39 protein-coding genes and 1 pseudogene (1 of these 40 running past the window's edge) are annotated in these 57,671 nt (G+C 61.7%); 21 read left to right on the top strand and 19 right to left on the bottom strand.

Features of this window, described 5'->3' with window-relative positions:
* Positions 1–1,498, top strand: the 3' portion of a protein-coding gene (locus BEN48_RS03680; protein ID WP_083320725.1) for an Rne/Rng family ribonuclease. It extends 110 nt beyond the left edge of the window; the window shows 1,498 of its 1,608 coding nt (coding positions 111–1,608); its start codon lies beyond the left edge, outside the window; its stop codon occupies positions 1,496–1,498.
* Between the two features lie 100 nt (positions 1,499–1,598).
* On the opposite strand, the gene BEN48_RS03675 is transcribed toward BEN48_RS03680, so the two are convergent.
* Positions 1,599–2,288 carry a porin family protein gene (locus BEN48_RS03675; protein ID WP_070733041.1) on the bottom strand — a complete coding sequence of 230 codons (690 nt, stop codon included), beginning with the start codon at positions 2,286–2,288 and terminating at the stop codon, positions 1,599–1,601.
* 80 nt (positions 2,289–2,368) lie between these two features.
* Between BEN48_RS03675 and BEN48_RS03670 the strand changes: the two genes are divergently transcribed.
* The 3 genes from BEN48_RS03670 to BEN48_RS03660 all read left to right on the top strand — a co-directional run bounded on the left by BEN48_RS03670 (position 2,369) and on the right by BEN48_RS03660 (position 4,703).
* Complete coding sequence (locus BEN48_RS03670; RefSeq protein ID WP_083320723.1) at positions 2,369–3,394, top strand: gliding motility protein GldB-related protein; 1,026 nt, start codon at positions 2,369–2,371, stop codon at positions 3,392–3,394.
* 101 nt (positions 3,395–3,495) lie between these two features.
* Positions 3,496–3,792: a glycosyltransferase family protein gene (locus BEN48_RS19585; protein WP_070733040.1), complete on the top strand. Its 297-nt coding sequence runs from the start codon at positions 3,496–3,498 to the stop codon at positions 3,790–3,792.
* A complete protein-coding gene (locus BEN48_RS03660; protein WP_070733038.1) occupies positions 3,750–4,703 on the top strand; it encodes a glycosyltransferase family 4 protein in 954 nt (317 codons plus the stop codon). Before BEN48_RS19585 ends, BEN48_RS03660 begins: the two co-directional genes overlap by 43 nt.
* A gap of 106 nt (positions 4,704–4,809) precedes the next feature.
* Here the strand turns inward: BEN48_RS03660 and nth are convergent, their stop codons facing one another.
* From nth to BEN48_RS03640, 3 genes are all read right to left on the bottom strand, one after another.
* Complete coding sequence (gene nth, locus BEN48_RS03655) at positions 4,810–5,496, bottom strand: endonuclease III (RefSeq protein ID WP_070733036.1); 687 nt, start codon at positions 5,494–5,496, stop codon at positions 4,810–4,812.
* A gap of 387 nt (positions 5,497–5,883) precedes the next feature.
* Positions 5,884–6,519, bottom strand: coding sequence for an RNA polymerase sigma factor (locus BEN48_RS03645; protein WP_070733032.1), 636 nt, complete (start codon positions 6,517–6,519; stop codon positions 5,884–5,886).
* Positions 6,520–6,808: 289 nt separating this feature from the next.
* Positions 6,809–7,213 (bottom strand): hypothetical protein, encoded by a 405-nt coding sequence (locus tag BEN48_RS03640; RefSeq protein WP_070733030.1) that lies wholly within the window; start codon positions 7,211–7,213, stop codon positions 6,809–6,811.
* 135 nt (positions 7,214–7,348) lie between these two features.
* Here BEN48_RS03640 and BEN48_RS03635 point away from each other — a divergent pair, with 135 nt between their 5' ends.
* On the top strand, positions 7,349–8,626 hold the full coding sequence (locus tag BEN48_RS03635) for an MFS transporter (protein ID WP_070733028.1): 1,278 nt from the start codon (positions 7,349–7,351) through the stop codon (positions 8,624–8,626).
* A 146-nt stretch (positions 8,627–8,772) separates the two neighbouring features.
* Here the strand turns inward: BEN48_RS03635 and BEN48_RS03630 are convergent, their stop codons facing one another.
* The 7 genes from BEN48_RS03630 to BEN48_RS03600 all read right to left on the bottom strand — a co-directional run bounded on the left by BEN48_RS03630 (position 8,773) and on the right by BEN48_RS03600 (position 17,454).
* Positions 8,773–9,432 carry a nucleotidyltransferase family protein gene (locus BEN48_RS03630; protein WP_070733027.1) on the bottom strand — a complete coding sequence of 220 codons (660 nt, stop codon included), beginning with the start codon at positions 9,430–9,432 and terminating at the stop codon, positions 8,773–8,775.
* The gene (locus tag BEN48_RS03625; protein ID WP_070733025.1) at positions 9,432–11,765 is read right to left on the bottom strand and encodes a xanthine dehydrogenase family protein molybdopterin-binding subunit; all 2,334 of its coding nucleotides are present in this window, start codon (positions 11,763–11,765) and stop codon (positions 9,432–9,434) included. The genes BEN48_RS03630 and BEN48_RS03625 overlap by 1 nt, the downstream gene beginning before the upstream one ends.
* 199 nt (positions 11,766–11,964) lie before the next feature.
* Positions 11,965–12,897: an FAD binding domain-containing protein gene (locus BEN48_RS03620; RefSeq protein ID WP_241502160.1), complete on the bottom strand. Its 933-nt coding sequence runs from the start codon at positions 12,895–12,897 to the stop codon at positions 11,965–11,967.
* A gap of 9 nt (positions 12,898–12,906) precedes the next feature.
* A complete protein-coding gene (locus BEN48_RS03615) occupies positions 12,907–13,545 on the bottom strand; it encodes a (2Fe-2S)-binding protein (RefSeq protein WP_070733022.1) in 639 nt (212 codons plus the stop codon).
* A gap of 168 nt (positions 13,546–13,713) precedes the next feature.
* Positions 13,714–14,790: a ComEA family DNA-binding protein gene (locus tag BEN48_RS03610; protein ID WP_070733020.1), complete on the bottom strand. Its 1,077-nt coding sequence runs from the start codon at positions 14,788–14,790 to the stop codon at positions 13,714–13,716.
* 312 nt (positions 14,791–15,102) lie between these two features.
* Positions 15,103–16,590, bottom strand: coding sequence for an alpha/beta hydrolase family protein (locus BEN48_RS03605; RefSeq protein ID WP_070733019.1), 1,488 nt, complete (start codon positions 16,588–16,590; stop codon positions 15,103–15,105).
* Between the two features lie 225 nt (positions 16,591–16,815).
* A complete protein-coding gene (locus BEN48_RS03600; protein WP_070733017.1) occupies positions 16,816–17,454 on the bottom strand; it encodes a hypothetical protein in 639 nt (212 codons plus the stop codon).
* Positions 17,455–17,603: 149 nt separating this feature from the next.
* Here BEN48_RS03600 and uvrA point away from each other — a divergent pair, with 149 nt between their 5' ends.
* From uvrA to BEN48_RS03525, 15 genes and pseudogenes are all read left to right on the top strand, one after another.
* Positions 17,604–20,444, top strand: a complete 2,841-nt coding sequence (gene uvrA / locus BEN48_RS03595) for an excinuclease ABC subunit UvrA (RefSeq protein ID WP_070733016.1) — start codon at positions 17,604–17,606, stop codon at positions 20,442–20,444.
* Between the two features lie 157 nt (positions 20,445–20,601).
* Positions 20,602–21,483 (top strand): hypothetical protein, encoded by an 882-nt coding sequence (locus BEN48_RS03590; protein WP_070733014.1) that lies wholly within the window; start codon positions 20,602–20,604, stop codon positions 21,481–21,483.
* A 97-nt stretch (positions 21,484–21,580) separates the two neighbouring features.
* Entirely contained in the window at positions 21,581–22,348 is a 768-nt protein-coding gene (tpiA, locus tag BEN48_RS03585; RefSeq protein WP_070733011.1) for a triose-phosphate isomerase, read from the top strand.
* A gap of 81 nt (positions 22,349–22,429) precedes the next feature.
* Positions 22,430–22,816 (top strand): hypothetical protein, encoded by a 387-nt coding sequence (locus BEN48_RS03580; protein ID WP_241502159.1) that lies wholly within the window; start codon positions 22,430–22,432, stop codon positions 22,814–22,816.
* A 133-nt stretch (positions 22,817–22,949) separates the two neighbouring features.
* A complete protein-coding gene (locus tag BEN48_RS03575) occupies positions 22,950–23,711 on the top strand; it encodes an ABC transporter ATP-binding protein (RefSeq protein WP_158010094.1) in 762 nt (253 codons plus the stop codon).
* Positions 23,690–25,057, top strand: coding sequence for a hypothetical protein (locus BEN48_RS03570; protein WP_070733008.1), 1,368 nt, complete (start codon positions 23,690–23,692; stop codon positions 25,055–25,057). Before BEN48_RS03575 ends, BEN48_RS03570 begins: the two co-directional genes overlap by 22 nt.
* Before the next feature lie 170 nt (positions 25,058–25,227).
* Positions 25,228–26,058: a 50S ribosomal protein L11 methyltransferase gene (gene prmA / locus BEN48_RS03565; protein ID WP_070733006.1), complete on the top strand. Its 831-nt coding sequence runs from the start codon at positions 25,228–25,230 to the stop codon at positions 26,056–26,058.
* A 354-nt stretch (positions 26,059–26,412) separates the two neighbouring features.
* On the top strand, positions 26,413–27,399 hold the full coding sequence (locus tag BEN48_RS19345; protein WP_241502163.1) for an NAD(P)-binding protein: 987 nt from the start codon (positions 26,413–26,415) through the stop codon (positions 27,397–27,399).
* Positions 27,300–28,175, top strand: a complete 876-nt coding sequence (locus tag BEN48_RS19340; RefSeq protein WP_070733002.1) for a hypothetical protein — start codon at positions 27,300–27,302, stop codon at positions 28,173–28,175. Before BEN48_RS19345 ends, BEN48_RS19340 begins: the two co-directional genes overlap by 100 nt.
* A 74-nt stretch (positions 28,176–28,249) precedes the next feature.
* The gene (locus tag BEN48_RS19580) at positions 28,250–30,370 is read left to right on the top strand and encodes an ATP-binding protein (protein WP_241502158.1); all 2,121 of its coding nucleotides are present in this window, start codon (positions 28,250–28,252) and stop codon (positions 30,368–30,370) included.
* Between the two features lie 216 nt (positions 30,371–30,586).
* Positions 30,587–33,079, top strand: coding sequence for a TonB-dependent receptor plug domain-containing protein (locus tag BEN48_RS03545; RefSeq protein WP_070732996.1), 2,493 nt, complete (start codon positions 30,587–30,589; stop codon positions 33,077–33,079).
* Between the two features lie 174 nt (positions 33,080–33,253).
* Entirely contained in the window at positions 33,254–34,939 is a 1,686-nt protein-coding gene (locus tag BEN48_RS03540) for a sodium/sugar symporter (RefSeq protein WP_070732994.1), read from the top strand.
* A 157-nt stretch (positions 34,940–35,096) separates the two neighbouring features.
* Positions 35,097–35,950, top strand: a pseudogene (locus tag BEN48_RS03535) (fumarylacetoacetate hydrolase family protein).
* Positions 35,951–36,160: 210 nt separating this feature from the next.
* Entirely contained in the window at positions 36,161–37,168 is a 1,008-nt protein-coding gene (fbp, locus tag BEN48_RS03530) for a class 1 fructose-bisphosphatase (RefSeq protein WP_070732992.1), read from the top strand.
* Positions 37,169–37,521: 353 nt separating this feature from the next.
* Positions 37,522–38,730 (top strand): porin, encoded by a 1,209-nt coding sequence (locus BEN48_RS03525; RefSeq protein WP_070732990.1) that lies wholly within the window; start codon positions 37,522–37,524, stop codon positions 38,728–38,730.
* A 191-nt stretch (positions 38,731–38,921) separates the two neighbouring features.
* Here the strand turns inward: BEN48_RS03525 and bglX are convergent, their stop codons facing one another.
* From bglX to BEN48_RS03490, 7 genes are all read right to left on the bottom strand, one after another.
* Positions 38,922–41,234: a beta-glucosidase BglX gene (bglX, locus tag BEN48_RS03520; RefSeq protein ID WP_070732988.1), complete on the bottom strand. Its 2,313-nt coding sequence runs from the start codon at positions 41,232–41,234 to the stop codon at positions 38,922–38,924.
* Between the two features lie 66 nt (positions 41,235–41,300).
* The gene (locus BEN48_RS03515) at positions 41,301–42,671 is read right to left on the bottom strand and encodes a glucoamylase family protein (RefSeq protein WP_083320721.1); all 1,371 of its coding nucleotides are present in this window, start codon (positions 42,669–42,671) and stop codon (positions 41,301–41,303) included.
* A 113-nt stretch (positions 42,672–42,784) separates the two neighbouring features.
* Positions 42,785–44,338 carry a RagB/SusD family nutrient uptake outer membrane protein gene (locus BEN48_RS03510; protein ID WP_083320720.1) on the bottom strand — a complete coding sequence of 518 codons (1,554 nt, stop codon included), beginning with the start codon at positions 44,336–44,338 and terminating at the stop codon, positions 42,785–42,787.
* Between the two features lie 9 nt (positions 44,339–44,347).
* On the bottom strand, positions 44,348–47,653 hold the full coding sequence (locus tag BEN48_RS03505) for a SusC/RagA family TonB-linked outer membrane protein (protein ID WP_083320719.1): 3,306 nt from the start codon (positions 47,651–47,653) through the stop codon (positions 44,348–44,350).
* A 146-nt stretch (positions 47,654–47,799) separates the two neighbouring features.
* Positions 47,800–48,846: a FecR family protein gene (locus BEN48_RS03500; protein ID WP_206599813.1), complete on the bottom strand. Its 1,047-nt coding sequence runs from the start codon at positions 48,844–48,846 to the stop codon at positions 47,800–47,802.
* 117 nt (positions 48,847–48,963) lie between these two features.
* Complete coding sequence (locus tag BEN48_RS03495; protein WP_070732984.1) at positions 48,964–49,596, bottom strand: sigma-70 family RNA polymerase sigma factor; 633 nt, start codon at positions 49,594–49,596, stop codon at positions 48,964–48,966.
* 39 nt (positions 49,597–49,635) lie between these two features.
* A complete protein-coding gene (locus BEN48_RS03490; protein WP_070732982.1) occupies positions 49,636–50,679 on the bottom strand; it encodes a Gfo/Idh/MocA family oxidoreductase in 1,044 nt (347 codons plus the stop codon).
* Positions 50,680–51,093: 414 nt separating this feature from the next.
* On the opposite strand from BEN48_RS03490, the gene BEN48_RS03485 reads away from it, so the two are divergent.
* A complete protein-coding gene (locus tag BEN48_RS03485; protein ID WP_125932457.1) occupies positions 51,094–54,321 on the top strand; it encodes a hypothetical protein in 3,228 nt (1,075 codons plus the stop codon).
* 2,294 nt (positions 54,322–56,615) lie between these two features.
* Here the strand turns inward: BEN48_RS03485 and BEN48_RS03480 are convergent.
* Positions 56,616–57,671, bottom strand: a 1,056-nt coding sequence (locus BEN48_RS03480; protein WP_125932456.1) for an IS4 family transposase, incomplete at its 5' end; no start/stop codon positions are given.

Raw genomic sequence — 57,671 nt, 5'->3', positions numbered from 1 at the left:
AGTAGGCGACATCTTCCTGGGCACCGTGAAAAAGGTGATGCCTGGCCTTAATGCGGCTTTCGTAGACATTGGCTACGAAAAAGACGCGTTTCTGCACTACGGCGACCTCGGCGAACAATACAACTCCTTTACCAAGTGGGTGCGGACGGTTCAAAGTGGCCGGGCGGCAACGGCCGGGCTGGAAAAATTTACGTTTGAGCCCCCGCTTGAAAAAGTGGGCAAGGCGGAGAGCGTGTTCAAAAAAGGCCAGCAGCTCGTCGTTCAAATAATAAAGGAGCCTATTTCGACCAAAGGCCCCCGGGTGAGCACCGACATTTCGATGGCCGGCCGCTACCTCGTGCTGATGCCGTTTTCGAACACCATCAGCGTCAGCAAGAAAATTGTGAGCAAGGCGGAGCGTGACCGCCTCAAGCGGCTCATTGCCAGCATCAAGCCGCTCAACTTTGGCGTCATCATCCGCACCGTGGCGGAAGGGCGGGAAGTGGCCGAGCTGGACAAGGACATGCAGGACATGGTGGCCAAGTGGGAGCAACTCTACAGCACGCTTCGCACGGCCAAGCCCAACGACAAGGTGCTGGGCGAACTCGGCCGCACGTCGTCAATGGTCCGCGATATGCTGAACGAGTCGTTCGACAGCATCATGGTGGACGCCCCGACGATGTACGACGAGATGCGCGACTACCTGCAGAAAATCGCGCCCGATAAGCTGGGCCTGTTGAAGCTGCACAACTCGAAAATCAAGATTTTCGAGCAGACGGGCATTGAAAAACAGCTCAAAACGCTGTTTGGCAAGACCGTGACCGTGCCCGGCGGCGGCTACCTCGTCATCGAGCACACCGAAGCCCTGCACGTGATTGACGTGAACTCGGGCAGCAAGAGCAACCAGGAGAACGACCAGGAGGCTACGGCCCTCATGATTAACCTGCTGGCTGCGAAAGAAGTGGCCCGGCAGCTCCGGCTGCGCGACATGGGCGGCATCATCGTTATCGACTTCATTGACATGCGCTCGGCTGAGAGCCGCAAAAAGGTGGAGGACACGGTGCGCGACGTGATGAAGGTCGACAAAGCCAAGTACACGGTGCTGCCCATCACCAAGTTCGGGCTGATGCAAATAACCCGTCAGCGGGTGCGGCCCGCTGAGAATATCGTGACCGGTGAGGTGTGCCCTACCTGCGGTGGTACCGGCAAGATTTCGGCGTCTATTCAGGTGACGGACGATATCGACAACAGCATTGACGACCTGCTGGTGAACCAGAACCAGTCGGGCATTACGCTGTCAATACATCCGTTCCTTTACGCCTACTACACCAAAGGACTGATTTCGCGCCAGATGAAGTGGTACCTCAAGTACTACAAGTGGGTGAAAGTGGTGAACGACAGCAGCCTCGGCCTGACCGATTACCGTATCGAAGACGAGCGGGGCGAAGAAATTCAGTTGCGCTCTTCGGCAGCGGCCATGAGCCGCCTGCAGGACCGCGAAGTCGAAATCGTCGACTAATCGGGTTGCGATAAATCAATAAAAGCCCCGCCGCTTGCACGAATGCAGGCGGCGGGGCTTTTGCTTGTGGTAGCCGAAGGGAAACTACCGAGTCAGCGGATTAAAACTTGATGCCAAGGTCAAGGTTGACGGAGCTATTTTTAATGGTGACGTCCTTGAAGCTACGGGTATCGCCGAAGTAGTCATCGATGTTGGCGAGGCCGCGGTGGTAGCTGACGCCGCCAAATACTTTGGTGCTCTGGCCCAGCTGGTATTCGGCCCCGAAGCCCAGGAGAGCATCGGCATCGTAAAACGTGGTGTGGTCGCCGGCTTTAGTTTCTTTGCCTGTAATCTGGTCGGTGTAAAACTTGCTGCCGTCGATGCGCGTGCCAATGGGCACGTTGAGCGAGCCGCCTACCTGGAAGTACAGGCGTGTATCGGCCGCTACTTCGTTGGTGAATAGCTTTGCCGTGAGCGGCACTTCGAGGTACTGCATGCTTATCTTCTGCTTTACTGGAAACGGCGTGTTTCCGGCTACGCCACCCCGGGCGTCGGTGTAGGAAATGGAGCCGCCTTTGCCGGTGAGCAACAGGCCGGTGCTGAAGGCGTAGTTTTCGCCAAAGAAGTAGTCAACAACCAGCCCACCGCCGAAGCTCAGCTTGCTGCCGTCGCCCGAAAAGGCTTGCTCGGAGCTGGATTCGGCCCGCAGGCTGGTGATGGACGGCGAGACTTTGAGGCCGATTTCCACTTGGGCCGAGGCGACGTTGGCGGTGGCTACGAAGAGCAGCAGGGCAAAAAAGACTTTTTTCATAAGGGTGGACATGATGATTGCGGCAAGCGTAGGATAACTACCAACTGGCTTTTGGCTAATTTTACCCCAAAGTAACGCGTGTGAATAAGAATAATTTTGCCTGGCGGCGCTGGCTGCCCCTTTTCTTTGGCCTCAGCTTCGGTTTGGGGGCCTGTAAGAGCGGCCCCGCCGAGGGCTGCCGCACCGATGCCGCGGCCGATGCCCCGGCCGTGCCCGTACAGCTGCAGCGGTTGGAGCGTGCCTTTTTTGGCATCAAAACCCCCGCCGATGCGCAGCGGTTTATGGATGCGCACCCGGCCTTTGCCCGGTACTACCTGCAGCGCCAGCCGGCCAATGAAAAGGAGCTGGCGGCGGGCCTGCCCCAACTTGCCACCAACGCGGCGCTCCAGCAGCTGGGCCGCGAAACGGCAGCGGCTTTCCCCGATAGTGCGGCTCTGCGGCAGGACCTGGGCGAGATGTTCCGGCGGGTACACCACTACTTCCCAGATTTCCATGCGCCGCCTGCCGTTACCTACGTGAGTGGGTTCCTGAGCAAGGACATTTATGTGAACGACAGCCTGCTGGTACTGAGCCTGGATTGGTTTGCGGGCCCCAAGGCCAGCAAGCGCCCCGACCTACCGCAGTATATGCTGCGCCGGTACACCCCGGCTGGTCTTATGCCCATGCTGGCCCAAAATGTATCGAGCAAGTACAACCGCCACGAGCTTACGGCCAACACCATGCTCGACGCCATGGTGCACGCAGGCAAGTCCTTGTATTTCGCCAGTCTGATGCTGCCCTGCACCCCCGATTCGCTGCTACTGGGCTACACCAGCCGCGAAATGGTGGGGCTGGAAGCCAACGAACCGCGGGTTTGGGGCCACTTTTTAGAAAATAACCTGTTGTATTCCACCACCCCTTTTCTGGTGCAGAAGTACGTAGGCGAGCGGCCCAACGTGCCCGAAATCGACAAGACGTGCCCCGGCCGGGTGGGCCGGTGGGTGGGCCTGCAGATTGTGCGCAAGTACGTGGCCTCACATCCCGAAGTGAGCCTGGGCCGCCTAATGGCCGAAAAAAATGCGCAGCGCTTGCTGAACGACTCGCACTACCGGCCCATGAAGAATTAAAAATTGAGAATTAAAAATTAAATGACCCTTTGGTGCTTCTAGAAATTCGAAGAATGGGGAGTTGTGTTTAATTTTTAATTCATCATTTTTAATTCAATAAGGTGCATATCGCCGTCTTCAGCCAGTACCACACCAACCCCGACTGCCCGGCCACCAGCCGGCATTACACGCTGCTGGCCCACATTGCCAAAACGCACCGGGTGACGCTGCTGACCACACCTGCCTGGAAAGGGCAGCGGCTAACTACTGAGTTTCCGTGGATGCCGGCTGGGGTAGAAATTCGCGAAGCCGACATTGCTTACAGCAACAAGATGGGCCCCGCGCGGCGGGCGTTGGCTTTCGCTCAATACGCGGCGTGGCCGTGCGGGAGGGCCTGCGGATGGACCGGCCGGACGTAATCTGGGGCATCAGCACGCCGCTCACTGCCGCTTGGGCAGCAGCCCAGGTGGCACACTGGCGCAAGGTGCCGTGGGTGTTTGAAGTGCAGGATTTGTGGCCGTCGTTTCCCATTGCCATGGGTGCCGTGCCCACGAGACTGGCACGGCAGCAATTATATCGGCTCGAAAAGCGGCTTTACCGAAGCGCGCAACACGTGCTGCCGCTTTCACCGGATATGTCACGCTACGTGACAGACTTAGGAATTTCGCCCGCAAAAGTGACGACGGTGCTCAACGGCACCGACCTCGAGCTGGCCGCACGGGCCACTTCGGCAGCGGTGGAAGCGCTGCGGCAGGCGCAGGGCCTGGCGGGCAAGCGGGTGATACTCTACGCTGGCACTTTTGGCCGGGCCAATGACATACCCACGCTGGTAGCCGCTGCCGAAGCCATGGCTGCTACCGACTCGGATGCGGTGTGGCTGTTTCTGGGCCACGGCTTTTTCGAGCCCCTGATAGCGGCGGCGGCGGCCCGCTGGCCAGAGCGTATCCGGCTGGTGGGGGGGCAGGCCCGGCACGAGGTATTCAGTTGGTTTGCGCTGGCCGATGTCTCCGTGGTGTCGTTCCTGAGTTTGCCCGTACTCGATTCCAACTCACCGGCCAAGCTGTACGATTCGCTGGCAGTGGGCACGCCGGTGGTGGTGACCAACCACGGCTGGACCAAGGCCCTGGTGGAGCAGCACGGCTGTGGCTGGTACGTGCCCGCGGGCGAACCCGGAGCGCTGGCCGCAAAACTGCAGGAACTATTGGCCCAGCCGGCGCTACTTGCTACCGCCGGCGCCAACGGTCGGCACTTAGCCGAGGCAGAATTTGACCGGCAGCGGCTGGCCCAACAGGTTCAGCTGCTGCTGGAGGCGGCGGCTCGGAAAGCATAAAGAAGTTTTGGCTCGTTACAGTGTAATATGCAACGTTTTGTACCCATAATTGCCGGGCTTATGCTGTGTTGTGCCGCATGCTGCGCGAACAAAAATGTAACGGCTTTCAGAGTGCTTGGTCGGACGTGATGGTTTCGGATGCTAGGTCTTTGCCGAAGTGCTTGGCAAAGTAGGCGCAGCTGGGCGCCAGCGGGCAGATGCCGCACTTGGGGGAGCGGGCCACGCAGATGTAGCGGCCGTGTAAAATGAGCCAATGGTGCGCTTTGTTTACCAGCTCCTGCGGAATGTACCGCACCAGGGCTTTCTCCACGGCCAGGGGTGTGGTGGCGGTTTTGGGCACGAGGCCGATGCGGTGCGATACCCGGAACACGTGCGTATCCACGGCCATGGCGGGCTGGTTGTAGATGACGGACGCCACCACATTGGCCGTTTTGCGGCCCACGCCGGGCAGGCGCTGCAGCTCCTCAATCTGGCTGGGTACCTCGCCGCCGAAGTCTTCGGTGAGCATGCGGCCCAGGCCGGCGAGGTGCTTGGCTTTGTTGTTGGGGTAGGAGACGCTGCTGATGAAGGGGAAAATGTCTTCGGCGGCGGCGGCGCCCAGGTGCGCGGCCGTGGGAAACTCCTCCAGCAGGCCGGGCATCACCAGATTCACGCGCTTGTCGGTGCACTGCGCACTGAGCACCACGGCCACAATCAGCTCATAGGGGCTGCCATAGTCCAGCTCGGTTTTGGGCTCCGGAAAGTGGGTGGTGAAGTAGTCGAGGAAGTGCTGGAATCGGTCGGCGCGGCGCATGACGGGGGAGGCTATTGAAAACAACAGTCCAAAGAACGTGATGCTCAACCAGACCGTGAGTGAAAGCAGAACGTCATGCTGCGCTTGCCGAAGCATCTCTACCGCGAGAGTAATTGATTTACTGCTGCGGTAGAGATGCTTCGGCAAGCGCAGCATGACGTTCTGTTGTCAAGCCCTGCGGCGCACGCGGAACGCGAACGGCAGAAAAATGCGAAAAGCTAGCAGCTGGCTAAAAAGGTGCGCGAATAGCGCAAAATGGCCTCGGAGGTTTGGGGCCGGGGCTCGCGGCGTACGCCGTCGAGAGCCCGCTGGGCCAAAAGAAGGTCGGCGCACGTGGAAGCCAGTTCCGGGTCGTGCTGCAAGACCTCCTCTACCTCGCGCTGCCTTTCAAGAGGCAATTCGTTGTACACGTACTGGAGCAGTGTCGAATAGGGTAAGGTTTGAATCATAATAAACGGGGTTGGCGGTCATTTTCTTCCGCAGATTAATCAGCGCGTAGCGCATCCGGCCCAGGGCCGTGTTGATGCTCACGCCGGTTGCATCGGCAATTTCCTGGAAGCTCATGTCGCCGTAATGGCGCATAAGCAGCACTTCTTTTTGGGCAGCAGGCAGTTCCTGGATTAACGCCCGAAGGCGCGTGTGGGTTTCCTCCCGGGCCAGGATATCGTCCGGGCCGTCGTCGGCAATAGTGAGCGTGTTGGCCAGCCGGTCGTTGTCGGTGAGGCTTACGTGGGGTACACGCTTGCCCCGGCGAAACGAATCGATGGCGAGGTTGTGGGCAATGCGGCAAATCCACGGCGCAAACTTGCCTTCTTCGTTGTAGCGGCCACTTTTGAGGGTGTGAATGGCCTTGATGAACGTGTCCTGCAGCAGGTCTTCGGCCACGTCCTCGTCGCGCACGATGAGAAGGATGGTGGTGTAGGCACGGCTCCGGTGCCGCTCCAAAAGGATGGCAAAGGCGGATTCCTGGCCGGCCAGGTAAAACGAGATGAGCGCGGAGTCGCTAGGTTGCAAATGGTCCATAAAGGGCTACGGATGAAGAGAACGTAGAGCTTTAGGCCAATAGTATGCAGTTACCTGAAAAATATGAGAAGCGACGAACAGTCGGGATTATTTACCCGCTAGAATCGGACCAAATGTAGAGCGGCGCAATGCAAATTCGCAATAGCAAGGGAATAAAAAAAGCCCAAATCTTTTCTTTTTATTCAAGCAGTCTTCTTCTGAAGTGGGTGTAGGACGTTTTTATATCAAAATTCGTATCCACCGTTTAAAAAAAAAAGATGCATCCGACGCATTTTTTTCTTGCGTTTATTTAACGGGCCAGCCAATCGTAAGCTGCGGCTTCGTCGGTGAAAAGGGCGGTGCTGTAGCCGTGGCGGGTTTGGCTGGCGGTGGCAATGGTGGCCACAGAGCTATCTGACTGCTCCTGAAGGGCCCGCATGGGTGAAACCAGGAACGCAATGCGAACAGGCTGGGCATAGCGCTGGGGGAGCTTGGGGAAGAAATCAGCGTTTATCCAGGCGGCAAGTTCGGTGCTGGTGAGCTCATCGCGGCGGCGCAGGTCCAGGAGCCAGCGGGAGCACTGCTGGGCATCGGCGGCGTCGAGAATGGCGAAGTAGCCCGCCCGTAATTCAGAATCGGTGATTTCGCGCTGCCACCTAGCGACAATGGCGGGCAGGTCGGGGCGAGGCGTTATTTCTAGGCCAAAAACTACCATAAGCCGAACGCTGAAAAAAAACGTGGGAAGCGGGCTGCAATGTAGGTTAAAGTAGTGGTCTGTCGCAACTGGCACCGTAAGCGCGCCTACCTTTGGAGCAAGCTGCTGCACAGGCGGTTTTTGTGCGTTTGCCCTATGCTACTTCCCGTTGCCCACGACCCTTACGCGGCCCTGCGGCTGCCTGATTTTCGCCGCCTGCTCTCGGCCCGGGTTCTCTACATAGTAGCCAGCCAGATTCAGGGCGTGGTGGTGGGCTGGCAGATTTACGAACTCACCAACAACCCGCTGGCGCTGGGCCTCATCGGGTTGGCCGAAGCCATTCCGAGCATCACCGTGTCGCTGTATGCCGGACACGTGGCGGATTCGGTGCCACGCAAGAAAATCATTGTGCCGGCCATGGTGGTGCTGTTCCTGTGCTCGCTCAGCCTGTACCTGCTCACCAAGCCGGCGGGCATAGCTTTTTTTGCCAATAAGCAGGTGCTAACGTATCCATTGTACGTGGCCATGCTGTACGTAGTGCTGTTTGTGAGCGGCATTGCGCGCGGGTTTATGGGGCCGGCGCTGTTCTCGTTTATGCCCCAGCTGCTGCCCAACCGCAGCTTTCTCTCCAATGCCGTGACGTGGAATTCCACCAGTTGGCAGGCATCGGCGGTGCTGGGGCCGGCTATTGGCGGGCTGCTATTTGCGCAGCTGGGCAAAGGCTTTGCCTACGGCGTTGATACGGTGCTCATGTTTACTTCGCTGCTGCTGTTTGCCAGCATTGCCGGGCGGGCCCTGCCGGAGCAGGAGGGCATGCGCCTCAATCTGAAGGAGAGCGTGTTGAGCGGCGTCAGATTTATTTTCAACAACCAGATAGTGCTGGCAGCGCTGTCGCTCGATTTGTTTGCGGTGCTCTTTGGCGGGGCAGTGGCGCTGCTGCCCATCTTCGCCAAAGACATTCTGCAAACCGGCCCCGATGGGCTGGGCTACCTGCGGGCCGCGCCGGCTGTGGGCTCGGTGCTGATGGCCGTGTGGCTCACGTACTCGCCACTGCGGCGCCGTGCGGGCCGCAAGCTGCTGTGGGCAGTGGCGGGTTTTGGGCTGGCCACCATCGGGTTTGCCTTGTCAAAAAGCTTTGCGCTGTCGCTATTTCTGCTGTTTCTGACGGGGGTATTCGACTCGGTTTCGGTTATTGTGCGCTCCACGCTCATTCACACCTACACGCCGGAGTACATGAAGGGCCGGGTGTCGGCGGTGAACAACATTTTTATTGGTTCCAGCAATGAGATTGGAGCCTTCGAGAGCGGTGCTGCGGCCAAGCTGATGGGCACAGTGACGTCGGTGGTTTTCGGTGGACTAATGACGCTGGTGGTGGTGGCGGTCACGGCCTGGCGGGCCGATAAGCTGCGGGAACTGGAAACGGGCACAAAGTAGGAGCGGAACACGCCGGTTGTAATTACGTCCTGTTCGTTAGCGCCTTTTATCGGTTAGTGAGGACGGCGCGCACGGCAAAACCTCACCCCCGGCCCCTCTCCAAAAGAGAGGGGAGCCGAGAAGCGGTGACATCAGTCTGGAATTCGCTACTTGTAATCGTTCAGGGGTTTTTGCTGCGCTAACAGGGCGGCGTATTGTTCCGGGGTGTCCACGTCAAGCAGGCCTTCGGGGAATGAGATGCGGCCTACGGCTGCGCCCAGCTCTGCAATGAGGCGGTTGGCGCCCTGTGCGCCCCGCAAACGGTGCAGCGCGGGGAGGAGCGACTGGTCGAAAACGGCGGGTACACCCAGCGTATCGCCGTAGGCAGCGGCCACGATGGGGGCCTGGCTCTGCCGCTGCAGCGCCAGCAGTTGCAGCAGCAACTCGGACGTAACGAGCGGCTGGTCGCTGAGCATGATGAGGTAGGCCGCGGGCCGGGTTGGTGCCGCTGCTGCCAGCCCCGCCTGAATGGACGAAGCCATGCCGCTTTGCCACTCGGGGTTGTACACAGTCTTGAAGGGCAGGTCTGCTACTTCAGCAGCTAGGGCTTCATGGAGCGCCCCCGTTACCAGCACCAGCGGGCTGCAGCCGGTGGCCACGGCCGTTTCGGCAGCGTGGCGGAGCAGGGTGCGGCCGTGGTAGGGTAGCAGCTGCTTGGCCCGGCCCATGCGGGTAGAAGCGCCGGCCGCCAGTAACAGCAGCGCCACCGCCCCCGGCGAAGTGTCGGGAACGGTGGCGCTGGCATTTTGAGATGGGAATGTGGGCATTACACCGCCTTGGTGCCCAGAATCTTGTCCGGCGTGATGGGCAGCTCGCGCACGCGCTTGCCAGTGGCGTGGAATACGGCGTTGGCCACGGCGGCCGTTACGCCCACCATCGAGATTTCGCCAATGCCCTTCACGCCCATGGCGTTGATGTAAGGGTCGTGCTCCTCCACAAATTCCACGGTCATGTCCGGAATGTCGGCGTTCACGGGAATGTGGTAGTCGGCCAGGGAAGCGTTGGTGTAGCGGGCCAGTTTCTGGTCGCGCACGGTGGCTTCCATCAAAGCCGCGCCGATGCCGAAAATGCTACCACCAATAATCTGGCTGCGGGCCGTTTTGGCGTTCAGAATACGGCCGGCGCCGTGCACGCTCACCCAGCGCGTCACGCGCACGGTACCCAGGTCGGGGTCTACCTGCACTTCGCAGAAGTGCGCCCCGAAGGCGTGCATGGAGTGGTGCGGGGCCTCGTCTTTTTTGGCGGGGTTGGCGTTGGCGGCGGTTTGGGCATCTTCGTAGCCGCTACCGTAGCGGCCCTGGCCGTTGCCTTCCACATCGGCCATGTCGGCGCGCTTCATGAGGGTGGCAAAGTCCTCGCCCTTCTTGGGGTTGTCTTTCAGCTGCAGGCGGCCGTCCTTCACTTCCACATCGGCAGTCTTGGCGCGGTGCAGGGGTGATTTTTTGTCGAGAACTGCTACTTTAATGAGCTTCTGCCACAAGTCCTGCACGGCCATGTACACCGACGACGACACTGTGCCCGCCGCCACCGAGCCACCCGAGTTGGGGGCCGTGGGCAGCTTGGTGTCGCCCAACTCGAAGCGCACTTTTTCCACGGGCAGGCCCAGGGCTTCGGCGGCCACCTGGGTCATCACGGTGTAAGTGCCGGTGCCCAGGTCGGTGGCGCCGGACTGTACCACGGCGTGGCCGTCGGCGTAGAGACGGGCGCGGGCCATGCCCTGCGAGTTGTGCACCGGGTAGCTGGCCGTGGCCATGCCCCAGCCCACCAGCAGGCGGCCGTTGCGGGTGACGCCGGCCTTGGGGTTGCGCTTGCTCCAGCCAAAGAGTTCGGCCCCACGGGCGTAGCACTGCTTCAGGCTTTTGCTGCTCCACGGCTGGCCGGAGCTGGGGTCTTTCTCGGCGTAGTTGCGCAGGCGAATTTCAATGGGGTCGATGCCCAGCTGGTAGGCCAGGTCGTCCATTGAACTCTCCAGCGCAAACGAGCCCGGTGCCTCGCCGGGAGCCCGGGTGTAGGTGGAAGTCATCACATTGGCCCGGGCCAACTGGTAGGAGGCCTCAAAGTTGGGGCACTCGTATAGCATGTTCACGATTTTGCTATTCGACTCGGCGTAGTTGTCCCAGGGCGACGTGGTGGAGGTTTTCTCGTGAATGAGGGCCGTGAGCTTGCCGTCGTTGGTAGCGCCCAGGCGCAGGGTCTGGGTCTGGTCTTCGCGGTGGCCCATGCTCGTAAACATCTGCGGCCGGGTGAGGGCCAGCTTCACCGGCCGGCCCACAAATTTGGCGGCCTGCACCGTGAGCACGGTGTGGGGCCAGCACGAGCCTTTGCAGCCAAAGCCGCCGCCAAGGAACTTCGTTACCACCCGCACCTGCTCGGCCGAGAGGCCCAGCATGGTACTTAGTGCCTTCTGCGTGCGCGTCACGCCCTGCGTCGACTCGTACACCGTGAGTCGGTCGGGCGCTTCCCAGTGGGCAGTTGTCGCGCCGGGCTCCATCGGATTATGGTGGTTGATGGCGTGGGTGTACTTGTGCGTGAGCTGAATGGGCGCTGCTGCGAAGGCCGCCTGGGCGCTGCCGCGCACCACGTGGGGGGCGGTTTTGCCTTCCTGCAGCTTGGTGGGGTCGAATAGCCGCGCCTTGGGGTCTTCGTAAGAAGCCAGGGGCTTTTCTACCGCTACCTGCACTTTGAGCAGCGCAGCGGCGTACTGAGCGCGCTCCAGCGTATCGGCCACTACCACGGCCACTGGCTGGCCGGCGTAATAAATTTGGTCGTCGGTGAGCGGCAAATAGCCCATGTGCACACCAATGGCCCTTTTGTCCTCCGCATCGTTAGGCGTTTTGGCTAGCTTGGGGATGTTCTGGTGCGTGATAATGGCCAGTACACCCGGTTGCTTCAGGGCGGCTGTGGTGTCGAACCCCGTGATGCGGCCCTTGGCCACGTCGCTGGTTTTGAGCACGGCATGCACCAGGCCCGGCAGGTTGTTGAACTCGGCCGAATATTTGGCCCGGCCCATCACTTTGTCCCGGCCATCCACGCGGTTCAGCGGCTTTCCTACCACGCCGGCAGTAGGGTTGGTTTCGAAGAATTTTGGTTCGGTATCCATAGGTGAAGGCTTTAAACAGAACGTCATGCTGAGCGCAGCCGAAGCATCTCGCATGCAGTAGTAAACTATTCGTTGAAAAGAATTAGTGGCGGTACGCGAGATGCTTCGGCTGCGCTCAGCATGACGTTCTCGCGGAATTGCTTTGCCGACTACCCGACTACTTTCATCAAAGCCTGCACCAGCGTATTCTGGGCCAGCTCTACTTTGAAGCGGTTGTCGTCGCGTGGCTGGGCCCCACGCAAGGCCGCGGCCGCGGCGCCCGGAACGTGGCTTCCGTGGCGGGCGCGCCGGTCAGTACTTTTTCGGCTTCGGGGCTGCGCCAAGGCTTGGTGCCCACGCCGCCCAGCGCCACCCGGGCCGAGCGAATGGTGCCGTTCTGCACATCGAGGCCCACCGCGGCCGAGGCCAGCGCGTAGGCGTAGCTGGAACGTTCGCGCACCTTGAGGTAGGTAGAGCGCCGGGCGTGCGCGGCGGCCGGAATAGTTACGGCCACAATCAGCTCGCCAGGTTCCAGCACGGTTTCTCGCTGGGGCGTTTTGCCGGGGAGTACGTAGAATTCCGTCACGGGCACGCGGCGTTGCTTGCCTTTGGCGTTTTCCAGGGTCATCACCGCGTCCAGCGCAGCCAGCGCCACCGCCAGGTCGCCGGGGTAGGAGGTGGCGATGCAGGCCTCGCTGGTGCCCAGAATGGCGAGGTTGTGATTGTTGCCTTCCTGCGCGGGGCAGCCCGAGCCGGGCACCCGCTTGTTGCACGGAAAAGCCGCGTCGCGGAAGTACCCGCAACGGGTACGCTGCATCATATTGCCCCCAATGCTGGCCATGTTGCGCAGCTGGGGCGAGGCCGCCAGCAGCAGCGACTCCGACACGGCCGGGTACTGCTGCAGCACCAGCGGGTGCTCGCCTACGTCGCTCATGCGCTCCATGGCCCCAATGCGCAGCCCGTCGCTGGTTTGCTCGATGCCTTTGAAGGGCAGCAGGTTGATGTCGACCAGCTGGGGGTGCTCCTCCAGGTTGCCCTTCATGAGGTCGAGCAGCGTGGTGCCGCCGGCGATGTACGCGGCCTGGGGAGTGGCCTGCCGGTAGCCGGTGGCTTCTTTGGCCGAATTGACCTGGATGTAGCTGAAGTTGTTCATGGCAGGGAGCTAGGACTTGAAACCGCTTTTTTCGACCTGCCGAATGGCCGCCACTATGTTAGGATAAGCGCCGCAGCGGCAGAGATTGCCGCTCATCCACTCGCGGATGTCGCCGTCGGTTTTGGCGTGGCCTTCTTTCAGGCAGGCCACGCCCGACATGATTTGGCCCGGGGTGCAGTAGCCGCACTGGAAGCCGTCGTGGTCGATAAATGCCTGCTGCAGCGGGTGCAGCTCTTCGCCGTTGGCCAGGCCTTCCACGGTAGTTATTTCCTTGCCCTGGGCCATTACGGCCAGCGTGAGGCAGCTATTCACACGGCGGCCGTCTACCAGCACGGTGCAGGCGCCGCACTGGCCGTGGTCGCAGCCCTTTTTAGAGCCCGTAAGGTCCAGTCGTTCGCGCAACGCGTCGAGCAAGGTCACCCGGGGCTCGGCCTGAATGGTACGCACGGCACCGTTTACTTTGAGCCGCATTTCCGTCACGCCCTCTACCTTTTTCGAGATGGCCGTCAGGCGTTCGGCCTGGCTGATGAGCGGCGGCGCCAGGGCCAACCCCAGAAAGCCGGTGGCTTGCTTGATGAAGGAACGGCGGCCGTCGTGGTTGGGGCCGTTCGGCAGCGCGGCCGGGTCGGGCGTGGAGTGGTCGGTCATGGCGAGGATAAATCAGGACGGAAGGTAGGTCGTCAACCGCTGGCACGGGCAGTTGGTTAAAGGCAGCCCGCGCGGTGCGCTTGCTTATCCTAAAGTTAACCCCATAATACGGTTCGACCAGCCCCAAAAGTTGCCTTTGTGCCGAATCTTGTACCCCGAAGCAGTGCCTTACTCGCAGCGTATGTAGGGCCGCATTTTCTCCCAATCCTCTGCCTTCAGAATCGGTATCTGCTTCAGGTCTTCTACTTGCTTGAATGGCCCGTGCTGCTGCCGGTAGGCCACTATGAGGCGCGCCCGCGGCTTGCCGATATACGGGTGCAGGTACAGCTCATCGAACGAAGCCGTGTTCACGTTTACCAGCCGGGGCGCAAAGCCGGCGGCCACAAAGGTGTATTTTTTGAGGCTGTCGCGCAGGTCTGGGGCATCGCGCAGCACAAATACCTCGTTCAGCTGGTCTTCGCGGAGGTAGCCGCCCAGCTGGTTGCGGTAGCGCACCACCCATTTGGCGCGGCCCGCCCCAATGCCGCGAATCTGCATTAGTTGCGTGGTATCGGCAGTGTTCAGGTCGAAGGGTTTGAGGTTGCGCGGCTTGCTCGGAAACTTGCCCGGCGTGGCAGACGAGGCCGAAAAAGGCGGGAACTTGCCATCGGGCCCCGGCTGGTTGGCGGCGTAGGCCGGGCGCTCGCCGCGCGCGGGGGCTTCGTCGGGCAGCTGCATATAGGGCGCCAGCCGCTGGTACACGGCCGCGTCCAGGCCATACATTTTCTTCACCTGCGCCTTGGCTTTGAAGCCTCCGGCGGCCTCCCGGTATTTTACAATGCGGCCGGCTACGAAGTGCGGCACGCCGCGCGCTTCCCAATCCTCGGCGCTTAACGCATTGGGGTTGAAAGGAACGAGGCGCACCTGGGCCACGGCGGGGTAGCGCGACGTGCCGCCGTCGCGCTTGGCGTACGGTTTGTAGTTCCGCTTGGGGTTGCGCGAGGCGTAGGTGTTGTCGGTGGTGCGATGCTCTTTCAGGGAGGCCACCAGGGTGTTGAGGCCCTGTTGGTCGGCCTGGGGCAGGTACTGGAGCCGTTCGGGGCGGAGCAGCATGGGGGCCACTATGGCTACCAGCATGAGGAGCAGCAGGCCCGCCATGCCTTTGGCTTCGCTTCTGGAGTAGCCCATGTACCGGCGCACCCAGCGCATGGGAGCCGAATTCTCCCAATTCCAGCGGGCCTGCGGCGGAGGTGGCGAAGCAGCCATGGACAGAAATACTCCAACAAGCGTTGGAAAATGATAGAAGGGAAGGAAAGTAGCGGCTACCAATCAGCCCAGATATAGCGGCTTGGCAACGAGCAAGTATAAGCATAAACCTGCCCACGTGCCCGGCTTGGGTAGAATGGTAAAGTCCTCAAGACGGTATTGAAGGACTTACCCGATAAGGCCCGTCATGCTGAGGGCAGCAAAGCATCCTATCAGGATAGAACCAGACGTTCTGCGGCGATAGGATGCTTCGCTGCGCTCAGCATGAGAGGGTTTATTTGACAATCGGCTGCCTGCTCCCAGGCCGTGGCGCTAGCCTCGCAGCCTGGCCAGGCTGGCAAGCCTGTTCTGCTTGGCCGGTGTGGCGGGCCGAAGTGTCCCGGCAGGCGATGCCGCGCCGGAAACCTTGGTTTTTGCCGCCACCCAGGTATATATTTTGTTGAGAGCGATGGGCGAGAACGTGGGTTGCTGCACTCCGTTTACCATTGGCCAGTCGGCCGGGCCCGGCTGAAAAAGATGGTTGACGCCCTTGAGCTGGTAAGACGAAACCGAGCTTTGGGCGCCGTGCAACGCGCGCCGCAACAGGGGGAGGTTGCGCCGGGCCGATACCTGCATGTCGGCAGTGCCATTGAGCAGCAGCACCGGGCACTGCACCTTGCCCAGTTGGGTCTGGGGGTTAAAATCGAAAAAGTAGCGCGACCAAGGGGTGGTGAGCTGGGCGGCGCGGGCGCGGGCCATGGAGGCGTCGATGCCGGTGTTGGCGCTGGTAAGCAGGGAAACGACCTTGGCGCGGGCGGCAGTATTGTCCGGCGTCTGCCGAATGGCCTTGACGGTGCGGTGGTACACGTCCTGGGCCGCTTTCACTTCCAGGGCATCGGCTCCGGTCAGGCGCATTATTTCGAGTTGCTGGCGCAGCATCATATCGTAGCCCGGCACGCCGTAGCCCGCCAATGATACCACAAAAGCAGGTGCTCTACCCGGCCCGGCAGCGGCCAGCAAGGCCACGTTGGCGCCTTCGCCGTGCCCAAGCAAGCCCACGTGCTGCGCGGCTACCAGGGGCCGCGTGCGCAGATAGGCCAGGGCGGCCTGGGCATCGGTCACAAAGTCGGCGGTGGTAGCGGTAGCAAAGGTGCCACCCGACTTGCCCACGCCGCGGTCGTCGAAGCGCAGCACGGCCACGCCGTGGCGGGTGAGGTAGTCGGCCAGCTGGGCAAACATGCGGTAGCCCGTCACGTCCACGTCTCTATTTTGCGGGCCAAGGTCGGAGAGGAGCACCACGGCCGGAAAAGGGCCTTCACCGGCCGGTACCGTGAGCGTGCCACCCAGGCGCTGCTTGGTGGCTGGGTTCGGGAACACCACCTCGCTTTCGCGGTAGGGCGGGGCCGGGCGGAAGGGCGCGGCGGCCACGGCTTTGGCCACCGCGCCCCGCTGCAGGACCATGGGCGTTTTCACGCCCGCCTGCGTCCAGACGCCGCTGAATTTGGCCCCATTGTCCAGCACCTTGCCCACAAAGCTGCTGCCAGCTTGGTCCATGTGCAGCTTGATGTCGGTGCCCTTCAGCTCCACGGTCACGGGCATGCGGCTGATGCGCTGCTGCGGCGCATCGAGGGCGCCGTAGTAGGTGCCGTTGGTGAGCGGCACAATGGTGACGATGATGTCTATCTGACCGCCCAGCAGCTTCAGGGGGCCTTTCCATTGGCCGCTGAGGGGAGCAGAGGCCTCATAGGCCCCAGCAATGGCCGGCGAAAAATTCGCTGTGGTTAGAATAAGGAAAAGGGCAGAAAGTAAAAATTTAATCATCGAATAAGATAATTTAAACTAGTATTTGATTGTTTAGAGCCGTAATTAAAGATGAAAAGTACAACAAATGATGTGGCCAGCAAACAGGTATGTGAATATGTTGCGTGCTTCTTATGGAATTAATTTTAATGGACAGTAGGGGCCGAAGTGGCACAGCTGTTTTTTTAGGATTTCATCGTCTACACCGCAACTCTGCGAGTTACATGGTGTCGAGAGGGCGTGCACCTACTTCTTTGTGTGCTGCGTCAGCCAGTCGCCAATTACCGTGAGCGCGGCCGGGCCCATATCGGCGGGCACGCTGTAGGTGCCGGCCAGCTTCACATTGTCTTTTTTGTTTTTTAACGTCACATTAGCCGACTGGTACGGAAAGGGCGGTTGCGGCGTCTGGCGGCGCGGCGCGGGCTGGCCCGTGGCGCCGGTGCGGCCGAGCGTGAGCGGAAAAACTCGCAGGCCCTGCTGCCACTCGCCAGCCAACTGCCGGCCGTCGGCTGAGCGGCGGCCGGCAAACCGAGCGGCTGGCTGGGCAATGCTCAAGCACACGCTGTCGGCCGGGGCGGTGAAGCGCATGGCCATGCCCTGCACCTGTTGCGCCGGAATGTCGAGCGTGGCCGTGCGCGGCCCGGCGGCCGGGTCCGCGAGGTGCATGGTGAACTCAATGGGGCCGAGCGAGCCGCTCCAGTTACCGCTGAGGCTGGGTAGCGGCGCCGTTTGGGCACCGGCGGTGCTGACGCCGGCCAGCAGGGCGGCCATGAGAAGTGGGGTAGCGACTTCGTTTTTCTGCAGGATGCTGGCCTCGGCCTCGGCACTCGCGGCCACGTTTTTTAACACCTGGTAGAGGGTGGCAAGCGGACTGGAAATGGACATGGGGTAGTGTAAGGCGAAGTATAGCGCAATGTTAGCTATTGATGAGACACCGGGCAGTACTCTTCGCCCTACCCACGGCATTACCTTCGCAGCCGCAGCACCTGCCCACGGCCGAAACCTTCCGGCCCGGTTTCGCTGTTAGTTCGTTTATGCCCAAAAAAGACGCTTTGCAAGTTTCGGCCCCCGTCGACAACGCCATTGACCACCTCGACCCGCGCGAATTCATCCTTATCAAAAACGCTAGGGTTCACAACCTCAAAAACCTCAGTGTGGCCCTGCCGCGCAACCAGTTTATCGTTGTTACGGGCCTTTCGGGTTCGGGCAAATCCAGTCTTGCCTTCGATACCTTGTATGCTGAAGGCCAGCGCATGTACGTGGAAAGCCTGAGCAGCTACGCCCGTCAGTTTCTGGGCCGCATGGACAAGCCCGACGTGGACTACATCCGGGGCATCTCGCCGGCCATTGCCATCGAGCAGAAGGTGAGCATCAAGAACAACCGCTCGACGGTGGGCACCAGCACCGAGATTTACGACTACCTCAAACTGCTGTTTGCACGGGTGGGCCGCACGTTTTCGCCCGTGAGCGGCGAGCAGGTGCGCAAAGACAATGTGGCCGACGTGGTGGATTTTCTGGCCGCGCAGCCCGAAGGCACCAAGGCCATGATTTTGGCCCCGCTGCACCGCACCGACCCCACCCGGGCCATGAGCAAGGAGCTGGATTTGCTGCTGCAGAAAGGCTACAGCCGCGTGGTGGTGGGCGGCGTCACGTCGCAGATTGAGGACCTGATAGGTGAAGGACAGCCCGAGGTGAAGGGCGAAGTATACATCATGGTGGACCGCGCCGTGCTGCGCCCCGACGACGAAGACCTCCTGTTCCGCCTCTCGGATTCGGTGCAAACCGCGTTTTTCGAGGGTCACGGCAGCTGCGTACTGCGCTTGAACGAAGACGAGTCGCGGACTTTTTCCGACAAGTTTGAGTTGGACGACATGGTTTTCGAGGAACCCAGCGTCAACTTTTTTTCCTTTAATAACCCCTACGGCGCCTGCCAGACCTGCGAGGGCTTCGGCTCAGTGCTGGGTATTGACGAGGATTTGGTGATTCCTGATAAGAGCATGACCGTGTATGAGGGCGCCATTGCCCCGTGGCGCACCGAAAAGCAGGGCGAGTGGCTGAAGCCGCTGCTGAAAAACGGCATCCGCTTCGACTTTCCCATTCACCGGCCTTACAACGAGCTGAGCCAGGCCGAGCAGCGCCTGCTCTGGACCGGCAACAAGCACTTCGACGGGCTGGACAAGTATTTTAAGTGGGTGAGCGAGCAGACCCACAAAATCCAATACCGCGTGCTGCAAAGCCGCTACCGGGGCCGCACCACCTGCCCCGACTGCCGCGGCACCCGCCTGCGCAAAGACGCCCAGTATGTGCGCATCGCCGACAAGAATATTGCCGACATTGTGCTGCTGCCTATCTCCGACGCCCTCACGTTTTTCCAGAACATGAGCCTGAGCGAGCACGACGCCAAAGTGGCCGAGCGCCTCGTGACCGAAATCACCAACCGCCTCGGTTACCTTAACCGCGTGGGCCTGGGCTATCTCACCCTCAACCGCTTAAGCAACACGCTGAGCGGCGGCGAAAGCCAGCGCATTTCGCTGGCCACGTCGCTGGGTTCGGCGCTGGTGGGCTCCATGTACGTGCTCGATGAGCCCAGCATTGGCCTGCACCCCAAGGACGCCGAGCAGCTCATTGGCGTGCTGCGCTCCCTGCAGCAGCTCGGCAACACCGTGGTGGTAGTGGAGCACGAGGAGAAGATGATGGAAGCCGCCGACCAGATTATCGACATCGGCCCCGAAGCCGGCAGCGGCGGCGGCAACCTCATGTTTCAGGGCACCATGGCGGAGCTGCTGCAGGACACTATCACCTACACCGGGCAGTACCTGAGCGGCAAAATGGAGGTGGCCGTGCCCAAAGTGCGCCGCCCTTGGCGCAACGCCCTGGAGCTGACCGGCGCCCGCGAAAACAACCTCAAAAACGTGAGCGTGAAGCTGCCGCTGGGCGTGATGACCGTGGTAACGGGCGTATCCGGCTCGGGCAAGTCCACGCTCATCAAGCGCATTCTGGCCCCGGCCCTGATGAAGATGCTGGGCGGCGGTGCGGGCGAAAGCACTGGCAAGTTCGACCGCCTCACGGGCGTGAACGGGCAGGTGTCGCACGTCGAATTCGTGGACCAAAACCCCATTGGCAAGTCGTCGCGCTCCAACCCGGTGACGTACGTGAAGGCCTACGACACCATCCGGACGCTGTTTTCGGAGCAGCCGCTGGCCAAGGCGCGCGGCCTCAAGCCCTCGCACTTCAGCTTCAACGTGGAAGGTGGGCGCTGCGAAGTCTGCACGGGCGAAGGCCAGGTGAAAATCGAAATGCAGTTCATGGCCGACATTTACCTGACCTGCGAGGGCTGCAACGGTCGAAAATTCAAGCAGGACATTCTGGAGATAAAATTCCAGGACAAAGGCATCGACGAAGTGCTGGAACTGACCGTGTCCGACGCCGTACAGTTCTTCAAAGGCCAGCCTAAAGTAGCCGAGCGCTTAAAGCCGCTGGAGGACGTGGGCCTGGGTTACATCCGCCTCGGGCAGTCGGCCAATACGCTGAGCGGCGGCGAGGCCCAGCGCGTGAAGCTGGCCTCGTTCCTCACCAAAGGCGCCACGCTGCAGCAGGATAAAATCCTGTTCATCTTCGACGAGCCCAGCACCGGCCTGCACTTCCACGACATCGCCAAGCTGCTGGGGGCCCTCAATGCGCTGGTGGAACAGGGCAATTCCGTGCTCATCATCGAGCACAACGTCGACATCATCAAGTGCGCCGACTGGCTCATCGACCTCGGCCCCGAGGGCGGCCTCAACGGCGGCCACTTGCTCTTTGAAGGCACCCCGGAAGACTTGGTGAAACTAAAAGATACCAACCACACCGCCCGGTTTTTGGCTGAGAAAGTGTAATGTTGCAGCCCCAACTGCCCGGCTCAAGGCCACAAGTGGATGGGGGTAGTCTGAATAATGCTTTATTGCCATGCTGATTAGGTGGGCAAAGCAGCGCCAAGACGCCCTAATCCAAGCCTTGTACTGACGCGTAGGTAAAACATCTGCCTCTTAAAATATGCCGACTGCTACCCACTTCCCCGATAACTACGCTGCCCCCGATACCTCAGCAGTAGGGTGGCTGTGGCGCTGGTTGACAGCGGCATCCATCTTTGGCAATATTTTTCTCAACTATTATTCGAATACGCAGCCATTCAATGGGCAGACCATGGGGGAGGTTTCGGCCCGCTACCCCACGCTGCTCACGCCGGCAGGCTACGCGTTTAGCATTTGGGGGCTGATTTTTCTGGGCCTGGCGGTATACGCGGTGTGGCAGCTGCTGCCGGCGCAGAGCAGGCTGTCGCTGCCCACTGCCCTGGCCAAACCACTGACCTTGGCCAACATCGCTACGGCGGGCTGGGTGGTGCTGTTTGCCTACGAGGAAATTTTGCCCAGCGTGGGCCTCATGGTGCTGATTCTGGCTTTGCTGATGGTGGTGTACGGGCGGGCCCGGCGGCGCATTTTTGTGAATGCGGCCCCGACCTGGGTCGGCGTGCCGTTTTCCCTGTTCCTAGGCTGGATTTCGGTGGCTTCGGTCATTAACATCACCATTGGGCTGCGCGAGTTGGGCTGGCAAACCGCCGATGGCATGTCTATAATCCTCACGCTGGGCTTGCTGGTGGTGGTGGTGGCGCTGGGCCTGCTCATTAGCCGCGTCTTTCGCGACATGATATACCCCCTGGTGCTGGCGTGGGCGCTGGTGGCCGTTTGGGTGATGCGCCTGCGCGAAGTGCCCGAGCTGGGCTGGGCCGCGCTGGCCGGCGCCGTCATTGTGGCGGTGCTGGGCATCGTATTCTCGCGGCAGGGCGGCCGCAAAACCCCATGGCAGATACGCGACGAAGCCGCTGCCGCCCGCGAGGCGGACATAGCCGCTTCCAGCACCATGAGCGCGGGCGAGTAGTCCCCATCCGGTGGCCCCGTGGCGGCTGGGTGCGCCGGTGTGCCCGGCCCTGCTAGCTTTGTGCCTTCAACCTTCACGTGCACCGCACCCTCAGCTTATGCGCCAAAACCTCGTTGCCGGCAACTGGAAAATGAACCTGACTTACCCCGAAGCCCTGGCTTTGGTGGGAGAAATAGCCACTTTGACCAGCGCCAATCCGGCCGGAACTGATTTCCCCGAAGTTGTTATCTGCCCGCCCTTTCCGGTGCTGCACGGCGTAGGCCAGGCATTGCCGCAGGGCGGTAAGTTCCACCTCGGTGCCCAGAACTGCCACCAGAAAGAAAGCGGAGCCTTCACCGGCGAAGTCTCGGCCAAGCTCCTGGCTTCAGTGGGCTGCGAGTACGTGATTCTGGGCCACTCGGAGCGCCGCCAGTACTTCCGCGAGGACGATGAGCTGCTGAGCCAGAAGCTGAAAGCCGCGCTGGCTGCCGGCTTGAAGCCGATTTTTTGCGTGGGCGAGTCGCTGGATACCCGCGAATCCGACGAGACTTTTGACTACATCGGCAAGCAACTCACCGACGGCTTGTTCCATCTCAGCAACGAAGAATTCGACCAAGTAACCGTGGCTTATGAGCCCATCTGGGCCATTGGCACGGGGCGCACGGCCACCAGCGCCCAGGCCCAGGAAGTGCATGCTTTCATTCGTGAGCGAATTGCCCGCGCCTATGACGCCAAAACTGCCCTCGACACCACCATTCTGTACGGCGGCTCGGCCAACGCGCAGAACGCGCGGGAGCTTTTTTCGCAGCCCGACGTTGACGGCGGACTGATTGGCGGTGCCTCGCTGAAAGCGGCCGACTTTATGGCCATCATTCAGTCGTTCTAATTCGGGCTTGGCACCGTTGTTGGAGGCCAGTCCCGGCCGGCGGCCTTGTGCTGCCTCATTCAGAAACCTGTTGCTTTAGCTATGTTTTTCTCCTTGTTGCTCACGGCCTGGCTGGCCACGGCACCGGGCGGCCCCACGGCCTCCCAGCCACCCGCCGTGCCCGGCCACGCCCTCCGGACGGGGCCGCTGGAACCGTGCAGAATCTACGGTTCGGTGTACCTCGAAACCGACCCTGGCCGCCGCCGCTATTGCTACGGCACGGTGTACGTGGAGCCGGAAGAGGCATTTGCCGACGTCGTGATATTCAAAGAAGACAACAAGCTCTTTGCTGATAAAGCCGGCCTGTGGGCCGATGCTCCCGCCCGCGACTTTGCCGACTACGTGCTGCTGGTGACCACCGACCGCAGCCGGGCCGATTTTGCTATTCACTACACCAAGGTGCGCTCCTTTGCCGGCTGCAAGAAGTAAGCCTCTGAAGTAAAGAACGTCATGCTGAGCTTGTCGAAGCATCTCTACCGCAGTAGTAATAATTTACTCTCGCGGTAGAGATGCTTCGACTTCGCTCAGCATGACGTTCTTTGGCATCTACCGCTGCCAATCAATGGAACTTGAACTTCGGAACCTGACCAAGGCCTTTGGTCCCAAACGCGTGCTGCGCGACGTGTCCCTGACCGCGCATACCGGCTACTGCGTGGGCGTGCTGGGCCGCAACGGCGCCGGCAAAAGCACCCTGTTCAACCTGCTCACCAACGTGCTGCTGCCCACCAGCGGCGCCATGCTGCTCGACGGCCAGCCCCTGGGCGAAACCTTTCCCGTGAGCGTGAAACGGCGCATGGGCGCCCTCGTCAATCAGGCGTACCTGGTGGAGCAGCTCACGCCCGAAGAGTACCTGCAGTTTGTGGCCCGCATCTACGACCTACCCGATGCCCAGCCGCGTATTGAGAGCTTGTTGGCGCACTTGCTGGAGGACTACGATGCCGTGCGTCGCAAGCGCCTCAGCTCCTTTTCCACCGGCATGAAGCAGAAAGTGGCCATTGCCTCCTGCCTGCTGCACCGCCCCGAGCTGCTGGTGCTGGACGAGCCGTTCAACGGCCTCGACGTGTTTTCGGCCGATAGCGTGCTGGCGCTGCTCAATAGCTACCGGCCGCAGGCCCTCACGTTTGTGTCGTCGCACAACTTAGCCCATATCGAAAAAGTAGCCACCCACCTGCTGGTTATCGACGACAGCGAGGTGAAGTACTGGGGCACCATGGCCGACTTTCTGCAGGGCCAGGGCGCCTTGCTGGGCGATGCCCTGCTCCGCCTCCTTCACCCGGCTACCACCACCGCGCAGGACCTGACATGGCTGACTACGCAACGCTAGGCCACTTTCTGCCTTACCTGCTGGGTAAGCGGCTGCGCGCCGTGGTGTGGCCCGATGCTACCGGCGAGCGGGTGGGCGTGGTGGCGCTGCTTGTGTTCATGATGGGCTATGGCGCAGGGTTTGGCGTGCTGCTCAATCACCGCGAATCAGACGGTATCAGCGAGGTATTGCCCGAGCTGCTGCTGGTGCTCAACGCCGCCTGGCTGGTCTCGGCGCTGGTCGTGGACTTTGTGCCCACGCTGCGCCCCGTGACGCGGCCGCTGCCCGAGCATTTCCCGGTGTCGGCGCGCCAGAACGTGGTCACGGCGTTTCTGCTGGACTTAATCTCGCTGCGGCGTCTGCTCAGCGCGGTTTTCTTGCTGGCTGCGCTGGTGGTGGCGCCCCGGCACGGGCTGGTGCCGGGCTTTGGCCTGCTGCTGGTGCTAGGCGGGGCGGTGCTCAGCTTCAACGTGCGCCTGCTGGGAGCCCTGCGGCGCTGGCGGCACCCGCTGCTGCTGGTCCACGCCGCCACCCTGGCCCTGATGGTGTGGTGGATACTTCACCCCACGCAGCCTTACTACACCGCGCTGGGCGTGGCCATGGTGCTGCTGCCCTGTGCCTTGTGGGCCGCGCAGCTCTATTGGGTGGCGCCGTCCTTCGGTGCCCGCTATCTGCCGGCCGACCCGGCCCACGCCGCCGGCCGGGCGCTGGACCGCCTGCCCCTAGAATGGAAAGTGTACACCCGCAAAGCCTGGCTGTCGCTGCTAATGGGGCTGGTCATAAAGGTGCTGCTGGTGGGTGCGTCCGGGCTGTTTTTTGTTAAAAATGGCAAGCTGACTACTCAGGGCTTCTTCTACATAGCCTTTCTACCCATGGTAGGCTTCACCTACGCCAACAACAACCTGTTTGGCTTCCTGGGGGCCATGGCGGCCAATGAGCTGCAGCGCCTGGGGCTCACCTCGCGCCTGCTGGTGCTGTATGCCCGGGTGGTGGGCCCGGTGGTGCTCGTCGACTGCCTGCTGTCGGCTGTGCTGTTGCTGGCCCTGTTTCCCTCCTCGTTGTGGCACCTGCTGGGGCTGCTGCCATTGAGCGCCGCCGGGCTGGCCGCCATCGGGCTGTGGGGTAGTCTGTATAAGGCGAAGCAAGTGGTTAAAACCGTGGATTTTGCCAACATGCGCAACAATGTTTCCAGCCTGATGAGCATGTTTTCCGTTGGCTTTGCGGCGGTGCTCTACTTCGTGCCGTGGTGGTGGCTGCGCGTGCTGCTGGCCGGGCTGGTCACCTTATCAGCAGTGTGGCCGCTGCGGGAAGTGCTGGCCAACGACGGTGAGCTGCGCCGCCGCCTCTGGCGCGGTATCAGCACCTGAGTTGTGGAGTATGGTTATGATTTCTCAATGTGGAAAACCTACTTGTTTTAAATGATAGGCAAAAGCGTCGGTTACCCTTCGTCTTTCAGAAATCTCGGGGACGGCAGCGTAGCAAACCGACTCTTTAGGGCGACTTTTGTGGACTTTTTAACCATTGACCCCTGCGCCGCATGGATTTTATTGAACTGACCGTTGAAGCCCCACGCGAGTTGTCCGACATTCTGGTGGCCGAGCTGGCCGAAGTAGGCTTCGACACGTTTGAAGACAAGGACGCGGGCTTCTGCGCCTACACCACCGAAGACGTGTTCAACCCCGACGCGGTGGCCGAAATCATGAGCCGCTACGCGGGCATTGGCGAGCTGAACTACTCGCACCGCACCATCACCCGTCAGAACTGGAATGCCGAGTGGGAGAAGAACTTCCAGCCGCTCATCATTGCCGAACGGGTGTCGGTGCGGGCGCCGTTTCACCCAGAGCCGGCCGGTGTGGACTACGACATCGTCATCATGCCGCGCATGTCCTTCGGCACGGGCCACCACGAAACCACGGCCCTGATGATAGAAAACCAGCTCGACGTGGACCACAAAGGCCTGCGCGTGCTGGACATGGGCACCGGCACCGGCATCCTGGCCATCATGGCAGAAATGCTGGGCGCCCGCCAAATCCTGGCCGTGGACACCGAGCCCTGGACCGTGGAAAATGCCCGCGATAACGCCGCCGAAAACCAGTGCTGCACCATTGAGTGCCGCCTGGGCGGGGTGGAAACCCTGGCCGATGAAGCCCCCTTCGACCTCATCCTCGCCAACATCAACCGCAACGTGCTGCTCGAAGACATGCACGAGTACGCCCGCCTGCTGCCCAGCGGCCGCCCCATTCTGTTCAGCGGTTTCTACGAAGAAGACCTGGCCAAAATACAAGCCGAAGCCGCCAAGCACGGCCTGCGCTACCAGCGCCACCGCACGCTGCGGAGCTGGGTATCGGCCCTTTTCGAGAAGGAATAGTGCCCCTGCCGCCCAATTCCCGGTGCTGAGAGCTGTGCCGGGAGTTGGGCGGCGAGCTGGTGCTTTGTGAGAGGGCAGGGCGATGCAAGCCTGGAGCAGCCGGGCCTGGGGGTAATGCTTTTGCTGGTGGGCTGCTGTTTCTGGCTATTTATCAGCCATTCGCCTCGGTATTTCGTCGCATTTTCTGGGGTTATCGGCGGCTTGGCAATTGTATTCAAAAGCGCATACCTTCGCGGTCTGTGCAATATATTGACAGACAGATAGGTATTTTCCTATCATTGGTAAGCACTGATAATGATGGCGAGTCCTGCTTCAGGTATCCGGGTTGCTATATTGGGGGGAGGAGTGGCCGGCATGAGCGCCGCGCACGAACTGGCCGAGCGCGGCTTTTCGGTGGATGTGTACGAGCGGCAGCCGCACTACGTGGGCGGCAAGGCCCGCTCGGTATCGGTGCCGCACACCGGCACCGACGGCCGCCCCGACCTGCCGGGCGAGCACGGCTTTCGGTTCTTTCCCGGGTTCTACCGGCACGTGACCGATACCATGAAGCGCATTCCCTACGGCACCAACAAGCAGGGCGTGTTCGACAACCTGGTGGCGTCGGAGCGGGTGCTGCTGGCCCGGTTTGGCAAGCCGCCGCTGCCGGCCTTGGTGAACTTTCCCAAATCGCGGGCCGACCTCGAAACCATTCTGCAGGTCCTGGTTCATGCCGACACGGGCCTCAACGCCAGCGACATCAAGCTGTTTGCCCACAGCCTGTGGCGCATCCTCACGTCCAGCTACGAGCGGCGGCAGCAGGTGTACGAGCGCCAAAGCTGGTGGCAGTTCATGCAAACCGACGAGCAGCGCCACCGCGACGGGTACGCGCCGGGCGTGCCGTTTCCCTACGAAATTTACTGCGTGGGCGGCCTCACGCATTCGCTGGTAGCGGCCCAACCCAAGCTGATGAGCATCAAAACCGGGGGCGACATCCTGCTTCAGTTGCTGCTGCTCACGGCCAACCCCGCCGCCCACACCGACCGCATCCTCAACGGCCCCACCAACGAGGTGTGGCTCAACCCCTGGCTGGCCCACCTCACCGGAACGCTGGGCGTGCGCTACCACCGCCACCGCTACGTCACCCGCTTCGACTGCGACCCGTTCAGCCGCCGCATCACGGCTGCCTACGTGCGCCCCGACGTGGGCGCGCCGAGGAGCGCATTGAGGCCGACTACTACATTTCGGCGGTGCCCGTGGAGCGCATGGCCCAGCTCATCAGCCCCGATATGCTGGCCGTGGACGAGACACTGGGCTTCATCCAAACCTTGGCCGCCCCCGCCACCCAGGCCCTCAACTGGATGAACGGCATTCAGTTTTACCTCAACGTGGACGTGCCGCTGGCGCCGGGCCACATCATCTGCCTCGATTCGCCTTGGGCGCTCACGGGTATTTCGCAGGCGCAGTTCTGGCCCCAGCACCCGCTGTCGGGCTACGGCGACGGCCAGGTGAAGGGCCTGGTATCGGTGGACGTGAGCAACTGGTTTGAGCCGGGCCTGAACAACAAAAAGGCCTCGGAATGCACCCTAACCGAAGTGGTGGAGGAAGTGTGGACCCAGCTGAAAAAGAGCCTGGTGCAAGCCAGCGGCGAATGCTTGCTGACTGATGAGATGCGCGTGGGCTATTTTGTGGATTCCGACATTCAGCCCGATACGCACCGGCCCACGCCCCCGCCGGTGAAAAGCCCCTTTGCCACCCTGCACAACACCGAGCCGCTGCTCGTGAACACGGCCAACTCCTGGAGCCTGCGCCCGGAGAGCTTTTGCGGCATCGAAAACCTGTTTCTGGCCTCCGACTACGTGCGCACCAACACCGACCTGGCCACCATGGAAGGTGCCAACGAGGCCGCTCGCCGCGCCGTCAACGGCATTATTGCGGCCAGTGGCAGCAACGCTCCTTTTTGTAAGATTTGGGACCTGCACGAGCCCGATGTGCTGGCCGTGCTGCGCTGGCGCGACCGCCGCCGCTTTGCTAAGGGCCTGCCCTGGACCGATGTGCTGGACTCGCTGCCCGTTAAATTGCTGCACCAGGCCAACTACTGGTGGCAGCACCTGCGCCGCTCCAAGGCTCCCCGCGCCTAGGAGTTCCTTCCGATTTGCCGATTTATTCGTTGCTCATGCCCGTCCGCTGTTGGTTGTTTTATTTGATTTTTGGCTTGACCTCCGCTCTGGCCCAGGTGCGGGCACAGGATGCGCCGCGCCTGCCGGCAGCTGGCGTGCTGCTGGACCCGGCGGGCTGGACCTTCCGGCCCGGCCCCGACTCAGCGACCGGACCCGGCTGGCAGCCGCTCGACCCCACCGCCAACCTGCATAGCCTGCCCGCTGCCAAAAGTGCCGGCCAGGGCTGGTGGCGCTACCGCCTGCCGGTGCCCGCCGCCTGGGTAGGCCGCCCGCTGGCCCTCGCCCTCTCGCAAACCGGGGCCACCGAAATTTACCTCGATGGCCAGCTGCTCAGCCGCCGCGGCCGCCTGCTCGGCTCGCCCGGCGGCGAGGAAACGCTTTACCTTAACCACGAGCCGGTGCCCGTGCAGTTTGCCCGCGCCGGCACCGTTACCGTACTGGTGCACTGGTCGTTCGGGCCCGATAACCTGTACTATACCTATTCATCAGGACTATTGCTGCAGGGCACGCCGGCCGTGCGCCTGGAGGTGCACGAGGCCGCCGCCGCCGCCGCCCGCTACCTCTCCGACCGGCGCACCGATAGTTTCCAGTTTGCGGGACGAGCGGGCATGCTGTTTTTTGCCGGGTTTGTGCACCTGATGCTGTTTCTGTGGTTCCGAAAGGAGCGCGGCAACCTGTATTATTCCGGCTACGCGCTGCCGGCGGCGCTGGGGGCCGCAGTGGCTGGCATCGCCTGGATAAGCTCCGACCATACGGCGGTGATATTTGGGGCCGGCGTGGCCGATGTAACCCTGACTACCATAGCAGCCATAGCGGGGCTCACCACCATCTACAGCATGGCCAACCAGCCGCGGGGGTGGTCGTATCGGTTGCTGCTGGTGTTATTTGTCACGGCGCTGGTGCTGAATTTCGTGGCGTGGTGGGGGCCCATCTTTACTATTTACGTGTTTGCCTTTGGCATTTACATTGATGCCGTGCGGGCCAGTTTGCGGGGGCGGCGCCAGCACGAAATGGGCGCAGGAGCGGTCATGGCAGCCATGTTTGTCGGGGCCACGCTGTTCATGTCGGGTACGTTGGTCACGGCCCTCACGCCACACTACGTGCTGGGCAATGCGCTGCTCAATGGTTCCTACATCACCAATCCGCTCATTCTGTCGCTGCTGCTGGGGCAGCGCTACGCCCGCACCGGCAAGGAGCTGGCCCACAAGCTCCAGGAAGTAGAGGAGCTATCGGCCCGCACGCGGACCCAGGAACAGGAAAAGCAGCACCTGCTGGCCTCCCAAAACGACGTGTTGGAGCACCAGGTAGCCGAGCGAACCGCCGAGGTAGTGGGCCAGCGAAACCGCGCCGAAACGGCCCTGGCCGAGCTGCGCGTGACCCAGACGCAGCTCATTCAAAAGGAAAAAATGGCCAGCCTGGGAGAGCTCACCGCCGGCATTGCCCACGAAATTCAGAACCCGTTGAACTTCGTCAACAACTTTGCCGAAGTGAGCACCGAGCTGATGGAGGAGCTGAACGAAGAGCAGCAGAAGCCCGCTCGTGACGCCGCCCTGGAAGCCGAGCTGCTGGTAGACGTGCAGCAGAACCTGATGAAAATATCGCAGCACGGCCAGCGCGCGGCCAGCATTGTGCGTGGCATGCTGGAGCACAGCCGCACCAGCACCGGCGAGCGCCAGCCCACCAACCTCAACGACCTCTGCGACGAATACCTGCGGCTGGCTTTTCACGGCCTGCGGGCCAAAGACAAGTCCTTCAATTCTACGCTAACCACGGCGTTTGACGCGCCGCCAACCCCCGTGGCCGTGGTGCCGCAGGACCTGGGCCGGGTGCTGCTCAACTTGTTTTCCAATGCCTTTTATGCTGTGCACGAGCGCCAGAAACAGGAAGGTGCCAGCTACCGCCCCCAGCTGTGGGTGAGTACCCAGCGCACGGCTGACGCCTATATTATTCGGGTGCGCGACAATGGCACCGGCATTAGCCCCGATGTGCTGGTAAAGGTGTTTCAGCCGTTTTTCACTACCAAGCCCACGGGGCAAGGCACAGGCCTGGGGCTCTCGCTCAGCTACGACATCATTACGCAGGGGCACGGCGGCACGCTAAGCGTGACGAGTGAGAAGGGGCAAGGCGCCGAATTTGTGGTGCGCCTGCCGGTGTAGGCGGCCCCTGCCCTAATCAGCCAGGCCCGGTTGGGTACGGCGGTTTGCAGGACAGCGACAGGGAAACTGCGCCACTGGGATGCGCGCCCGGCCTCCTTTCAGCTATGGCTTCGCCGGGAGCCGGAAAGAAGTGTCCTGCGTGCCGTCGCCATCTTTGTGCGGTAATCTTGCAGCGGGCTTCAACCTCAAGCCCGCTGTTATCGACAGAAAGCGACCATGAATGTAATGCGCGTGCGAAAAGGAGTGCTGGCGGTATTGCTGGCCAGTGGAATGGGGCTGATGGCTTTCGGGCCCGCCGAAGACGGCTTGATGCAGCGCATAGCCCGCCAGCTGGGCGAGTACTACGCCGCTGCCAAGGGCGAAAAAGTGTACCTGCACCTCGACCGTCCGGTGTACGCCACCGGCGAAACCATCTGGTTCAGCGCCTACGTGGTCGATGCCTCGCTGCACCGCCTCGACTCCCTCAGCCAGGTGCTGCACGTAGACCTGGTGTCGGCGGAGCGGCGCGTGGTGGCCCGCCGCACCCTGCGCCTGCAGGGCGGCCGGGCCAGCGGCGACCTCAGCATTGCCGACTCGCTGGCCGCCGGCGTCTACGAGCTGCGTGCCTACACCAACTGGATGCGCAACGCCGGCGAAAGCTTCGTGTACAGCCGCCGCCTCAACATCTGGCTGGCCTCGCCGCTGGGCCCCCAGGAAGCCACCACCGCCACTGCGGCCGGTAGCAAAGCCAAGGCACCCGGCGGCGCCTCGGCCAAGCCCGATGTGCAGTTTTTCCCTGAAGGAGGCTACCTGGTAGAAGGGTTGCCCGCCATGGTAGCCTGCAAAGCCACCGATGCCAGCGGCCGCGGCATCGCCGTGCGCGGCCAGATTGTGAATGCCCAGAACGCCGTAGTTGCTGCCTACACCACCCGCCACGCGGGCATGGGCCGCTTCAATTTTGTGCCTGGCGCGGGCCAGAAGTACCGCGCCCGCTTCACGCTGCCCGACGGCGGCACCGCCGAGTACCCGCTGCCGGCCGTGCAGGCCAGCGGCTACACCCTGCACGTGGTAGAAAGCGACGAGAGCTTCCTGGTAGAAGCCCGCTACCGGGGCACGGCTGCCTCCGGCCCGGTGCAGCTGCTCACGCAGGTGCGCGGCGTGGTGGCCTACCCCGGCCCGCGCACTCCCACCGCCGAAGCGCCGGCCGTGTGGCGCATGCCGAAGAAAAACTACCCAACAGGCATTGTGCACTTCACTTTGTTTGATGCGCAGGGCGCGCCGCGCTGCGAGCGGCTGGCCTTTGCCCAGAACGCCTCGGCCGACCTGCGCGTGACCGTGACGCCCGACAAAGCCAGCTACGGGCCCCACGCGCCCGTGCAGCTTAAGGTGCGTGTGGCCGATGCGGCTGGCCAGCCGGTAGCCGCCAACCTGTCGGTGGCGGTGAGCGACGCCACCCTCAGTGCCCTGGCCCCCAACGCCGAGACCGTGGTCTCCAACCTGCTGCTCACTTCCGACCTGGTGGGGCACGTGGAAAACCCCGGCTACTACTTCCGCGAGCCCTCGGCGGCCACCAGCCAGGCCCTCGACGACCTGCTCCTGACCCAGGGCTGGCGCCGGTTTGTGTGGAAAGAAGTGCTGGCGGGGCAAGCGCCCGCCGTGCGGTTTTTGCCGGAGCAGGACATTTCCCTCACCGGCCAGATAGTGAGCCAGAACGGCAACCAACCCATTGCCAACAGCCAGCTCACTTTCCTGCAGGTGAGGCCAGCAAAAACCGTGGCCACGGCCACCACCGACGCGCAGGGCCGCTTCACCTTCACCGGCTTTGCGGTGCGGGACACGGCTGTGATTACCCTGCAGGCGCGGCGGGCGCAGGGCGGTTCCAACGTCATCATTCGTCCCGATGAGGGCCCCGCACCCGGCACCCAGCCGCTGCCGCCCCTGCCGGCCCTGAGCGCGGCCCCGGCCGGCGTGGCGGCCTTTGTACGCCGCAGCCGCCAGGCCCAGGCCACCGACCTGGAGCTGCACCCCGAAAAAGCCCTGCGCAATATCCAGCTGAGCAACGTGTCGGTGACGGCCAAGCGCGTGGCCGTGCCGCGCGACGACCCCCGCCGCCTCTACGGTGCTACCGCCGGCACCGTCGTCGACGTTGCCAGCATGCCGCAGGCGCAGTCGGGCCTGTCGGTGCTGCAACTGCTGCAGGGCCGGGTGGCGGGCTTGTCTGTCACGGGCAACCCGCCCAACATGTCGGTGTCAATTCGCGGCCAGGGCACGCCGCTGTTCATCCTGGATGGCAACCGGGTTGATGTGGAGTTTATTACCAGCCTGCAAGCATCGGATATTGAATTGGTGGAGGTCTTTAAGGGACCCGAAGCCGCCATTTTTGGTGGCACGGGCGGGGCCATTGCCATTTATACCAAGCGAGCCGACCCGAACTACAAAGGCTCGGCCGCGCCGGCGCCCGGCATTGCCACCGTGAGAGTGCCCGGCTTTTACGCGGCGCGGGAGTTCTACCAGCCGCGCTACAACGCCCTGCTCACCAACCCACCCGCCGACCCGCGCACCAGCACCATCTACTGGAATCCCACCGTGCGCACCAACGCCCGCGGCGAGGCTGAGCTCTACTTCTTCACCGCCGATGACGGCGGCACTTTCCAGGCCGTGGCCGAGGGCGTGAGCGCAGACGGCCGGCCTGCCCAGGGCACCGGCACCCTGGTCATGCGAGGCAAGTAGCCCGCCCGCGCCGCTGGCTTGGGGGAGTAGTTGGAGCGACAATTCTAGGAAGAAACCAAAGATTTTCTTTCAGAAGCGGTTTTTTTACCGGAACATTACTTATTAATAGCTTCGCCATCATTGCGCTATTTCGCGCGTTGATGAGGTGCAGCAACCCAATTCCTCTTCTGCTCAATGAATAAGCTCGACACGATTGATTACATCGTATTCTTCGTCTACTTCATCATCGTATCCGGCTACGGCATCTGGATTTACCGGCGCAAAACCGGCCACGACGGCACCCTTGAGGGCGATTCCAAGGACTATTTTCTCGCCGAAGGTTCCCTGACGTGGTGGGCCATTGGCTCCTCGCTCATTGCCTCCAACATCTCGGCCGAGCAGTTTGTGGGCATGTCCGGCTCAGGGTTCAAGATGGGTCTGGCCATAGCCACCTACGAATGGATGGCCGCCATCACGCTCATTGTGGTGGCCGTGTTTTTCATTCCGGTGTACCTGAAGAACCGCATTTTCACGATGCCGCAGTTCCTCAGCCAGCGCTATAATGGCACGGTGGCCATGATTATGGCCATTTTCTGGCTGGCCCTCTACATCGTGGTCAACCTGACCTCGATTCTGTACCTGGGCGCTATTGCCATCAGCAGCATTGCCGGCCTCAACCTGGAGTTCTGCCTCTACGCGCTGGCTGCGTTTGCGGTGCTCATTACGCTGGGCGGCATGAAGGTCATTGGCTTCACCGACGTTATCCAGGTGTTCTTCCTGATTCTGGGCGGCCTGGCCACTACTTACCTGGCCCTGAACCTGGTGGCCGAGCACTACGGCCAAAGCGGCGTGATAAGCGGCTTCAACCTGATGACGGCCCAGGCCGGCGACCATTTCCAGATGATTTTCAAAAAGGAAAATCCTAACTACATCGACCTGCCGGGCCTCACCGTGCTGCTGGGCGGCATGTGGATTGTGAACCTGAACTACTGGGGCTGCAACCAGTACATTACGCAGCGCGCCCTGGGAGCCGACCTGCCCACGGCCCGCGCCGGCATCCTTTTCGCCGCGTTCCTCAAGCTGCTGATGCCCGTGATTGTGGTGCTGCCCGGCATTGCGGCCTACGTGCTCTACAACGCCGACGTATTCGGGGCCACTGAATTTGGTGAGGGCACCAACCTGAACCCCGACCGCGCTTATCCGGTGCTGCTCAATATTCTGCCCGTGGGCCTCAAGGGCCTGTCCTTCGCGGCGCTCACGGCCGCGGTAGTGGCCTCGCTGGCCGGCAAAGCCAACAGCATTGCCACCATTTTCACGCTTGATGTCTACAAAAAGGTCATCAACCCCAACGCCTCGGAAAAAAACCTGGTTGCTACGGGCAAAATTGCCGTGATAGTGGCCATGATGATGGGCGTACTCATCGCCCCGCACTTGGGTATCGACAAAAAAGGTGGTTTCCAATACATTCAGGAGTACACGGGCTTCGTGTCGCCGGGCATTTTTGCTATGTTTATTCTGGGCTTCTTCTGGAAAAAGACAACTTCTACGGCCGCGCTATTTGCCACCATCGGCGGCTTCCTGCTGTCGGTGCTGTTCAAGTTCCTGCCCCTCTACGCCGACCTGTCGTTTCTCTCGCCGCTGGGCTTTGCGGTGAAAAATGCAGAGGGCGTGTACGAAATTCCGTTCCTCGACCGGATGGGGTTTGTCTTCCTTATCAGCGTGGCCGCCATGGTCGTTATCAGCTTGTATGAAACCAGCCGCGGCGTGAAAACCAACGGCCTGGAGGTGGACCGCAGCATGTTCAAAACCACGCGCAGCTTCGCTATTGGCTCCATGGTCATCATGGTCATCCTCACCACGCTCTACACGGTGTATTGGTAGGCGGCTGCTTGCCCGCTGAGACCCACTGGAACGTCATGCTGAGCGCAGCCGAAGCATCTCTACCGCAGTGCTAAAATTGATTAGTAGCGCAGTAGAGATGCTCGGCTGCGCTCAGCATGACGTTCTTTTTTTGTTCTTTCTTTCTCCATTTTTCGTTATGAAATTACTCCGTTACGGCCCGGCCGGCCACGAAAAACCCGGTATCCTACAGGGCGACCAGCGCTACGACGTGGCCGCATTCGGCGAAGACTACACCGAGGTGTTTTTCGGGAGTAATGGCCTGCAGCGGCTGGCGGAATTCGTGGCGGCCAACGCGGGCAGCTTGCCCGTAGTGGACGCGCCGAGCGCCTCGGCCCCCCGGTGGCCCGGCCCTCCAAAATCATCTGCATTGGCCTGAACTATTCCGACCACGCCCGCGAAATGGGCCTGACGCCGCCCACGGAACCGGTGATTTTTCTGAAGTCCACCACGGCCATGGTGGGGCCTTTTGATGACATCATTATCCCCAAGAACGCGGTGAAAACCGATTGGGAAGTGGAGCTGGCCGTGGTTATCGGCAGGCGCGCCTCCTATGTGTCCGAGGCTGATGCCGCCAGCTACATTGCCGGCTACATGCTGCACAACGACGTATCGGAACGCGAGTTTCAGCTGGAGCGTGGCGGTACCTGGACCAAGGGCAAGGGCTGCGACACCTTCGCGCCGATGGGCCCTTTTCTGGCGACGCCCGACGAAATGAGCGACGTGAATAACCTGCGCCTCTGGCTCACGGTGAACGGCGAAAAAATGCAGGACGGCAACACGGCCAATCTGATTTTCAACGTGCCCTTCATCATTTCATATGTCAGCCAATTCATGACCCTGCTGCCCGGCGACGTTATCTCGACCGGCACGCCGGCCGGCGTGGGCTCCGGCTTTAAGCCCCCGATTTACCTCCGGCCCGGCGACGTGGTGGAACTGGGCATTGACCACCTAGGTAGCGCGCGCCAGGTGCTGAAGGCGTACTCCAACTAGCCACGCAAAGCGCCCCGCAGCCGTTTTGCCCGCACCACCCACCAGCAGCAAAAAAGCCCGGCCTGCCGGGCTGCTGGCAAGCGGTACCGTTGAACTCTCAGTGGCGAGGCTCGTAAGTTCGTGGTGCAGGTGCTGCAAGTCCGCGTAAAAGGCGGCCAGAGCTGGCACCGCACCGAATAGTCGCAGCATTCAAGCTACCCAATCCCACCCATGTCCCAGACCACCGAAAACACCCTGGCCACGCCCGTTGGCATCACGTTGGAGCGCTACATCATGCGCAAGCAGTCCGAATTCGCCTTCGCCACCGGCGAGCTGTCGCAGCTGCTGCGGGACATTGCCCTGGCTGGTAAAATTGTAAACCGTGATGTGAACCGGGCGGGCCTCTCGCGCATTACGGGGGCCATGGGCGAGAAAAACGTGCAGGGCGAACACCAGCAGAAGCTCGACGTGGAGGCCAATATTCGGTTCGTTCGGGCCCTCACCAACGGGGGCGAGGCCTGCGCCGTGCTCTCAGAAGAAGACGAGGAAATCATTCAGACGGGCAACGTCAACGGCAAGTACGTGGTGGCCATCGACCCGCTCGACGGCTCCTCGAACATTGACGTGAACGTGAGCATCGGCACCATTTTCAGCATCTACCGCCGCGTGTCGCGCATTGGCGGGCCGGCCCGCAAGGAAGACTTTCTGCAGGGCGGCCGTGCCCAAATTGCGGCGGGCTACGTGTTATACGGCTCCAGCACCATGCTGGTGTACACCACGGGCCACGGCGTGGCGGGATTCACCTACGAAAACTCGCTGGGCGAATTCTTCCTCTCGCACCCCGACATCAGGATTCCGCGCCAGGGGCCGGTGTTCAGCTGCAACGAAGGCAACTGGTTTGACTACCCGGAGTTCGTGCGCGCCTTTCTCACCACCTGCAAGGAGCGCCGCCTCACGGCCCGCTACGTGGGCTCGCTGGTAGCCGACTACCACCGCAACCTGTTCACGGGCGGCATTTACCTCTACCCGCCCACCGCGGCCCAGCCCGGCGGCAAGCTGCGCCTGCTCTACGAATGCTACCCCCTGGCGTATCTCATTGAGCAGGCTGGCGGTGTGGCCGTGACCGGGGCCGACCTGGTGCTGGACGTGCCCCCCACGGCCGACCTGCACCAGCGCGCGCCACTCTTCGTGGGCTCCGCCGATTTGGTAGAGGAGCTGCGCTGCAAAGCCACCAACTAGCGCCCCGGCCGTGCGCGTAATGGCCCATCTGCCTGCGATGCAGGCCCCAACGCTCAGCCGTGTAGCTGCGGCCTAACCGCTGCCCGGCCCCAATGTGCTGGATTACACAGCGCTGACCACAGTCACTGCCAGCAGTAGCGAGCACAGCATGCCCCACGGGCTGCGGAGCTGGGCCGTGCCGCGCAGTCAGTAGCCGGAGCAGCAACTGTAGCTGACTGACGCCAGCGCCCACCGGCATCTGCTGGCGGCTTTGTGCTGCAACCTGTTAAATCTCGTTTGGTAACATTCCCTTCACATGCGGGTCATGCACGGATAACAAAAAAAGCGTCCCTTTGTGGTAACATTACCATTTGATGAAGAAACTGTTAATTGCCCTTTTGTTTTTAGTAGCCGGGCCTGCTTATAGTCAGACCGTTGACTCGGCAAAACAAGCGCCGCCTGCCGCCAAGAAGTGGTTCGAAACTTTTGCCATTCGGGGCTATGTGCAGGCACGTTACAACCGGTTGCTCGAAACCAATTCCAAGTTGAAGTGTGAGCAGTGCGACCGGTCCTGGGGAGAGAATGGCGGTATTTTCTTGCGGCGGGCGCGCATAGTTTTTTATGGACAACTGCACGAGCGGGTCTATTTCTATATTCAGCCCGACTTTGCGAGCAGCGCCAGCGGCAGCACTTCGCTGAACTTTGGCCAACTGCGCGATGCCTATTTCGATGTGAGCCTCGACAAAGCCGGCCAGTACCGCGTACGTCTGGGGCAGAGCAAAATACCCTACGGCTTCGAAAACATGCAGTCGAGCCAGAACCGCCTGCCCCTGGACCGCAACGATGGCCTGAACAGCGCCCTGGCCAACGAGCGGGATTTGGGCGCGTTTTTCTACTGGGCCCCTACCGCCGTGCGTCAGCGCTTCTCGCGGTTGGTGAAAGACGGCCTGAAAGGCTCGGGCGATTATGGAATGGTAGGCCTGGGCGTGTTCAACGGCCAGACTGCCAACCGGCCCGAGCTCAACAACCAGCGGCACGTAGTGGGCCGCTTTACCTACCCACTGGTGGTGGGCCGGCAAATCATCGAGCCCGGCCTGCAAGCCTACACTGGCGACTATGTGATAGCCAAAGAACAGCTCTCAACAGGAGTGAAAGCGCGCAAAGACCTGAGCTATATCGACCAACGCATGGCGGCCACCTTCGTCTTATATCCGCAGCCGTTTGGAGTGCAGGCCGAATACAACGTGGGCCGCGGCCCGGAGTTCAACCCACGAACCGACAGCATTGAAACCCAGGGCCTGCACGGCGGCTACGTGCTGCTCAACTACCGCCTGCGGTACAAGGAGCACCAGTTTTACCCGTTTGTGCGGGCCCAGTACTACGACGGCGGCAAAAAGCACGAGCGGGACGCCCGCAGCTACACCGTGCGCGAAGCCGAGGTGGGGGTGGAGTGGCAGCCCTTCAGCAGCTTCGAGCTGGTGGCCATGTACACCATGTCGTCGCGTCGCTTCGAAGATTTTCAGTTGTCGGACAACAAGCAGAGCGGCAACCTGCTGCGCCTGCAGGCACAGATTAACTTTTAGGCAGCTGCGCAATAGCAACTGCACTTACAAGCACGTCATGCTGAGCGCAGCCGAAGCATCTCTGCCGCGCCAGTTGTCATCCTGAGTGTAGCGAAGGACATTGTCACCGAGGAGCGTTTTGTGCGCCAGTGACAGGATGCTTCCTTCGTCAGCATGACAGCGCAATAACCAGTTCACCAGCTGCGGGAAACCTACTGCGCGGCCAGCTTGAAGCCGGCCTCCTGCACGTCGCGGGAGTTGCCGCCCACAAATACCTTGAAGTCGCCGGGCTCGGCGGCCCATTTCAGGTCGTTGTTGTAGAACTTCAGGTCGTTGGGTGCGAGGCGGAAGGTGAGGGTTTTGCTTTCTCCCTTCTTCAGCATCACCTTCTGAAAACCCTTTAGCTCCTTCACGGGGCGGCTGCTGGAGCCCACCATGTCGCGGATGTAGAGCTGGGCCACTTCCTCGCCGTCGTACTGGCCGGTGTTCTGCACGGTCACCTTCACTTCCAGTGTTTCGGTGGGCGAGATGGAGGGTTTGCTGAGCGTGGGTTTGCCGTAAGTGAAAGTGGTGTAGCTCAAACCGTAGCCGAAGGGGTATAGCGGCTCGTTGCTCACGTCGAGGTAGCGCGACTTGTACTTATCGAGCTTGTCGGTGCCGGCGTAGGGGCGGCCGGTGTTTTTGTGGTTGTAGTAGAGCGGCACCTGGCCCACCACCTGCGGGAAGGTGGCCGTGATTTTGCCGGAGGGGTTGTAGGCACCAAACAGCACGTCGGCAATGGCGTGACCGGCCTGCGTGCCCGCAAACCAGGTTTCGAGGATGGCGTCGGCGTTCTGGTTTTCCCAAGTTAGGGTGAGGGGGCGGCCGTTCATGAGCACGAGCACCAGCGGCTTGCCAGTTTTCTTCAGGGCCTTGAGCAGCTCCAGCTGCTGGCCGGGCAGGCCGATGTCGGCGCGGCTGGCGGCTTCGCCGGTCATGCCCTGGCTTTCGCCCACCACGGCCACTATCACGTCGGCGCCCTGGGCTACCTGCACGGCTTCTTTAATCATGTCTTCGGAGCTGCGCTTGTCCAGCTCCAGCTCGCCGCCGTGGGCGTTGAGGCGCTCCAGCATCTGGGCGTCGTCGGCAATGTTGGCGCCTTTGGCGTAGGTGATTTTCAGGCCGGGGGCGGCGGCGCGCAGGCCCTGCTCCACCGACACGGCCTGCTTCCAGTCGCCGGCGCCGCTCCAGCTGCCAATGACGTCCTTCTGGCGGTTGGCCAGCGGGCCGATGAGGGCAATGCTGCCGGTTTTTTTCAGGGGCAGGGCGCTGCGCTCATTTTTCAGCAGCACCAGGCTTTTGCGGGCAATGTCGCGGGCGGCGGCCAGGAACTCGGGCTTCATGAGCGTGGCGGTGGCGCGCTCCTGGCTCACGTTGCGGTAGGGGTCCTGGAACAGTCCCAGCCGGTACTTGGCTTCCAGAATGCGGCGGCAGGCAGCATCGAGCTGGGCCTTGGACACTGCCCCGGACTTGACATTCTGGGCCACGTTTTTCAGGAAAATCTCACCCACCATGTCCTGGTCCACGCCCGCGTTCAGCGCCAGCGCCGACACCTGGGCTGCGTTGCCCATGCCGTGCTCCATCATCTCGTTGATGGCCGTGTAGTCCGTCACCACAAAGCCATTGAAACCCCATTGCTTGCGCAGCAGGTCGGTCATCAGCCACTTGTTGCCGGTGGCGGGCACGCCGTTGATGTCGTTGAAGGACGTCATCACCGAGCCCACGCCGGCGTCGATGGCGGCCTTGTAGGGCGGCATGTACTCGTTGTACATGCGCTGGCGGCTCATGTCGGTGGTGTTGTAGTCGCGGCCGGCTTCGGCGGCGCCATACAGGGCAAAGTGCTTGAGGCAGGCCATCACCGAGGTTTCTTTGGTGAGGTCATTGCCCGGGCCCTGGTAGCCGCGCACCATGGCCTGGGCTATGCTGGAGCCCAGGTAGGGGTCTTCGCCGGCGCCTTCGGAAATGCGGCCCCAGCGGGCATCGCGGGCAATGTCGACCATGGGCGAAAATACCCAGTTGAGCCCGTCCGCCGTCGATTCTTCGGCCGCGATGCGGGCGCTTTGCTCCACGGCTGCCATGTCCCAGCTGGCCGAAAGACCCAGCGGAATGGGGAATATGGTGCGGTGTCCGTGGATGACATCGTACCCAAACATGAGCGGAATGTGCAGCCGCGACTCTTTTATGGCCATTTCCTGCAGCTTGCGCACGGCAATGGGCGTGAAGGTGTTGAACACGCCGCCCACCAGGCCCTTGCGGATGTTGGCGTCCACGTCCTTGCTTACCACCGGCCCGGTCACGTCAAACCCCACCGACACAAGGTTGAGCTGCCCTATTTTTTCGTCCTGCGTCATTTTACCCATCAGGTCGTCGATGAAAGCCTTCATCTTCTGGTCAGACGTGGAAGCCGGAGCTGTTTTTTTCTGAGCCTGAGCGGCAGGGGCGCAGGCCAGCGAGAGGGCCAGCGTGGCGAGAGGAATGAATTTCATAGGAAGAAACAAGGGTAAGCGAATGGGGCGAAAAGGAGCAAGCAGACGCCAGATGAGCATGTCGTTTTATCTAGCAACCGGTTTAATCATCGGGCTTTCAAACCCCAGCTTGGTCAGGCCGCGTTGTACGTCGGGTGAGCTCATGAACAGCTTCCAGAGCAGGCCCGTCCGGTGGTTTTCTATCATGCCCACTATGGGGCCCTGGTCGATGGCAAGGTAGGATTTGGCGTACCAGTTGTGCTGCTCGCTGAAGCCGTCTACGAAGCCGTATTCGCCCCAGATTTTGTCGCCCAGGTCGTAGTAAAAGTGCTTGAGGGCGCGCATGGAATGCTCCGGCGTGTAGGGCATGGCCGAAAGCGCGGCAGTGGGCGAAATCACGCCCAAGTCTTCGGTGGGGTTGTGAGCAGCGTAGCCCCGGTGGCTGTCGGAGGCGGTGAGGCCCCAGGTGTTGGGGCCGTAGCCCTTGTATTTTTTGGGGTTGTCCACGCAATATGCGTAGTTGATAAGCGTGTGGTTTTGGTTTTGCTGCCAGTAGTCGGCGTACTGGTCTTTGAGGCCACGGGGGTTGAGGCCTAGGAAGGAATAGTGCGAGAAAAACAGCGGCCCGCCCAGCTCCGGCCCCAGCGGCAGCTTGAGGCCGTAGTATTCCTTGCCGTTTTTGAAGGCCGGCCCCACGGCCCAGCCCTGGTCATACACCGGCTTCTCGATGCCGTATTTGGGCGAGGACGCGGCCAGCACGTAGGTTATCAGGCTCTCGTTCCAGCCGTGAATCTGGTGGTTCATGCTCCAGCCGTTGTTGGGGCTCCAGTGCCAGTACAGCACGTTCTGGCCGCCCTGGGTTTGCCAGTTCCACTCCACGTTCTCCCACATCCAGCCAATGTGGTTGCGCACGTCGCGCTCCAGGGGCGTGTCGGCGGTGAAGTACTGGCGGGCACAAATCAGGCCCTCCATCAGGAAAGAGGTTTCCACCACGTCGCCGCCATCGTCTTTCGCCCCAAACTTAATAGTCTTGCCCGTGGCCCCGTTCAACCAATGTGGAAACACGCCGTGGTACGAGTCGGCCTTCTCCAGAAAACGCACCATTTTGTAGATGCGCGCCGCCGCCTGCTCCCGGGTTATCCACTCGCGCTCGGCGGCCACGATGATGGCCATGATGCCGAAGCCGGTGCCGCCGGTGGTCACCACCTCGTTGCCGTAGTCGTAAGCCACGTTGCTGCGCTCGCGCGCCATGCCCGACACCGGGTGCCCAAAGTCCCAGAAGTACCGGAACGTCTGGCGTTGCACCAGGTCCAGCAGCTGGTTGTCGGTGAGGTTACGCGGGCGCTTGGTGGGGTCGAAACCCACGGTTTTGGCCGGGGCTTTTTTCGGCGCAGGCTTCTGCTGGGCCAGGAGCAGGCCGGGGAACAGGAGAAAAAGGAGAAGGAGTCTGGCGGTCATAATTTAAAGTCAGTTTTCACCGCAGAAGACGCGGAGGGTTTTGCAGAAGGACCGCAGAAGAACGTCCTCTGCGGTCCTTCTGCGAAACCCTCCGCGTCTTCTGCGGTGAAAAATTAATACCCCGGGTTCTGCGCCAAACGGCCGCCGCTCAAGTCAATTTGGGGTTGCGGAATGGGAAATACCTCGTTTTTGCCCTTAACAAAGGTTTTGCCCTGCGCTGCGAAAATGGGCACGATGCGGCCCGGCGTCACGCTTTCCTGACGCACCAAGTCGAAGAACCGGTCGTGCTCCAGGGCCAGCTCCACCCGGCGCTCGGCCCAGATGTTTTCCAGCGTGGCGGCTTTGGCGCCCAGGCCGGCGCGGGTGCGCACGGCCAGCAGGTCGGCAGCCGCGGTGGCGGCGTTGCCGGTTTGCAGGGCGGCTTCGGCCCGGATGAGCAGGATTTCGGCGTAACGCAGGATACGGATGTTCTTGGGCAGGTAGTCGTTGTTGCCGCAGTTGGCTTCCCGGGTGCGGCTGTGGTAGGCCTTGTAGCTGTAGCGCGAGTTCTCCACTGAGTCCTGGCTCGGAATGCGGAAGCCGTCCCAAAGCACGGTGCCAGTGGAGCGCTGTCCGGCGGGTGCCGTGGGCTGAATGAAGATGATGGTACCGGCCCGGCGCACGTCGCCGGCCTCGTAGGCGTTGGCCAGCTGCACGGTGGGGGTATTGAAACCGAAGCCCAGGTCGGACCAGCCGCGCTTGCCGCCGGCACGGGGGCCCTGGCTCACAACATAGAGGTTCACCGCCGAGTTGTTGCAGGCCGCGTTCACGCCGGTCTGTATCTCAAAAATGGACTCCGAGCTATTGGCACCCGGCGTGCGCCAGATGTCGGCGTAGGTGGGATACAGGGCGTAGGCGCCCGACTTGCCGGTCACAATCTCGTTGCTGAGCGCAAAGGCCTGCTGGTAGTTTTTCTGGTAGAGGTACACCTTGGCCAGCATGCCCTGGGCAGCCGCCTTGTTGGCGCGGCCGGTCTGGGTTTGGGGGTCACCCTTCTGCGGCAGGTTGTCCACGGCAAACCGCAGGTCTTCGATGATGAAGGCGTAGATGTCGGCCGCGGAGGCCCGGGTCTGGAACTCGGCGCTGTTTATTTCCGACGCCTGCGGCACCCGGTCGAGCTTGGGCACGCCGCCAAACAGGCGCACTAGGTTGAAGTAGAAGTAGCCGCGCAGAAAGCGTACTTCGCCCAGCAGGCGGTTCTTTTCCGCATCAGACGAAGCGCTGAGCGCGATTTTGTCGAGGGCCTGGTTGGCGCGGGAGATGCCCTGGTAATAGCCGTTCCACACGTTGTTCACGTTGCTGTTCGACGAGTTCAACGTGAAGTTGTCTACCCGCAGGGCATCGCCGTAGTCGTTCGGCGAGCTGCCCTTGTCCGAGTCGTCGGAGGCAATGTCGGTGAGGATGACAAACTGCAGGCCGTGGGTGTCGGGGCCGAAACCGCCCAGGTACAGGCTATTGTATACGCCGTCGACCAGCTTTTGAGCGGTAGCGGGGTCAATGGTTTCGCTGCTGAGCTGGCCCTGCGGGGCCACGTCCAGAAAGTCTTTGCAGCCACTGACCATGGCCAGCGACAAAGCCAGCGCGGCCGTGCCGGCGCGGCGGGAAATGGCGGAGATATGAGGGTTCATCGGCGTAGGTTATTTGAAGGTGATGTTCAGCCCCATGGTCACGGTGCGGCTGGTGGGGTAGGTGTTGAGTTCAATGCCCGAATCGAGCGGGCCACCGGCCAGCTCCGGCGTGAAGCCCGTGTAGTTGGTAACCGTAAACACGTTCTGGGCGGCCGCAAACACGCGCACCGAGGTGAGGCGGGCCCGCTCCAGGATGGTGGCTGGCAGCGTGTAGCCCAGCACCACGTTGGTGAGGCGCAGGTACGAGCCCGACTCCAGGAAGTAGGTCGAGTTCGGCATGCCTTCCTTCAGGCTGCTGGGGGTGGTGTTGGACGGATTGCCGGCCCGGAACCGGTCGTTGGCGAAGCTGGCTTCCACGTTGTTGAGCACGTTGGTGCGGGCCTGCTTTTTGGCGTTATACACGTCGTTATTCAGGTTGCCCGAGAACACGAACGAGAAGTCCACGTTGCGGAAATTCAGCCCGCCGTTGATGCCGTAGTACACTGGCGGCTGGTACGAACCATAGAAGCGGCGGTCGAGCAGCGTGATGCGGCCGTCGCCGTCGGTATCCTCGTACTTCAGGTCGCCCACCTGGGGGTTGAAGTCGGACTTGGGCGACGCCGCAATCTCGTCGGCGCTCTGGTACACGCCAATGCTCTTGAGCAGGAAGAAGCTGCCAGCGGCCACGCCATTGTCGGACTTGGTCACGCCGTTGTAGCCCCCAAACAGGGCCTGGCCGCCGTTGAGGTTGGCAATGCGGTTTTTGTTGAAGGTCACGTTGGCACCGAGGTTGTAGCTCCAGTCGCCGCCGCCAATGTTCTGGCGCCAGTTCAGGGCCGCTTCCACGCCGCGGTTGGTGATGTCGGCGGCGTTGGTGATGTACTGGTTTTCGGGGTCGCCAAAAATGGCCGGGATGTTCACCGGAATCAGGGCGTCGGTGGTCGTCTTATCGTAGTACGTTACCTCACCGGTTAGGCGGTTGTCCAGGAAGCCGAATTCAATGGCGGCGTCGTACTCCGTGGTGGTTTCCCAGCGCACGTTGCGGTCCTTAATCTGCGTGATGGCGCTGCCCTGCGTGGGCAAGGGGGGCGGGCCACCGGGCTGGCCACCAAAGACGTAGGGAATGTTGGCGTCGGTCGTCAGGATGTAGGAGTCGGGCGGAATCTGGTCGTTGCCGAGCTGGCCGTAGCTGGCGCGCAGCTTCAGGAAGCTAAGCTTGGAGTTGTCTTTCAGGAAGTTTTCTTCCGATACCACCCAGCCCACGCCCAGCGAGGGGAAAAAGCCGAACCGCTCGTCCCGGTTGAACTTCGACGTGCCATCGTAGCGCAGGTTGGTGGTGAGCAGGTAGCGGTTGTTGTAGGCGTAGTTCACGCGGCCCAGCAGCGACAAGCGGCGGTCTTTGGCCGCGCCGGCGTCGTTCACGGCCGTGGTGGGGTCGCCGGTGTTCAGGTACCACAGGTCGGGGTTGGCGGGTACATTGTTGCGCGAGCCCGAAAACTGGTTGCGCAGGCCTTCTTCCACCACGGTGCCGGCCAGCAGCGTCAGGTTGTGCTTCTCGTTGTAGGTGCGCTGGTAGGTGGCGGTGTTCTCCCACAGGTAGCGGTTGCCGTTTACCTGGGTTACGCCCAGAGTACTGAAAAGCCTGCGCTGGCTACCCCCCACGGTAAGAAACGTGTTGGCGTCGTCGAAGTACTGGTAGTCGTAGACGCGGCGGTTGTCGGAGTTGAGGTCCACGTTGATGGCCGAGCGCAGGGTCAGGCCGTCCACGGGGCGAATATCGATTCCTATGTTGCCCTGCAGACGGTTTTCCAGCGACTTATTGTCGTTTTTCTCAATGTCGAGTACCGGGTTGCCCACGTTGCCCAGGGCCGAAGTGTTGCCGTACAGCCCGTTTTGCTTGGCCGGAACGATGGGAGCCGCGCGGTAGGCGTTGTTGTAGGCCGTGCCAATGTTCACGTCGCGGGTTTCGGCATGGCTGAACGAGGCCTGCGAGCTAATCGTCACCTTGTCCGAGAGGCTAAACGAGGTGTTGGAACGCACGGTCAGGCGCTGAAACTTGTTTTCGATAACCGTGCCGTCGTCCTGTAGCAGGTTGCCCGAGAAGTAGTAGCGCACGTTGTCCGTAGCGCCCGACACGGCCAGGTTGTGGTTCTGGAAAGTACCGCGCTTCAGAATGGCATCGTAGAAGTCCGTCGAGGTCGTAGACGCCGGCAGCACCGAGTTCGGGGAAATGTCTTTGATGTAGCTCGTGTACTGCCCGGCGTCGGCCATCTCCACCAGGTTGGCGGCCTGCTTAAAGCCTACCGTGCCGCTGTAGTTCAGAACCGGCTTGCCCAGCGCGCCCTTTTTGGTGGTCACAATGATGACGCCGTTGGCGCCGCGCACGCCGTAAATGGCGGCGGCTGAGGCGTCTTTCAGTACGTCAATGCTGGCAATGTCAGCGTTGCTCAGGTTGCGGATGTCGGTGGTTTGCACGCCGTCCACTACGTAGAGCGGTTCGGCGCCGCCCAGCAGCGTGCCCGTGCCGCGGATGCGCACCTTGGGCTGCGAGTTGGGGGTGCCGTCGCTGATAATCTGCACGCCGGCCACCTTGCCCTGCAGGGCCTGGGTGGGGGTTTGCACGGGCTGGTTCACAATCTCGGCACCGTCTACGCGGGCCACGGCGCCGGTCAGGTCCTGCCGGCGCTGGGTGCCGTAGCCCACCACCACCACTTCGCTCAGGGCTTTGGCATCGGGTGCCAGCGCCACGTTAAGAGTGGTTTGGGTGCCCACTACCACTTCCTGCGACGAGTAGCCCACAAACGAGAAGACTAAAGTAGAATTCTCAGGCACCGACAGCGTGAACTTGCCTTCCATGTCCGTCTGCGTGCCCGCCGAGCCGCCTTTGATAACGACGTTGACGCCGGGCAGGCCCTCGCCTTTCTCGTCTACCACGCGGCCCGTCACGGTGGCGTCGGCCGGGGCAGCCACCGCTGTGGCCGGACGCAGAATAATGCCTTCGTTCACCAGCTTGTAGCTGATTTGCAACGGCTCAAGCAGCTGGTTCAGCAGCGCGGCCAGCGGCTGGCCCACGGCGTTCACCGACACCCGGCGGCCGGCCCCGATGAGCTGGCGGCTGTATTGAAACCGCACGTTGGTCTGCGCCTCAATCTTGCTCAGGACCGATGCCATCCGCTCCTCACGCACTTGCAGCGTAACCGGCTGGTCCAGCACAGGCTGGGCGGCCGAGGCCTGGGCGGTGCCGATGCTGCACAAGAAGCACAGCAGCAGCCCGGGTAATAATGCCAGACCCCGAAGGCGCAGCAGAATTGGTGAAAAGTGTAGTCGAGTGTTCATAAAAGAAAAGGGAGTTTGGTGGGAATTACTGACAGCCCCGAGGGGCCAAAAAGCCGAAGTGTCCGTTGCCGAAAGCGAAGACGTCTCTGGAATTGATTGCGGTTAGGGGAGTATGGGTAGTGCGGAATTAGCGGAAGAATTACCGCCTATTCGGGCAGGCAGGGGCGGCTATGAAAAAGAATGCGGCCATCGGCCTTTCCGTAAGTGGCGCCCAGCGCTTCGCAGATGATGTCAAGCTTCTTAAATAGCGGCTCGCTGCCCAGGCTCAGGTTGAGCGTGCAGTTGCGCACGGCGGCGGCATCGTAGGCAATGCTTACCCCGTACGCTTTTTCCAGCGCCGCCAGCACCTCCGCCACTGGGCGGTTGTCGAACACAAACGGCTGGGGAGCCAGCAGCACGGGCGCTGCCACCAGTTCGCGCCGCAACTGCTGGCGCGCTGCCGAATACACGGCTTGCTGGTTGGGCACCACCACCACGCTGGCTGGCGCATTGGCCGGCGTTCCGGCCGCGCGGCTGCGCGGGGCCACGCGCACGCGCCCCGTATTCACGCGCACCACCACGCTGGGCTGCCCGGCGTGGGCCCGCACCGTGAAGCTGGTGCCCAGCACCGTGGTTACCACCTGGTCGGTATACACCAGGAAAGGGTGGGCCGCATCGTGAAAAACATCAAAAAATCCCTCACCGGTCAAATAAACCGTGCGTTGCGGCCCCTGAAACCGGCGTGGGTATTTCAGGCTGCTGGCCGGAGCCAGGGTCACCAGGGTGCCATCTAGCAGAGCCACTGCCACGGGCCGGGCTGTGGGGTTGGTGTGCACCACCCACGCGGCGGCGGTGCTTCTCGCAGGCTCCCCCTCAGGGGTGCTCACTGCGTTGCGGCTCAGGTACACCCCCGTCAGGCCGGTGCCAAGTACCAGCACCGCGGCGGCTGCCCAAGCTAGGCTGCTGGGCCACGTCCGGTTGGTGCGGGAAGCTGCTGGCACCGCGCTGGCTACCGTAGGAAGGCGGCCCGTGGTTTGGGTGGCAATGCGCTGCCATACGGTGGCTAGCAGCGCCGCTCGTTCCTCAGCGTCGAGGTCGAGCTGCTGTTCGGCCCCGAGTCCGTCGTACCACGCTCTGATGCGCCGTTGTTCCTCGGCGGTGCATTCGCCCCGCTGGTAGCGGCCCAACAATGCCCGAAAGTCCGAGTGCTCCATAGCCATACCTGCATTAGGGTTCTGGCCTTAATAGTCAAGCAGCTCTTATCAACCCCTAATACCCTGTAGGAAAAAAAACGAAATAGTCACAACACTAAACCAATAAATAATCACGCATTAACTTGAAATACAGCTTGTTGAGCCCAGTGATAGTAATAATATCGGCACCAGAAAATCTTTCAGTGAAACGCGAAGCATTTTCAGTGCCCTGGTCAGGTGGTACTCCACGGCTTTGGGCGAGAGCTGCAGGCGGCCCGCAATCTGCGGCACCGTTTGGTGCTCCATCCGGCTCAACTGGAAAATCTGCCGGGTGTGGCCGGGCAGGCGGGCCAAGCCGCGGGTCAGCGCCCCCGATAAGTCGGCCGCGGCCAGATCCTGCTCGGTTTTGTGGTCGGCATCCCGCAGCACCACCCGGCTGTAGGCCAGGTACTGCTGGTGGGTCAACTTATGCTTAATTTGATTGATAACCCGGTACTTAATGGCTGTGCTCAGGTATTCCTTCAGCTTGAGGATGGCCGCCGTCTCGCGCTTGTGCCAAAGCGTGGCGAACAGGTCCTGCACCATTTCCTCGGCCGCCTCGCGCGAATTCACTTTGCGGTAAGCCTGCTCCAGCAAGTGTAAGCCGTAACGATTATAGATTTCCTCAAACGCGTGCTCATCGCCGCGCTGCAGGGCCTGCACCAGGGCAGCATCTTCCCAGGTGGCGTAGCGCCTTACATGCCTGAAGATGGGGGTGCCGGAGCGGTGCATTAGCGAGCGATAAGGGTCTTGCTACGGCGCTGCAGCCGTTCAGGTTTTTGCCCAGGCAGCGGCCGGCGTGGCGGCTAGTAATTCGTTCTGCCACAGCAGCTGCTCCTCGCCAATGGGGTAGGGGCTTCGGTTGCGCAGGGTTTGGTACACGGCTTCGAAGAGGCCCAGGTAGTTGCCGGGCGCGGCCAGGTCGGGCGTGATGGCCAGGGTGCCGTCGGGGTCGGCCACGGTCAGGCGGCCTTCCTGGCCCGGTTGCTCCACGCCGTATTCCGGGGCCAGGGGCGACATACCCTGCAGCAATTGGGCCTCCTGCGGGTCGGTGCGGCCTTTTTGGTAGCTGCCCAGCGTGCCGTGCAGCACGTAGGCCGGGCCGGCATTGGCCACCAGCAGGCTCGACGTCAGCCACACATTCAGGCCCTGGGGATAGCCCAGGTGCAGCGAGAAAAAATCATCAACCCGGCTGTCGGGCCGGTACTGTCCCATGGTTTTGTGGCAGCTTAGGGGCTGCCCAAACAGGCTGATGGCCTGGTCGAGGAGGTGCGGCCCGAGGTCGTAGAGCAAGCCGCTGCCAGGCAGAGACTCTTCCTTAAATTTCTTGGTATTAAGGGCCGGCTTGTACCGGTCGAAGCGCATGTGTACCTCCAGAAGCTGCCCCAGCTGCCCGCCCTGCACCACGCGGCGCACGGCCCCGAAGTCGCTGTCCCAGCGGCGGTTCTGGTAGGCCAGGAGGTGGCAACCCATCTGGCCAGCCAGCGCCCACAGTTCTTTCACTTCGGCCACGGAAGTAGCTACGGGCTTTTCCAATAGCACGTGCTTGCCCGCACGCAAGGCCTGCTGCGCAAGGGCAAAGTGCGTGCTGGGGGGCGTGTTCACCACCACCAGTTCAATAGCCGGGTCGGCCAGGACCTCGGCCACACTCCCGTAGCTGCGAATGTCGGGGTAGTCCCGGTGCATGCGCCGCTCGGTGCGCTCCACCACCGCCTGCAGGTCGAACCCGTGGTGCGCGCTCAGAAAGGGGGCGTGAAAAAGCTTGCCCGACATGCCGTAGGCCAGCAAAGCGGTGCGAATGGGAGCTGTGGTCATTTTTCAAAGTAAAGCTGCTGCCACCCAACCGCCCCCGGCGCGGGCACGGCCTGCCGGTTTAAAGCGCAGCACTGGACTTAGCTATTTGGCTGGCTAAAAGTGGAACATTACAAGAATGATAAAAAGGGTCTTGGTGGAAATGGTGTTGATAATCAGTGGGTATCACCGATTAACTGCTGAATGTGCTAGTTTGCTTTTTTGATTCTGCCTATCTTGTACCGATTTTTTAGCGCAGCGCCGGGCACTATACTTCGCGCCAGGCGTTTGCGTTAGAACAGCAGTTTCCCGCCGCCGGGGATTCATCGTAATGGGTGGGCAGGCGGCTGGGGCAATGACAATCAGAAGAATACCTGCAATCGGGTTTGGCCCGCAGCTTGCTCGGCAAGCCAGTACTATCGACGACAACTAGACTATATGAAGCAATTCGTTATTATTCTTACGGCATGGCTGGGAATGGGGCTGAGCGGATATTCGGTGGCGCAGGCCCAGACCAAGGCACCGGCACCCAAGGCCGCCCTGCCGGCGGGCACACCCGCTGCCGCGCCGCCCTACCGGGTGGGCACGCTCTCCAAGGAACCCGCCCAGTATATGCTGGACGTGCAAAGCATGATGGCGGCCACCAACAACGCCGCCGCCCGCGCCACGGCTGCCCGCCTGAAAGAGCTCTGGGGCACGAACCGCCTCACTTCGTCGCAGCAGGCCCGCATTGTGGCCCTGTCGCAAACCATGCTGGACAAGAAGTTCCGGCCCCGCCCGCACTTCGAGTCGCTCTTTAGCGCCATCATCGGCGGGGCCACCGCGGCCAAACTCAGCGACCAGCAGATGGACCAGTACCTCGACGTATTCGGCCAGACCCTGGAGAAAGAAGCCCCGCAGGAAACCGAGAAATTCCTCTTTGCCACCAGCCGTTTTCTGAACGGCGGCTACCTGTTTCGCTCGGGCTACAGCAGCCTGCGCGCCATGGGCGGCACGGTGTCGTTTGCCTACTCGCCCATTGCGGCGCCCGAATCCAACCTGGAATTCGGTGTTGCGGCCCCCGCTCCCAAAGACGCGCCCCTGCCCGTTGCCAAACCAGCAGCCAAAAAGCCAGTAGCGGCCGCGAAGGCTCCCGTGAAAGCAGCCCCCAAGCCCGCGCCCAAGAAAAAAGCCAGCAGCAGCGGCTGGGACACGGCCGACATGTGGTCGTCGTCCTCGGGTGGCGGCTGGGGCGACGATGACGGTTGGGGTGCGCCCGTGAAGAAGGCCCCCGCCAAAAAGCCGGTAGCCGCCACCAAAGCATCCGCCAAAGCCCCGGTCAAAACCGCCCCTGGCGCCGCCAAGGCCGCGCCAGCCGCAGCAGTCGCAAAATCCACCGACTTCGATGACCCGCTGCCGGCGTTCACGCCCTCGGCCCTTCCTTATGAGGACTACCTGGCACCCCCGGCCCGCGGCGCCGTGATGGTGGTGAAAGACGCCGATATTTACATGGGCACCAAGGGCGACTCCGTGGTACTGAAAAAGGTGAGCGGCACGGCTGTGCCCAATTCCGGCCGCTTCATCGCCACGGGTGGCCAGCTGGCCTGGACGGTGAAGTCCAACCCGGTGACGGCCGATTTGGGGGGGTTCGACTTCGCAATGAACAAGCCCGAGTTCACGGCACAACCCGTGACCCTTACGTACCCCGCCGTGCTGGAAGCGCCCGTGAAAGGTGCCCTCAGCTACAAAAACGTGCGGCGCAAGCCCGGCGCGGCCGACACCGGCTACCCGCGCTTCATCTCCCTCACCAACGATGCCCGCATCAAGAACCTGGGCGAAAATATTCAGTATCGGGGCGGCCTCTCCATGTCGGGCTCCAACATCCTCAGCGCCGCGCTGGACGGCTCGCTCTCCAACCTGATAGTGAGCCTGGACGGCAAGCCCAAGTTTAAGGCAGCCTCGCGGGCCTACGTCCTCGGCGACTCGCTCATTACGGCCAGCCGGGCCGCCATCACCATCTACCAGGGGGCCAAGGATTCGGTGACGCACCCCGGCGCGCAACTCAAGTACGCCAAAGGCAAGCAGCAGCTAAAGCTGGCCCGCGAAGACGGCCTCTACAAAAACACGCCCTACAGCGACTCCTATCACCAAATGGACATTCGCACCGAGGCCCTGGCCTGGAACCTGCGCCAGCCCACCATCGACTTCGAGGTGCTGTCGGCCAAAAACCAGCAGTCGGCTGACTTCGAGAGCAATGAGTTTTTTACTAACAACCGCTACCAGCAACTCAAAAGCATCAACCGGCTGCACCCGCTGCAAATGCTGGTAGGCTACAGCCAGGCCCATAATAACGTGAAAACCGTGAACGTAAACGAGTTGTCTACCAACTTGAACACGTCGGAGCCCAACATGCGCTCGTCCATGGCCGGCCTGGCGCGCGATGGCTACGTGCAGTGGAACGGCCAAACCGGCAACGTGACCATTCTGCCCAAAGGCGCACACTACGTGGCCTCAGCCCGCGACAAGAAGGACTACGACCACATCGCCATAAAATCGCTCTCGGGTTCGGGTCGCAACGCCACCCTCAACCTCAACACCAACGAGTTGCTGGTGCGCGGCGTGGACCGTTTCAATTTCTCCAACGACTCCGCTGCAGTGTTTGTGCGGCCGGACAGCGCCATTATCCGCATCCAGAAAAACCGCAACATCAAATTCAACGGCACGGTGGTGGCCTCGGCCATGCGCTTCAAGGGCCGGGAATTCAATTTTGACTACGACGGCTTTTACGTCGACATGGCCAAAATTGACTCCATTGTCATCCGCGGCGAGGCCAGGGATGCCAAGGGCAAGCCCACTGGCAAGCGCGCCGACTTCGCCCTGACCAACAAGGGCAAGGTTTCGACCGGCCGCCTGTTCCTCAACGACCCCAACAACAAATCAGGTCGTAAGAAGAAGGGCCAGTACCCGGCCTTCGACTCGAAGAGCGGCGCCAACGTGTATTTCGGCAAGCCGGACGTGCTGGGCGGCGCCTACGACTCCACGCTGGTGTTCGACATTCCACCTTTCAAACTGGACTCGCTCAACGGCATCGGCAAGGCCGCCTCCGGATTCAACGGCACCTTCCGCAGCGGCGGCATCATCCCCGACATTCAAACCAAGCTCACGGTGCAGGAAGACGGCTCGCTGGGCTTCGTGTACGACGTGCCCAAGGACGGCTTCCCGCTCTATAAAGGCCGGGGGCGCGTGTTCAGCAAGGTGAAGATGAACAGCCGGGGCCTGCAGGGCGACGGCACCATTACCTACCAGTCGGGCACGTTCACGTCCAACGAGTTTGTGCTCTACCGCGACTCCGTGGTGGCGGTGGGGCGCACGGGCGCCGTCGCGCTCAAAAAAGCCGAGGGCGTGGACATTCCCAAAATGGCCCTGCCCGCCGGCTACCTCATGCACTGGAACGTGCGCCAGGACTCCATGTACCTCACTACGCCGCCTCGGGCGAGGCCATTCGCATGTACACCTCGGCCGACCAGAAAACCAAAGCAGTCACGGCCTACAACTTTAAGGGCACGGCCCTGCTCACGCCGAAGAATGCCGGCGGCGATGGCCGCCTCGACGGGCCGCAGTCGTTTATCAAATCGCCGGAATTTACCTTTAAGTCGGACAGCTACTCTGGGCGCAAAGCCACGATGAGCGTGAAGTCGGCCGAAGTAAACAAGCCTGCGCTCACGGCCAACGAAGTGGCGTTTGACTACGATTTGAAGAAAGGCTATGCCGATTTCAAGCGGGAAGAAGGCAGCACGGCCAGCATCGACCTGCCGTATTCCCGGTTTAAAACCACCCTTAGCGGCGGCCATTGGGACTTTAAGAAAAAGCAGGTGCAGCTGCGCGTGGCCGGCAACGCCGATTCCACCAAGTCGTACTTCTACTCCACCAACCCCGACCAGCGGGGCCTGAAATTCAAAGCCTCCAGTGGGGTATACGACCTGGCCAAGTACCGCATGCAGGTGGGCGGCGTGCCCTACATTGCCACCGCCGACGCCTGGGTAATGCCCGACTCGGGCAAGGTAAGCATCGGGGCCAACGGCCGCATCCAGCGCTTCAAAAACGCAACCGTGGTGCTCGACTCGCTGGGCAAGTACCACCGCTTGGTGAAGGGCAACATTGAGGTGCTCTCGAAAGCAGCCTTCACCGGCAACGCCGAGTACACCTTCAAAACGGCGCGCGACTCGGTGGCCCTGCGCTTCTCCAACTTCGAGCCCGACCCAGCCGGCATTCTGGCGGGCAAAGGGGCCCGGGGCCTGATGCGCCGCAACAAAGACCAGCAGGACGAATCGGCCCTGACGCCCAGCGCCGGTGCCGGCCCGCCCACCGTGGCCACGGCCGTAGTGAGCGCCGGTACCAAGTTCCAGCTCACGCCGCGCATCGGCTACCGGGGCAACGTGCAGCTGCACTCGCAGCGCCGCGGCTTTGCCTTCAACGGCGAAGTGCAGCTCCAGTTCGGTGCCGAGCGCAAAGCGGCCGAGTGGATTGCGGTGAAGGACTCCATCGACCCCAAAAACTTCAGCTTAAACCTGCAGGGCGTTAAAGGGGCCGATGGAAAACCGCTCGTGACGGGCCTGTTCATGTCGGACCAAACCAGCAAGATGTACGCGCTGTATGCCGCGGCCGTGCCCAATGAAACCGACGTGCAGGTGTTTAAAGTCGACGGCAAAATGCGCTACGACGACAAAAAAGCCCTTTATACCATTTCCCGCAACGACCCCGCCGACGTTAATGCTTACGAAGGCTCGTCCCTCACCTATGCCGACGCGACGAACTCGCTCAGCTTCCGGGGACCGATGACGTTCATGAATTCCAATAAGGACTACAAAATGGTGGGCAGTGGCGTGGGCACCGCCAACCCCGACAGCGCCCGCTACGCCATTGACGCCCTGTTGGGCATCGACATCAACATGCCCATAAAGGCCATCGACGTGATGGGGGCCGATTTGGCCCGCGTCACCAAGGGCTCGCCCGAAGCACAGGACGGCTCCACCAACGAGCTGTATAAGCTGGGCCAGTTTATCGGGAATAAGGGCGTGGAAGCCTATGCCATGCGCAAAGGCACCGCCGACCCGCTCATGAAGCTTTCGCCCAAGCTCCTGCACACCATCATGTTGAGCACGGTGAACCTGCGCTGGAACGAGAAGCGGCGCGCCTGGTATTCGGTGGGTCTGCTGGGGCTGGCCGGTGTGGGCAAGCAGCCGCTTAACGCACTGGTGAGCGGCTACGTGGAAATCCGTCGCGAAAACGCCACCGACGTGGTGGAAATTTACCTCGAACCCGAGCCCCAGACGTGGTATTACCTCAAGTACGCTAACAACCTGCTCCTGACGAAGTCGCAAAACGAAAATTACGACGCCGAAATCAACGCCAAAGCCAAGGGAGACTACAATACGGCCACCAGCTATGGAGCCTTCGTCGGCGACTTCTCTGATGTGGACGCTTTCCGTGCGCACTTCCAGAGAGACTATTTGGGCAAATCCGGCAAGCTGGCGGCTCGCCCGGTAGTGCCGCAGTCTACCGGCAACTTCGACAACCTTGACGGCAAGAAGAAGAAGAAAAAAGCCAAAGGCAACGACCCCTTCGGCGATGGTGTGATGGACGATGGCGCTGCCCCGGCCAAGAATGATAAAGCCAAGGAAGCCGCTGCCGATGCTCCCGAGCCTGGGAAAAGCAAGGCCAAAGCCGCCGACTCCGCCCCCGATGCCGACCCCACCCTGAGCAAAAAGGAAGCGGAACGCCAAGCCAAGGAAGAAGCAAAAGAAGCCGAACGCCTCAAGAAAGAGGAGGAAAAAAAGAAGAAGGAAGAAGGGAAGAAGAAAAAGAAGGGCACCGAAGACCCCTTCGGCGACAGCTAAGCCCGCAGAAAGCCTCGCCCATCGGGCTTGTCCTTACCCAAAACTCAAAAAGCGCCGGCCGATAGGTCGGCGCTTTTTTTGAGGTTACTCGGCAAGTAGCTGGCCAGCCAGGTGGGCGGCCAGGTCTACCCCTTCGACGAGCAGACGCAAGGTCCGGCGGCCGAGCCAGAGGGTTTGCCAGCCGGGCGGGCCATCGCCCGTACGGCCCAGGTGCCCGCCCAGCGCGGCCAAGGCCAGGAACACGGCGCGCACCGTGTTCAGCGGGCGGCGGCTCTGGCGGCGTAGCACCCGCAACTCCTGGTCCGTCAAGCCAGCCGTCTCGGCGGGGGCGTCCGGCTCCAGGCGGCTTTTCTCGCGCAAGTCCACTAGGGCCAGCGCCACTACGCTCAGCAGGGCCACGGCTGCGAAGAGGCGGGCGGCGGTTTGTAGCTGGAGCTTTTCGGCCCCAAGTCCCGTCTTTAGGGCCTTGTGAAAGTCTTCGATGAGCCAGCGGCTGGTGTACTGGCGGGCGCACGTCAGGGCCTGGGCAACGTCCGTGATGGGCTGGTCGCCGAGCAGCAGCCACTCCAGGCCGGGGGCCGCGTCGGGGCCCGTTTCTTCCCAGACCCGCACGAGGCTGGCGGGCACCGGCTCGCCCTTGCCCGTGGCCCCGCCCGGCCGCTGCGGCGCTCGCAAAGCTACTGGCGGACTGAAACTTATCTGCAATTTGACTTCCCTCGCCGGCTGGCGCGGCCGCCCCCGCAGGGCCAGGGAAAAAGTACCGACGCTGGGCTGGGTCCGGGCCAGCTCGAAGAGGTGGCCGGCCGGCGTTTTGGCCAGCCCCGCCACCAAGGCCCGGTCCTGGGCGGCGCGCACTACGAAGCCCAGGCCCTGCGCCTGGCACTGCTGCAGGTGCTCGTAGATGTCGGCCCCGCGGTCGGCCACCACTACCCAGCGCGTGCCCGCCGGGGGGCGGCCCACTGCCCGCAGGCTCTGCGCCCAGAGGGCCGACTCGCGGGGGCGGCCCTGGCGGGGGCGGGAGCCGCCATGCGGGGGCCGCTTTCTCGGCTTCCGGCACGGGCTGGCGCACGTGAAACTGCTGGTCGAGCAGGCCCAGCAGGGGCAGGGCGGGCCGTTTGGCGGCCGGGTCGGGGTCGGCGG

It is taken from the genome of Hymenobacter glacialis (genome assembly GCF_001816165.1).
In the GTDB taxonomy this organism is placed as follows: domain Bacteria; phylum Bacteroidota; class Bacteroidia; order Cytophagales; family Hymenobacteraceae; genus Hymenobacter; species Hymenobacter glacialis.
This window is presented reverse-complemented; position numbering and strand designations above follow the sequence as displayed.

Coding starts and splice junctions, on each gene's coding strand:
- BEN48_RS03515 (WP_083320721.1), bottom strand. CDS start 42,671: ATGACCGCCAGACTCCTTCTCCTTTTTCTCCTGTTCCCCGGCCTGCTC.
- BEN48_RS03540 (WP_070732994.1), top strand. CDS start 33,254: ATGAATAAGCTCGACACGATTGATTACATCGTATTCTTCGTCTACTTC.
- BEN48_RS03495 (WP_070732984.1), bottom strand. CDS start 49,596: ATGCACCGCTCCGGCACCCCCATCTTCAGGCATGTAAGGCGCTACGCC.
- BEN48_RS03640 (WP_070733030.1), bottom strand. CDS start 7,213: ATGGTAGTTTTTGGCCTAGAAATAACGCCTCGCCCCGACCTGCCCGCC.
- BEN48_RS03525 (WP_070732990.1), top strand. CDS start 37,522: ATGAAGAAACTGTTAATTGCCCTTTTGTTTTTAGTAGCCGGGCCTGCT.
- BEN48_RS03490 (WP_070732982.1), bottom strand. CDS start 50,679: ATGACCACAGCTCCCATTCGCACCGCTTTGCTGGCCTACGGCATGTCG.
- BEN48_RS03645 (WP_070733032.1), bottom strand. CDS start 6,519: ATGGACCATTTGCAACCTAGCGACTCCGCGCTCATCTCGTTTTACCTG.
- BEN48_RS03625 (WP_070733025.1), bottom strand. CDS start 11,765: ATGGATACCGAACCAAAATTCTTCGAAACCAACCCTACTGCCGGCGTG.
- uvrA (WP_070733016.1), top strand. CDS start 17,604: ATGCCCAAAAAAGACGCTTTGCAAGTTTCGGCCCCCGTCGACAACGCC.
- BEN48_RS03620 (WP_241502160.1), bottom strand. CDS start 12,897: ATGAACAACTTCAGCTACATCCAGGTCAATTCGGCCAAAGAAGCCACC.
- BEN48_RS03545 (WP_070732996.1), top strand. CDS start 30,587: ATGAATGTAATGCGCGTGCGAAAAGGAGTGCTGGCGGTATTGCTGGCC.
- BEN48_RS03580 (WP_241502159.1), top strand. CDS start 22,430: ATGTTTTTCTCCTTGTTGCTCACGGCCTGGCTGGCCACGGCACCGGGC.
- bglX (WP_070732988.1), bottom strand. CDS start 41,234: ATGAAATTCATTCCTCTCGCCACGCTGGCCCTCTCGCTGGCCTGCGCC.
- BEN48_RS03485 (WP_125932457.1), top strand. CDS start 51,094: ATGAAGCAATTCGTTATTATTCTTACGGCATGGCTGGGAATGGGGCTG.
- BEN48_RS03575 (WP_158010094.1), top strand. CDS start 22,950: ATGGAACTTGAACTTCGGAACCTGACCAAGGCCTTTGGTCCCAAACGC.
- BEN48_RS03600 (WP_070733017.1), bottom strand. CDS start 17,454: ATGTCCATTTCCAGTCCGCTTGCCACCCTCTACCAGGTGTTAAAAAAC.
- BEN48_RS03610 (WP_070733020.1), bottom strand. CDS start 14,790: ATGGCTGCTTCGCCACCTCCGCCGCAGGCCCGCTGGAATTGGGAGAAT.
- BEN48_RS03590 (WP_070733014.1), top strand. CDS start 20,602: ATGCCGACTGCTACCCACTTCCCCGATAACTACGCTGCCCCCGATACC.
- BEN48_RS03510 (WP_083320720.1), bottom strand. CDS start 44,338: ATGAACCCTCATATCTCCGCCATTTCCCGCCGCGCCGGCACGGCCGCG.
- BEN48_RS03505 (WP_083320719.1), bottom strand. CDS start 47,653: ATGAACACTCGACTACACTTTTCACCAATTCTGCTGCGCCTTCGGGGT.
- BEN48_RS03500 (WP_206599813.1), bottom strand. CDS start 48,846: ATGGAGCACTCGGACTTTCGGGCATTGTTGGGCCGCTACCAGCGGGGC.
- tpiA (WP_070733011.1), top strand. CDS start 21,581: ATGCGCCAAAACCTCGTTGCCGGCAACTGGAAAATGAACCTGACTTAC.
- BEN48_RS19345 (WP_241502163.1), top strand. CDS start 26,413: ATGAGCGCCGCGCACGAACTGGCCGAGCGCGGCTTTTCGGTGGATGTG.
- BEN48_RS03630 (WP_070733027.1), bottom strand. CDS start 9,432: ATGCCCACATTCCCATCTCAAAATGCCAGCGCCACCGTTCCCGACACT.
- BEN48_RS03570 (WP_070733008.1), top strand. CDS start 23,690: ATGGCTGACTACGCAACGCTAGGCCACTTTCTGCCTTACCTGCTGGGT.
- prmA (WP_070733006.1), top strand. CDS start 25,228: ATGGATTTTATTGAACTGACCGTTGAAGCCCCACGCGAGTTGTCCGAC.
- BEN48_RS19340 (WP_070733002.1), top strand. CDS start 27,300: ATGGCCCAGCTCATCAGCCCCGATATGCTGGCCGTGGACGAGACACTG.
- BEN48_RS03635 (WP_070733028.1), top strand. CDS start 7,349: ATGCTACTTCCCGTTGCCCACGACCCTTACGCGGCCCTGCGGCTGCCT.
- BEN48_RS03675 (WP_070733041.1), bottom strand. CDS start 2,288: ATGAAAAAAGTCTTTTTTGCCCTGCTGCTCTTCGTAGCCACCGCCAAC.
- BEN48_RS03605 (WP_070733019.1), bottom strand. CDS start 16,590: ATGATTAAATTTTTACTTTCTGCCCTTTTCCTTATTCTAACCACAGCG.
- nth (WP_070733036.1), bottom strand. CDS start 5,496: ATGCGCCGCGCCGACCGATTCCAGCACTTCCTCGACTACTTCACCACC.
- fbp (WP_070732992.1), top strand. CDS start 36,161: ATGTCCCAGACCACCGAAAACACCCTGGCCACGCCCGTTGGCATCACG.
- BEN48_RS03615 (WP_070733022.1), bottom strand. CDS start 13,545: ATGACCGACCACTCCACGCCCGACCCGGCCGCGCTGCCGAACGGCCCC.